The 45,944-nt window shown below is 59.2% G+C and carries 28 protein-coding genes and 1 pseudogene; 15 read left to right on the plus strand and 14 right to left on the minus strand.

Annotated elements, in window-relative coordinates; all coding sequences use genetic code 11:
* Positions 1 to 313 precede the first annotated feature (313 nt).
* Both CA85_RS21055 and CA85_RS21060 read right to left on the minus strand, forming a co-directional pair.
* Positions 314 to 718, minus strand: coding sequence for a hypothetical protein (locus CA85_RS21055; protein ID WP_146393337.1), 405 nt, complete (start codon positions 716 to 718; stop codon positions 314 to 316).
* Positions 718 to 2,025, minus strand: coding sequence for a PQQ-dependent sugar dehydrogenase (locus CA85_RS21060; RefSeq protein ID WP_246113038.1), 1,308 nt, complete (start codon positions 2,023 to 2,025; stop codon positions 718 to 720). The genes CA85_RS21055 and CA85_RS21060 overlap by 1 nt, the downstream gene beginning before the upstream one ends.
* A gap of 273 nt (positions 2,026 to 2,298) precedes the next feature.
* Here CA85_RS21060 and CA85_RS21065 point away from each other — a divergent pair, with 273 nt between their 5' ends.
* On the plus strand, positions 2,299 to 3,003 hold the full coding sequence (locus CA85_RS21065) for a methylated-DNA--[protein]-cysteine S-methyltransferase (protein WP_146393339.1): 705 nt from the start codon (positions 2,299 to 2,301) through the stop codon (positions 3,001 to 3,003).
* Here CA85_RS21065 and CA85_RS26195 read toward each other — a convergent pair.
* Positions 3,000 to 3,314: pseudogene (locus CA85_RS26195) on the minus strand (DUF2752 domain-containing protein); the annotation flags it as partial. The gene CA85_RS21065 and the pseudogene CA85_RS26195 overlap by 4 nt on opposite strands.
* The gene (locus tag CA85_RS21075) at positions 3,311 to 4,105 is read right to left on the minus strand and encodes a 7-carboxy-7-deazaguanine synthase QueE (protein ID WP_246113039.1); all 795 of its coding nucleotides are present in this window, start codon (positions 4,103 to 4,105) and stop codon (positions 3,311 to 3,313) included. The gene CA85_RS21075 and the pseudogene CA85_RS26195, both read right to left, overlap by 4 nt.
* Before the next feature lie 276 nt (positions 4,106 to 4,381).
* Between CA85_RS21075 and CA85_RS21080 the strand changes: the two genes are divergently transcribed.
* Positions 4,382 to 5,194: a phosphatidylinositol-specific phospholipase C/glycerophosphodiester phosphodiesterase family protein gene (locus CA85_RS21080; RefSeq protein ID WP_146393341.1), complete on the plus strand. Its 813-nt coding sequence runs from the start codon at positions 4,382 to 4,384 to the stop codon at positions 5,192 to 5,194.
* Positions 5,195 to 5,794: 600 nt separating this feature from the next.
* Positions 5,795 to 6,034, plus strand: coding sequence for an IS4/Tn5 family transposase DNA-binding protein (locus CA85_RS26200; protein ID WP_146393342.1), 240 nt, complete (start codon positions 5,795 to 5,797; stop codon positions 6,032 to 6,034).
* A 288-nt stretch (positions 6,035 to 6,322) separates the two neighbouring features.
* Here the strand turns inward: CA85_RS26200 and CA85_RS21090 are convergent, their stop codons facing one another.
* The 4 genes from CA85_RS21090 to trhA form a co-directional block, all read right to left on the minus strand.
* On the minus strand, positions 6,323 to 9,484 hold the full coding sequence (locus CA85_RS21090; RefSeq protein ID WP_146393343.1) for an efflux RND transporter permease subunit: 3,162 nt from the start codon (positions 9,482 to 9,484) through the stop codon (positions 6,323 to 6,325).
* Positions 9,481 to 10,734 (minus strand): efflux RND transporter periplasmic adaptor subunit, encoded by a 1,254-nt coding sequence (locus CA85_RS21095; RefSeq protein ID WP_146393344.1) that lies wholly within the window; start codon positions 10,732 to 10,734, stop codon positions 9,481 to 9,483. Before CA85_RS21095 ends, CA85_RS21090 begins: the two co-directional genes overlap by 4 nt.
* A gap of 187 nt (positions 10,735 to 10,921) precedes the next feature.
* Positions 10,922 to 12,589, minus strand: coding sequence for a TolC family protein (locus CA85_RS21100; protein ID WP_246113040.1), 1,668 nt, complete (start codon positions 12,587 to 12,589; stop codon positions 10,922 to 10,924).
* A gap of 1,336 nt (positions 12,590 to 13,925) precedes the next feature.
* On the minus strand, positions 13,926 to 14,636 hold the full coding sequence (trhA, locus tag CA85_RS21105; RefSeq protein ID WP_146393346.1) for a PAQR family membrane homeostasis protein TrhA: 711 nt from the start codon (positions 14,634 to 14,636) through the stop codon (positions 13,926 to 13,928).
* Positions 14,637 to 14,840: 204 nt separating this feature from the next.
* On the opposite strand from trhA, the gene CA85_RS21110 reads away from it, so the two are divergent.
* Together CA85_RS21110 and CA85_RS21115 are read left to right on the plus strand one after the other, a co-directional pair.
* Positions 14,841 to 18,830, plus strand: a complete 3,990-nt coding sequence (locus CA85_RS21110; RefSeq protein WP_146393347.1) for a secretin N-terminal domain-containing protein — start codon at positions 14,841 to 14,843, stop codon at positions 18,828 to 18,830.
* 41 nt (positions 18,831 to 18,871) lie between these two features.
* Positions 18,872 to 19,795: a hypothetical protein gene (locus CA85_RS21115; RefSeq protein WP_146393348.1), complete on the plus strand. Its 924-nt coding sequence runs from the start codon at positions 18,872 to 18,874 to the stop codon at positions 19,793 to 19,795.
* A 607-nt stretch (positions 19,796 to 20,402) separates the two neighbouring features.
* Here the strand turns inward: CA85_RS21115 and CA85_RS21120 are convergent.
* Positions 20,403 to 23,219 (minus strand): COG1361 family protein, encoded by a 2,817-nt coding sequence (locus tag CA85_RS21120; RefSeq protein WP_146393349.1) that lies wholly within the window; start codon positions 23,217 to 23,219, stop codon positions 20,403 to 20,405.
* 201 nt (positions 23,220 to 23,420) lie between these two features.
* On the opposite strand from CA85_RS21120, the gene CA85_RS21125 reads away from it, so the two are divergent.
* From CA85_RS21125 to CA85_RS21135, 3 genes are all read left to right on the plus strand, one after another.
* Positions 23,421 to 24,584: a Gfo/Idh/MocA family protein gene (locus CA85_RS21125; RefSeq protein WP_146393350.1), complete on the plus strand. Its 1,164-nt coding sequence runs from the start codon at positions 23,421 to 23,423 to the stop codon at positions 24,582 to 24,584.
* A 76-nt stretch (positions 24,585 to 24,660) separates the two neighbouring features.
* Positions 24,661 to 25,077, plus strand: coding sequence for an OsmC family protein (locus CA85_RS21130; protein WP_146393351.1), 417 nt, complete (start codon positions 24,661 to 24,663; stop codon positions 25,075 to 25,077).
* 138 nt (positions 25,078 to 25,215) lie between these two features.
* Complete coding sequence (locus tag CA85_RS21135) at positions 25,216 to 26,643, plus strand: beta-ketoacyl-[acyl-carrier-protein] synthase family protein (protein ID WP_146393352.1); 1,428 nt, start codon at positions 25,216 to 25,218, stop codon at positions 26,641 to 26,643.
* A gap of 39 nt (positions 26,644 to 26,682) precedes the next feature.
* On the opposite strand, the gene CA85_RS21140 is transcribed toward CA85_RS21135, so the two are convergent.
* Entirely contained in the window at positions 26,683 to 27,510 is an 828-nt protein-coding gene (locus tag CA85_RS21140) for an energy transducer TonB (RefSeq protein WP_186775102.1), read from the minus strand.
* A 323-nt stretch (positions 27,511 to 27,833) separates the two neighbouring features.
* Here CA85_RS21140 and CA85_RS21145 point away from each other — a divergent pair, with 323 nt between their 5' ends.
* The 4 genes from CA85_RS21145 to CA85_RS21160 all read left to right on the plus strand — a co-directional run bounded on the left by CA85_RS21145 (position 27,834) and on the right by CA85_RS21160 (position 34,371).
* Complete coding sequence (locus tag CA85_RS21145; RefSeq protein WP_146393354.1) at positions 27,834 to 30,275, plus strand: TonB-dependent receptor; 2,442 nt, start codon at positions 27,834 to 27,836, stop codon at positions 30,273 to 30,275.
* A gap of 165 nt (positions 30,276 to 30,440) precedes the next feature.
* Positions 30,441 to 31,703: a glutamate-5-semialdehyde dehydrogenase gene (locus CA85_RS21150; RefSeq protein WP_146393355.1), complete on the plus strand. Its 1,263-nt coding sequence runs from the start codon at positions 30,441 to 30,443 to the stop codon at positions 31,701 to 31,703.
* Between the two features lie 8 nt (positions 31,704 to 31,711).
* On the plus strand, positions 31,712 to 32,896 hold the full coding sequence (locus CA85_RS21155; RefSeq protein ID WP_186775103.1) for a flagellar motor switch protein FliM: 1,185 nt from the start codon (positions 31,712 to 31,714) through the stop codon (positions 32,894 to 32,896).
* A 248-nt stretch (positions 32,897 to 33,144) separates the two neighbouring features.
* Positions 33,145 to 34,371: a hypothetical protein gene (locus CA85_RS21160; RefSeq protein ID WP_246113041.1), complete on the plus strand. Its 1,227-nt coding sequence runs from the start codon at positions 33,145 to 33,147 to the stop codon at positions 34,369 to 34,371.
* Positions 34,372 to 34,383: 12 nt separating this feature from the next.
* Here the strand turns inward: CA85_RS21160 and CA85_RS21165 are convergent, their stop codons facing one another.
* The 3 genes from CA85_RS21165 to CA85_RS25145 form a co-directional block, all read right to left on the minus strand.
* On the minus strand, positions 34,384 to 35,661 hold the full coding sequence (locus tag CA85_RS21165; protein WP_186775104.1) for a tetratricopeptide repeat protein: 1,278 nt from the start codon (positions 35,659 to 35,661) through the stop codon (positions 34,384 to 34,386).
* A complete protein-coding gene (locus tag CA85_RS21170) occupies positions 35,661 to 37,034 on the minus strand; it encodes an AAA family ATPase (RefSeq protein ID WP_186775105.1) in 1,374 nt (457 codons plus the stop codon). Before CA85_RS21170 ends, CA85_RS21165 begins: the two co-directional genes overlap by 1 nt.
* Before the next feature lie 144 nt (positions 37,035 to 37,178).
* Positions 37,179 to 39,410: a hypothetical protein gene (locus CA85_RS25145; protein WP_186775106.1), complete on the minus strand. Its 2,232-nt coding sequence runs from the start codon at positions 39,408 to 39,410 to the stop codon at positions 37,179 to 37,181.
* Positions 39,411 to 40,152: 742 nt separating this feature from the next.
* Here CA85_RS25145 and CA85_RS21180 point away from each other — a divergent pair.
* From CA85_RS21180 to CA85_RS21190, 3 genes are all read left to right on the plus strand, one after another.
* Positions 40,153 to 41,307: a DUF1559 domain-containing protein gene (locus tag CA85_RS21180; protein ID WP_315852729.1), complete on the plus strand. Its 1,155-nt coding sequence runs from the start codon at positions 40,153 to 40,155 to the stop codon at positions 41,305 to 41,307.
* Between the two features lie 32 nt (positions 41,308 to 41,339).
* Positions 41,340 to 41,531: a hypothetical protein gene (locus CA85_RS21185; protein ID WP_146393360.1), complete on the plus strand. Its 192-nt coding sequence runs from the start codon at positions 41,340 to 41,342 to the stop codon at positions 41,529 to 41,531.
* 221 nt (positions 41,532 to 41,752) lie between these two features.
* Complete coding sequence (locus CA85_RS21190; RefSeq protein WP_246113042.1) at positions 41,753 to 45,700, plus strand: PVC-type heme-binding CxxCH protein; 3,948 nt, start codon at positions 41,753 to 41,755, stop codon at positions 45,698 to 45,700.
* A 62-nt stretch (positions 45,701 to 45,762) separates the two neighbouring features.
* Here CA85_RS21190 and CA85_RS25455 read toward each other — a convergent pair.
* Positions 45,763 to 45,944: hypothetical protein (locus CA85_RS25455; RefSeq protein WP_222435494.1), on the minus strand; the 182-nt coding region annotated here is incomplete at its 5' end.

Genomic DNA, 45,944 nt, shown 5'->3' on the forward strand with positions numbered 1-45,944 from the left:
CGAGTTCATGCTGGTGTTGGCGCAGTTGGGCGGCTACTTGAACAAAACAGGGCAAGGACCGCCCGGTTCCACCGTAATCTGGCGTGGACTGCGGCGACTGCAGGCGTACCGCGAAGCCTATATTGCATTCGGAACGGGCTAAAAAAAGATGTGTAGGATAAAGAGGGGCGATGCCCTGGGCTTTCATACAGCCGCCCCGTTTGGGGCTCAAGAACGCCGAACGAAAAGCTGCAATCAGTACATCGACGTCCCTCGGGATGCCTGCGGCTAATGACCAGCCCGTTGCCTCGCCCACGGTGGGGCAGCTAAGGTTTCATTTGCCGCTCGCCTCAGAAAGAAGCCGGCAGTCAATCCAGACATCATCTGAGCCCGGCTGAACAGGCTCATCGCGGGATGGTTGTGCCGGATCAGGCGCAGTAGGCGACGGCACCCGTCGCATGCGGATTCCACCGTGGTCGGATTCGAACGATCCCGGCTCGATCAGATAAGGCGGGTCTGGCAGGCAAAGCCGATTGCTGGTCTCGTCGTAGGTGGCGAGGCGGTACCGAATACCCGGCTTGTCCTCCCGCGGTGTCTGATCTCGCTCGATGACCACCAGCAACGCGTCATCGAGGAGGACGCGTTGACCGACCTGCAGCCCCAGCAATCGCCCCTCATCGGGGGCGATGCGAATCGGGGCGCCTAACAGGGCGCGGCGGAGACGCGCTATCCAAGTCACTATTGCTGCGCGGTTTCCGCCGTGCCAGTAACGAACTTGTAGATGCGTCCGCCGCCCATCATCGTGCTCATCAGAGCTTCACCGGATTCGGTTTCACCGAAGGTGAAGATCGGGAGTTGCTGCCACGCGATGGTGCGGTTCTCGAGCACCTCTTCGCTTTCGGGATCGATCTTCATCGCCCACAAGCGGCCACTGACATAGTCGCCGTAGAGATAGTATCCGTCGAGCGATGGTGTCTCTTTGCCACGGTAAACCAATCCGCCTGTGACCGATTTCCCCCAATCGTCGGTATGGGGGTACTCGATCAACGGCTCGATGTATTTGTCGCTGACGTCGGATCCTTTCTCGCCGCCGAGTGTGAAGCGGTTGGCTCCTTCCCGAAGACTCCAGCCATAGTTACCGCCCTTGCGGATCAGATTCACTTCTTCCCAATCGTTCTGGCCAACGTCGGCAGCCCACAACTTGTCAGTGGCCGGGTCGAAGGACATTCGCCAGATGTTGCGAATTCCCCAGGCGTAGATTTCAGGCCAAACGTGCGAGCGGCCTACCAACGGGTTGTCCTTGGGGATCCCATAGGGCAACTCGCCGTCTTGCGTGTCGATATCGATTCGCAAAATCGAACCGAGCAGTTTGCTGAAATCTTGGGCCGATTTGAGCGGGTCGTTCGCTTTGCCGCCGTCACCCAACCCAACGTAAAGATAGCCATCGGGGCCAAACGCAACGGTGCCGCCGTTGTGGTTCCAGAACGGTTGGTCGATTCGCATCAATTCACGTTCGCTGTCCGGATCGCCAAGCTTTCCGTCGGAGTCTTTCTTAGTCTGGAACTCGCTCAGGATCGAAACATGAGGACGCTGCGAAGTGGTGTAGTAGATGTAGAGTTTCCCGTTTTCGGCGAACTCGGGATGGAAGGCCATGCCCAGGAACCCCTCTTCGTTTTCACGATCTTTGTAACCCACTCGATCGCTCAGATCCATGAACAACTCGGGTTCTTCAACCTCTTCGTCGTCCTGATCGAAATAGTAGATCTCACCTGTCTGGCTGGCGACAAACAGGCGCCCGCTGCCGTCTCCCGCGCCCGTCATCACGATCGGGCGGCTGATCCGCAGGTTCGGGTAGGCCTCGACAACCTGAATGTCCAAGGGGTCCGTGTTGAGATCGGCTGGCGGATTGGCGAGATTGATCGTCGGCGACCCGGGACTTTCCGCAATCGCGGTTGCGGTCGTCAATGCCGAGGTGGTGGAGACGACAAGGCACGCCGCCGCCAAGCGACGACAAAATACACGCGTGAATCGAGTTGATACTGGCACGGAAGACCTCAAGATCATGGTGTCGGAGGAAGGAGAGAGCGTTCGGCGCCCAAAACAAATTGGTGTCTGGGAGCCATCGCAACATCGCTCTACAATGGTAGCGGAATCGGCGAACGGGAGGTTTTCGGCAGTCTTGCATTCCAACAGCGAAAGCACCCGGCCACTGACCGCCGCCCATTCTAGTGAGTGAAGCGGAAGCGGTTGAAGGGGGCCGATTGTCCAGCCGCGGCAGCGACCGCCACCGCAGCACGCAACTTACCTGGAGATTTGACGATGCCGCGTTTTTTACAATCGAGCTGGGAAAGTCCCGTCGGCCGGCTGCGAATCGTCCTCAATGAGGACTCCAGCGGTGCCGCCGACTGCGTGGGTCTATATTTCGCCGACCATCGGCCCGAACCAAAATTTTGGTCCGAGGAGATTGCGGAGCAGAGTTGGCAGGACGATGAGCTGACCCGATGGATCGTCGAGCAGCTCACGGCTTACTTTGCCGACGGTCGATTCCGCTTCGATCTGCCCTACCGGTTCAGCGGAACTGAGTTTCAAGAACAGGTTTGGCGGCAACTCTGCGAGATCCCAGCTGGAACGACACAGAGCTATCGGGAGGTCGCCGATTCGATCGGGCGACCCGCTGCCGTCCGGGCAGTGGGCTCAGCAGTGGCCCGCAATCCGCTGTCCGTGCTGATCCCCTGCCACCGTGTTGTCGCCAGCGACGGTGGTCTGGCGGGATTTGCAGGCGGGTTGGCGCGCAAGCGATTCCTGCTCGACCACGAAACGGCAGCTCACCAGGCGAGTCGTGTGCCCCAGTCCACGAGGGTCACCGCTCCCGTGGCGACGATGGACCAGCCCAGCCCAGTGAGTATGCGTGAGCTGGGCAGCCGCCCCGTCCAAACGACTCGGCAGGCGACCAGTGCGACGGCCAGGGCAACGAAGGCCAAGCACACCCCGCCAACATTGGCTTGGGCCGCCGGCCACCACTGACCTCGCGTCCAGTGGCTCCAGGATGTTGTCATCCCGCAGGCGGGACAACGCAGGCCGAAAAGCACGCGCATGGAACAAGGGGGCAGCCCGAGTTGTTGATGGGTGCCTAAACCTGCGGCAGCCGGCGAGAGCGACCGCGCCATGGCTAACAACGTGAACAAGACCAGGGCCAGTATCGCGGCGGCCCAGCGAAGTGGTTTCGCCGGCAGCCCCCCGACGCCGCATTCTTTCGGCTGGGACGCCTTGCCGGAGGTATCACGCTGCGAGCCTGCGATGAGGCTGGGGCTGAGATCAGGCTCGGGCGGATTCATGTGCCTCGCCGGTTACCGTACCACCGGATTTGCATGCGGTCACAATATGCAAACCCAGCCGCCTCGGCCCAAGGCCGCAGCCAGACCGCGGCCGCATCGAGCTGTTCCACGGTGACGCCCTGGGGCATGATCCAAACGTCCGAGGCCGCGACGTCCAAATCGGCGACGACCTCGAGGATCTCATCGTATTCAGCGGGTGAGTCGACAACAAATTTGACTTGGACGGCAGGTGCGCGTTCGATCAGCCCCCGCATCGTGGCGATGGGCAGCCGCCGTTGCTCGTGCAGTTCGCCCCAACGAGAATTCTCACTGAGTGCTGGCCCTGCGCCTCGCCCAGGGGTGCTCCCACGGAGCTTGGGACTGAGCGATAGCAAATCACAAGAGATATCGATATCGACGGTACCCGCCGTTTCGATCGTTACATGCATTCCGGCCGCCCGCAGCGCAATGGCTAGATCCGCGACCCCGGACATGATCAGCGGCTCGCCGCCCGTCAACACGACGTGCTCGACCGCCGCAGCGGATTGTGAGTGCTCGTCGGAGTCAGTCCATCGCGACCCGGCAGCGGCTTCGATCAGGTCAACGAGGGGCCAGCGGTTTCCTTCCGGGTTCCATGACGCATAAGGAGTGTCGCAGAACCAACAACGCAAATTACAGCCGCTCGTGCGAATGAAAAAGCTAGGGACGCCCGTCAGCAAACCCTCGCCCTGAAGGCTGGTAAAGGTCTCGGCGATTCTCAGCGATGGGCTGCCCGACGCGTTCAAGTGGAGTGTTTTTTCTTGCGTTTTCAAATTTCGAGACCGTCTAACCCACAATCGAATGACCCCACCAAAGAACGAGAGAACAATGAATGATGCATTTCGATTCACCCTCGCTCTGGGAGGGGCGAGTTCTCGGCATCTATTGTTCCCGTGTTCCTAATATCCCCGAAACGACGCCGCCGGCAACCCTCAATTACCCGCCGAGCATTTTCCCTCACCCCACAGCGCGGGCCACCGAGCACGTGCTGCGAAACAGCTGTTAGAATGCAGCGAAACACTCTAGCAACGTAAAGCACCCCAATCACCATGTACGTTCCATTTCTATTTCTTGCTGCGGTCGTCGCGGTGAACCTGCCAGTCGCGAATCCGATCGCCGATGAGATCAAACCGCATCGCCAGGCTCATGCTCACAACGACTACCTGCACCATCGCCCGCTCCTGGACGCACTCGACCAGGGGTTCACGAGCGTGGAAGCCGACGTTTTTTTGGTCGATGGCGAGTTGTTGGTCGCACACACCTTCCTCGAACTCAAGCCGAACCGCACGCTGCGGGCTCTATATCTTGACCCGCTGCGTGCCCGTATCCAGGACCATGGCGGGTTCGTTTATTCCGACCAAACCCCCATCACTCTCCTCATCGACTTCAAATCAGATGGTGAAGCCACTTTTGCAGCCTTGAACCAGCTTCTGAGCGAATACCGTGACGTGTTCTCTTGGACGGAGGACGGCACCGAGCATCCCGGCGCCGTCGTGGCGATCGTCAGCGGTAATCGACCGATCGCAACGATGAAGGCGGCCTCGCCTCGCTTCGCCGGTATCGACGGCCGCTTAGGAGACCTCAACAGCGATCTCCCGCCGGAGGTGATGCCACTGATCAGTGACAACTGGAAAAATCACTTCGAGTGGCGCGGCAAGGGAGAGTTCCCAGCGACCGAACGAATCGCTCTCGAGCGAATCGTTGACCAAGCACACACACAAAATCGACGAGTCCGCTTCTGGGGCACACCCGACAATCCGGCAATGTGGGCAGCACTCCGCGATGCAGGAGTCGACCTAATCAACACCGACGACCTCGCCGGCCTCAGCGATTTCTTAGCATCAGCATTAGGGAATCAATAAATCCGGCCCCAGGGCGATGCCCTGGGCTTTCATACAGCCGCCCCATTGGGGCTGAAGAACGCCCGACGAACAGCTGCAATTAGTAAATCGACGTCCCTCGGGAAACCTGCGGCCGATGACCAGCAGGCGACGAGCCCATGATTCTCCACTCGTTTTCATACGCCGAAGGCGTGGAAGAGAATAGCCGGTGGTTTGAGCGTGGGCGAACACCACCGGATACGCGGAGAACACGCCTGCAAACCCCGAATGGGGTTGAAGATCATCTACGGCTCTTCTCTATCATCCCTTGCGACGTCGATCATTTTATTGAGTGCTGGAGATTGCTCACGACACCGCCCCAACGGGGCAGTCCTATGACAGCCCCAGGCAACGCCTGGGGTTCCAGGCACCACCGCCTCGCGTTAGCCCCAACGGGGTGGCTCTATTTGCACACGCCATCCGAACGGCAGGGTTGGGGCGAACATGAGGGCCGCCCCGTTGGGGCTACCGAACGATTTCGCTATCCAAACCCAGGGCGATGCCCTCTTTATCCTACACATCTTTTCGGGTAGATACACAGGCACATAAAGGATCTCAGTGTGCTCAGGGAGGGCTGCGGCGATGGAATGGATTGAATCGGAGTTCGCTTGGCTTGAATTAGGCGACCTGAGACGAGAAAAACGCGTTAAAACGATTGTCGAGCAGTTTTCGAGAATCGCTGAGTTCAGCAAGCGTGCTGTCCGTTATTTCAAGCCGTACTTGCGAAACTTGGTTCGCGCCGCAGTCTTTGGTCTCGCCTTCGCAGTGCCGTTGATTCGTTCATCTTTCGCAGCTACTGCGAGATACTCGATGCCATCTTGAGTGACCGGTGTCGGAATCAATTCTTACCGCCATAGAGTCACCCGCTCAGCGAGTCGAACGTTGGGGCGTCGGAAAAGCAATCCCGGGGGAATGCGACGCTACCGGTGCGCTTCGAGAGTCGCGAAAGTCAGTGTTTTTCCTTTCCGCTGGTTCCAATTTAGTGAAATTGACACGCTCGATGCCGACAATCGCAGCAGCGGCACCGATCACGCCCTCTAAAAACCAACCATCGCAGTTCACATGCCGCCTATCCACCCAATAGCGGGGTGCCGCCGGGAACTGCTGAGTTTAGGCTTCACCAGCCAATACATCGCCCTTGCTGAAAAGACCGCGAATGTCCTCGAGGATGAGATACAAGCAAGGCACCAGCACGAGAATAATTCCGGTAGCGAATAGGATCCCAAAGCCGAGGGAAATGGCCATTGGGATGATGTACTGAGCCTGCAGGGATTTTTCAAAGATCAATGGCATCAATCCACCAAACGTGGTCAATGTTGTCAATAGAATCGGCCGAAAACGCCGGATGCCCGCTTGCGAGATCGCTTCGTAGGCAGAGCACGTTTTCCGACGTCGGTTGGCGTAGTCGATCATGATCAGTGAATCGTTGATCACCACTCCCGATAGTGCGATCACCCCCATGAATGAGACCAGCGACAGATCATAGCCAAGGAGGATGTGCCCCAGCACCGCGCCGACGATGCCAAACGGGATGGCCACCAATACGATCAGCGGTTGGATGTAACCGCGAAAAGCAACTGCCAGAAGCGAGTAGATGATTGCCAGGGCGAGGCCGAATGTTCCCACCAGTGAGGAGGTCGCTCGGCGGAGTTCAGCATCACTGCCCTCAAAGGTCCAGGTGATGCCGGGGTAATCGTCCCGCAGGCTCGGCAGCTCTTTGCTTTTGAGCACCGAAATCAATTGGGTCACGGCCCGTTTGGGCTCGACGTCCATCGAGACGTTGATTACCCGTCGGCCTTCGCGACGGTTGATCCGCGAGAACGCATCGGTCTGTGTGACAGTGGCCACGTCCAACAGCGGGACTTCACCTCCCGATGGGGTGCGGATGATGAGATCTTCGAGATTGAAAATGTCCTCGCGTTGATCCTCCGGCAGCTTCACGCGGACTTCGATCTCGTTGGTCCCCCGCAGCAAGCGTAAAGCCAGCGAACCGAAGAACGCACCTCTCAACTGATTGCCGAGCTCCTGGTCGGTCAATCCTAGAGCACGACCTTCTGGACGCAAACTGACGTCGTACTGCGACTTCCCTTTGTCGTAATTGTCGCTGACATCGACGGCATTGGCGTAGGTCTCGACACGCTCAACGAATGCCGTCGCGGCCCGCTCGAGAACACTCGTATCGCTGTGGCTCAAGTCGATACTGATGGCGCGGCGGTGGCCGCCTGGCCCACTCTCGGCCTCGAACGTTACCTGATTGACGCCCGGTAGGTCGCCGATCGATTCTCGCCACAATTCGATCACTTCGTTTGCCGTCATGTCCCGCTCGTCAGGCGGCCGGAGCACAATCTCAACATCGATAAAGCTTTGGCCGCGAACATTCGTTTTGATCCCCTCGGCAACCTCATACAGATTGTGCTCATCGAACATCTGCATACTCGCCCGCGTCACCGCTTCGGCAATCTCAGCAGCCTGGTCCTGTGTCGTTCCGACCGGCATTCGCACCCCCGCTTCGATTTCGTCTGCGGAGACCTCGGGCATGAGGATCAACCCCATATGCGAGCTGTTGGCATAGCCGACGATGATGGCGAAGAGGCCGAGCGCCAGCGCCGTGGTGATGTACCGAAAACGCAGACATACCGCTAGGAGTGGACCGAAGGTGGCTTCGACAAATCGATTGAATCCGCGGCTGAACGCTTGTTGAAGACCATGTAGCCTGACCCGCAAACCGCCTCGGCTACGGCCCGAGCGACGTCCCCATTTGCGCACGTGGCCGAGGTGAGCGGGCAAGATAAACAGCGATTCCACCAGTGACAGAATCAACACGATAATGACCACGATCGGCAGCGGCGCCCAGAATTTCCCGGTTTCGCCCGGAATAAACAGCAGTGGGATGAACGCGACGATGTTGGTCAGGATGCTAAACGTGACCGGACCTGCAACCTCTCGTGTTCCGACGATGGCCGCGGTTTCATTATCACTTCCCTCTTGGCGTTTTTCGTAAACGTTCTCGCCGACGACCACAGCGTCATCGACCACGATCCCCAACACGACGAGGAAGCCGAACAGCGAAATCATATTGATGCTGACGCCCACGATCGGTAGGAACAGCACTCCGCCGACAAAAGACACCGCCATGCCCATCATCACCCAAAACGCCAGTCGAAATTCCAAAAACACAGCGAGGATCAAGAGCACGATCACGACAGCGAGCATGGCATTTTCAAGCACCAAGTAGAGCCGCCGCCGGAACTCCTCTGCATTATTGCTATCGACCCGCCACTTCACGTCTGGAGGCAGCAGAGACTCGAACTCCTTCATTGTTTGTTCAGTCGCAGCGGCCACTTCGATCGGTGATTGTGAGCCGACACGAAACACATCCAGCTCCACCGAGGGTGTTCCGCTGAACTGCGAATGGAAACCAACTTCGTCGAAACCATCGCGGAGCGTCGCGATATCGCCGAGGGTGACCGAGGGGCCGGAGTCAGCTGACACGATTTCTATCTTGGCGAATTCATCCGCCCATTGCTTGCGGGCTTTCACACGCAACAAGATCTCACCGGCAGTCGTCTGCACACTGCCGGCGGCAACATCGCGACTGGCGTTGCGGATGATATCGGCGATGCCCGGCAAGGTTAGCCCATACTGACGTAGCGTTTGCCGCGGAATCTCAATGTGCGTGACGTAGGGCGGCACCCGGCGCAGCTCGACCTGGGTGATATCGGGGTGCGCCTGCAAGGTATCACGCAGCTGTTCGGAAAGCTTGCGCAACGACCAGATATCGATCGGACCGTACAATGCGACCTGCAGGGCCTCCTGCTGCTGTGATTGCAAGCGGACTTCGGGCTGCTCAATGTTTTCGGGGAACGTCCGAATGCGACTGATCGCTTGGTCGATGTCTTGGAACGCCTTCATGCGTTGTTGACCGGCAACGATCTCGATCGTGACTGTTCCTCGCCCCTCGCGTGCTTCGCTGATTACCGAGCGGATCCCCTCGACGCTACGAACAGCACCCTCGATCGGCTGCAGAATCCCTTGTTCCACCTCCTCAGGAGCGGCGCCGGGGTAGCCCACATTGACTTCAACAATATCGAGCTGGAACTGCGGAAAGACCTCTTTCTGCATGTAGGCTGCCGCCCAGATACCGCCGCCAAGCAGGATCACCATCAACAGGTTCGCTGCGATGGAATTGTGGGCCATCCATGCGATCGGCCCCGACTGCGGCTGAACGCTATCGGCAGCGGTAGTGGCTTCCGGCTCAGCGTTTGGTTTCATATCGCTGCACCGCTCGGCTCTGGCCCCACTTCGTCGCTCGCGCCGGGTTGGTCGCTGATCCGTTTCAGCCCCACACCATCGGCTACGGTCGCCAGCGTCGTCAACACGACCTCGTCGCCATTTTCCAACCCCTCGCCGATGTAAGCATGTGCCCCGTCGCGAAAGACGATTTGGCACGGGCGAATCTCGAGTTTGTCATCCTTCATCACCCACACGGTGTCCCCGTCACGAACATACTCTCGCTCCAACCGCACCACGTCCTCGATCGATTGACCCTCGATCTCCACCTGCAAAAGCGACTGCAGAATCAAAGGTGGAGCGTCAGATTGCTCGCCGAGTGGGTCGTCAACGGTGATCAAAACGCGAGCAAGCCGTGTCTGCTGGTCAACGCTCCCGATCATCCTGGCGACTTTGCCCGCACGCTCCACACCGGCTGGCCAGCCGTCTGTATTCCGCAACGTCACATCCGAACCCGGCGTGTTCTCACCCGATGGTCCGTCCGAGGGGAAGCGGACCCAGCGCAAACTGCGCACCGGCAAGGCAGCGGAAACCCAATATTGCTTCGTTCCGACCATCCGCGCCAGCTCGTCGCCGGGGGACACTTGCGACCCCACATTGACTGACTGAGAAATGATTTGGGCATCAAAAGGCGCGACAATGGTGGCCCGGTCGAGCTCGAGTTGCGCCCGCTCGACAGCCGCTTTGGCCGCGTTGACCTCCGCGCGAATCGATGCGATCTGAGGCCCCCGCAACACGAGTTCCCGATTGGTTTCATCGATCGTGCTCTCGAGTAGCTCGAGCTCTTTCTCGGCGAGGCTTTGACGCCCCTGCTCAATTTGCAGCGAAGCGACAGCCTGTTCCAATTCGCTCACCCGGATCGAGAGCTGATTTTCAAAGTCTGCGGGATCAATCCGCATCAACAAATCGCCTTGACGCACCATGCCGCCCGGCAAAAACGAATCGGATACCTCCAGAACTTGCCCATCAACCCGCGGGCTGAGTGTGATGTCGCGGGCGGGCAGAACCGTTCCGAGAACGCTCAGCCGCGGCGCATAGCTGTCACGCCGAACGATCACCGTATCGACCAAGGCCGACGACTTGCGAGTGGCTTTGACCTGTTTCGCTGTTGGCTGAGTGCGATTGATAACGACGATCGCAGCGGCAGCAGCGGAGAAAATGCAAACACATACGACAATCGTCGCCAGCACGCCGAGCCATCGCCATCGTTTGGGGGGCGGCAAATCAGTCATGATTCGTCATCGGAGTGTTCATGGCAAAATGGGGTGGGTCTTAGCGGGGAGGGCCTCTCGGGGCGAACCTCAGCGTGCGGCCTCAGCGAGGACGCTCCAGCGGGAGAACCTCTGTGGGCGGGCCCTCATCATAATTGCTCAGACCCGGCCGTGAACTCAACCTGGGCCTCTCGACAGCAGAAACTGATCAATTACTTTCCATCGAACGCAGCAATTCGCCAAAACGCTTCGCACTCGCCTCTTCACTGGTATCGAGCGGCTGCGGATATTCGTCTGATGGCAAATCCAAGCCACCATCCTCCATCGCACCCTCGAGCTCGCTGGCTGCGTCGTCGCCGGTGGTCTCGAGTACTTCATCCTCCGAAACGGCACCGACAACCTCATCAGCGTCGAGTTGATCTTCGAGATCATCGGCAACCTCCTCGTCAGTCGCATCGTTGGCGGCGTCCGCGGAATCACTCGATGTTGCGATCTCATCGGAGACGACGAACTCCGTCACCATCTGTGGCTGAGGATCGAATCCACCGGCTAGCGCCAAGTAGAGTGATACCCGAATGACCCGCAATTCGAGCTGGGCGGCCAGCACTTCACGCTGCAAACGCTGTTTTCCGGTGATGGCGGTCAGCACATTGAGGTAGTCCGTGTCCGGTTCGAGCAGATACTGCTCCTTCAACCGCTCGGCCGATTCGCCCGCCAATTTGAGCTGAGCTTGCAGGTGTTCCAACCGCTCGCGTTGATATCGCTCCCGGGTCAAGGCGTCCTCGACCTCCTGGAAAGCAACGAGGGTGGCTTGTCCATATCGGCTGAGCAGCTCGTCGACGACCGCCGATGTCCGAGCCACTTCGGCCCGCCGCTGACCACCGTCAATCAAAGGTGCGACCAAGGATCCACCGAGTGACAGGAACCAATCCTGGAAAATAGTCTCCGGGCGGCTGGCGACATTCAGCAGCGACCCGAACAGGTTCACCCGCGGGTACTGGTCCGCAATCGCGGATGCCAGGTCTCGATCGGCGGCCTGGAAGGCGAGATATTCACGCCGCACATCCGGCCGTCGCTGCAGTAGTAGCGACGACAGGCCCGTTTCGGGCAGCGGCGGCACATCGGGCAGGTAGCGTCCCGGTTCGTAGCTCGCCGTTTGCGGCATCGCTCCGAGGAGCACCGCCATCTGATGCTCGAGCACCTCGACACGCGACTTCGCCACCGCTTTCTGTTCGAGCGTCGACTCTACGAGCTGGCGTTGCCGGAGCACGTCAGCACTGCGGATCAGCCCCAGACCGAAGCGGGATTCTTGCAGCGCCAGGCCGGTCTCGTTGGTATCGATCTGTTCATCGAGCAATCGAATCTGGGCTTTGGCCTCGATTATCGAGAACCATGTATTGGAGATCTCTGCCGCCAGCATCAACGCAATCGCACGGTAGTCTTCCTGGGTCGCAGCAGCCCGCAAACGCTGCGCATCGACCCGTGATTCGATCTCCCCCCACAAGTCGACCGGATAGGCCGCCTCAAAGCCAAGTACGTAACCCTCGATATCGCGGCCGGGGCCGAATGTCTTGTCCACATCGATGACGCCATTGACGTCCGGGTAGAAATCCGACGCTTCCCGGCGGGCGATGGCCCGGGCGGCGCGAACCCGCTGGCGGGCTGCCGACAGCGAGAAGTTGCTGCCCAATGCCATGTTGATCTGTTGATCGAGCAGCGGGTCGCGAAACGCAATCCACCAGCGTTCGGCCACGAGATCTTGCCCCGAATCCGAGAACGGCGGCGGGTTTCGAGACGGCATGCTCTGACGCAGGTCCGCACCGGCGCAGCCGACCAGCACCGGCAGCAGCACTGCCAGCAAAGAAAGCCAAATCAATCGTCTAGGGGGGCTGGACCTATTCATTGAAAGTCTACATACGCAACCAGATGGCGGCGTCACAAGGTCGCTAAACAGATTCGGCAGAGATCGATCAACTTTGCAGACCAACGCAGTCGATTCGGGCCGACCAATCCAGCGTATTCTGACGGCGAATCGTATTCAGGTCAGATCCGGTACTCGTACTCGTGCTCGTGCTCGTGCTCGTGCTCGTGCTCGTGGCCGCGCGTCATTTCCGAGCGAGCGTTCGATGGCAATCAATGGGTCGCATGCCGAGTCGATTGTTCACTGGCAGTCCCGTCGCGACTCAGACTGCGTTCGCATGAGTCGCCGGGGGAGGTGAGTACGAGTACCGCTTCGCTGAGCACGAGCACGAGCACGACTATGATGGCGTGTATGATGGGGGGGGACACGTCCGGACAATGAGACACCGTAGTTGGCGCTGCGCTGACCTCATAGGCATCAAGTTAAGCGATACTCGAGGAGGTTTGGGTTGGCGAGCAACTCAATTGTTCCTGGGTTTGCCTTGCGTTTGGTTCTTTGGCAACGACGTCGGACGCGGGAGATGAGCCGATTGAAAAAATCCACCAGTTGAGCACTCGATGTGTTGAGGTGACTGGCGATTTCCGCCGCCATCTTCGCAATCGGTGATGCCAGCTTGGCGAAACTAATGGCTCATCCGACGCAAGCGTGCGCCCGAGGTTTTCAAGGCATGGCTCCAGTATCGAAGGATTTATTTGTGGGATGTGATTATCAATGTTAGACTGGCACTGGCGGGAGAAACGGAGCCGAGCTCTGCAGAGGTGCTGGCCTGGCAAGGGATATCTCGGTCGCCAGCGCTTCCCTGCAAAAGCGGTACGCCAATGGTGTTGTCGGTCCCTGGCGGCCATTCGTTCGTCAGGGACGCATTTTTGTAAGATTATTGGATACGAGAGCCATGCCTAGAAAAACCTTCCCCCTGTGCTCCGCGCACGCTTCCGTCGGATGAGCCTGAAAACTTTCTAACGAGTTTGACGCATTTCGCGACATCATTGGCCTCAACGGCAACGGTCGAAAAAGTGGTCTGTCGTAAATCGGCCAGCGCCGTTACTCTGTCCATGCGGAAACTCCATTCTCCGAGGTGACGAGGTTGCAATCCAAGTCACTTTATGAACGGTTTTCCGCTTTTTTTGTAGCACAATCCTTAACTTGATGCCTATGAGCTGGCGCTGCGCTGACCTACGGCTATTCTCTTCAGCGCCTCCGGCGTCGGAAAACTTGCGGGGCTCGACAGTTCGTCCCCTCGTTCACCACGGAAAAGCTTTCGCTAAATTCGCCACTCCTTGATGACGCGTTGCTAACTGGGCGCGTCGACGACGTATTTGACGATCCCGATCAAGTGCACGATTGAGGCGGTCATCACGAACAAATGCCACACGGCGTGAAAATACTTCACCCGGCTGTCGTTTATCAAGAACAGCACGCCAACACTGTAGATCACACCGCCAGCGAGCATGTAACCAAATAAGTCCATGGGAACACGGCCGAACAGCGGGATCGCCGGCAGCCACCCCAACATCAGGTAGGTGGCCGTGCTCATCGTATGAATTCGATGATTCAAGATCGCTTTGTTGACGAACCCCCACAACGCCAGTCCCCACATCGCGGTGAGCAGCACGAGCCGATACTTCGGGTCGGCCAGCTGGTAGGTGATCGGCGTGTAGGTACCGATGATCATCAGATAGATCATCGCCTGGTCCCAGGCCCGAAAGCGATCGAGTCGCGGCCGCTCTAGAAACGTATGCGACAGCGTTGAGCAGGTGAACGTGCCGATGCAACTGGCGCCGTAGGCAGCGCAGGCGATCGCTAACCCCGTGTTGACCTGAGACGCGCGAGTGACCAGCCACACAGTGATCGCCAACCACACCAATGCCGCGATCCCGTGCGTCCATGCGTTCGCCCATTCTTGCTCAGGTTGGATGGGCGGGGAATCCTCCGAAACCCAGTCCGGAAGCTTGTCCTGGGCATGGGGAGACAGGGATTCCTGGGCGGTTTCACTAGGTGACATGTCAATCAATGGATACGGAAGACCACGAGCGAATCAGTGATCGGATTGTAGCGATATTCACGCTCATCGCAGACACAACGCCTCAAGAATCACGGCCGGTCGTGACGATGGAAGCAGTTGTACGGAAATAACCCTCACTGCGCTGCGATTGACGCCATTCGGCTGCCATTCCAAGGCAAGGTACCCGACACTGAGAACTACCGCATGCTTCAAACTAGAAAAAAGGTCGCTAAGCGACCGCAGAAATGGATCGTCACGGTACTGCTGTTCGCCATCGCGTTCAATGGTGCTTGGCTCTCCAATGCAGTCGCTGACCGCCCGGACGCTCCCGAACTGCGTCAGGTCGAAGTGCCAATGGGAATGATGGAGGCGATCGCAACCCAGTTGAGCCTGCACTACCACGACGAGGTCGGAGTCAGTATCACGGCGGACGATCGCAATGGAGGGGGGATCCTCGTGATGGCCCCGCCATCGCTGCAAGACAAAATCGCCAATCAGATCCAGCAGCTCACCAAGAGCCTGGACTCGGTTGCCCACGATGCTGGCGAACGCACCACGATCAATCTCCCTCTGAAACACATCAGCTGGCGTGAGGCCGAGGATGTGCTGCGTGCCATCGCCGGGAAAGAGGTCCCTGTGACGACCAGCCGCAGTGGCGAGCGAGCGACTTTCCAAATTCGCCTCGGCAACGCGACGTCGCCGACTCAGGTGGACGTCGATCGCCGCCGCGACTTGATCACACTGACCACCTTCGAGGCGTCGCAGCGGATGTGGCAAAGCCTGTTCACAGTCGTCGATCAACCGATCCGCTTCGCCGATGAACGCACCGAAGTGCTCCGGCTCGTCCATGCCGAGATCGCGCCCGTGCAGCGGATGATCCGCTTGTTAGAGGAACTCGACGAGAAAACCGCACCGCAAGCCGAAGAGCAACAGCTCAACCGGCCCGCAGTCATGCGGAACAAACCTAAGTTTCGAACGGCCGCCTTCGCCCAGAACACCGCCGATGATGAAGAGATCATCGAAGAGCAACTGCCCACTCCCTCGGGAGACGTTGCCGCCGCCGTGGCGGAAGCTGCCGCAGAAGACACCGAGGGCGGTGTGATCGGCGACACCGATATTCAAATCGTCCCCGACTCGGGCCTGATCATTATCAAAGGTGCCAAACGCGACGTCCAACGCATCAAAGAGGTCATCGCGGAGATCGAAGCTCAAGCGAAAATCACGCAACCGGAAATCGAGGTTCGCCAGCTAAAGTACGCCGATTCCAATGCCGTGGCTGAACTGCTGCAGCAACTCTACGAAGACGTGCTGTCGGCACGCCAAGGCGACGTCAGCATCACTTCGCTCGACGCCCCCAACGCATTGTTGCTGATCGGCCGCGCCGAGGCGATCAAAGCCGTCATGGACCTGGTCGAGAAGATCGACCAACCGATCCCCGACAGCGATAAGCTGCGAGTGTTCCGTCTCAAGCATGCCTCGGCATTGGACGTGGAAGAAAACGTCCGCGAGTTCTTCACCAGCCAACCCGGTGAAGATTCCGATCCCCGAGAGGGCTTGGGCATTCGCGTCCGGATCAAGGCGGATCAACGAACGAACTCACTGATCGTTTCAGCATCGCCGCGCGACCTGACGGAAGTAACGCGGTTGGTGGAGGAACTCGATGTCGCCAACACAGCGGCGACCAGCCAGATTCGCATCTTCCCACTGCGCAACGCACGGGCGGAGGATCTAGCACCTGTCCTCCAGGACTCCGTCACGGCCGAACCAGAGAACGTGCCTGAGGGGACCACCCCGAAGTCTTCGACGCTCTCGATCGTTTCCCTGGGTGCTGATGGAAGCTCCGTCCTCGACTCCGGCGTGCTTTCGGGAACCGTTGTGACGGCGGACAACAACGCCAACGCCATCGTGGTGCGAGCTCCAAGCGAAGGCATGGCGTTGATCGCCGAGTTGATCCGCCAGCTCGATACTCCCGCCGGCATCGATTCTCTCGTGAAAGTGTTCACCATCGAGAACGGTGACGCGACCCAGTTGACCACTGCTCTGCAAAACCTCTTTGGTGAGGACGCGGGTAGCTCGGGCACCAGCATCGGAGCTGGCAACCAGGCCGGATTGGCATCCCTGTCGGCCTCCGAAAGCGCCCTGGTCCCACTGCGTTTCTCCACCGATGCTCGCACCAACAGCATCATCGCGAGCGGCTCGGCAGAGGATCTCGAGGTTGTCGAAAGCATCCTGTTGCGGCTCGATAGCACTGGCTTTGCCGAACGAATCACGGAAGTCATTTGGTTGAAGCACCAGATTGCTGACAATATCGCTGCGGCGATCACCAACTACGTGTCCGCTCGCCAGCAGACTCAGAACCTGATCCCGCAGTTGCAACAAAGCCTCGGTCCTTACGACCTGCCGGACCGCGACTTGGTCGTCGTTCCCGAAGGCCAGACCAATAGTTTGCTGCTGAGCGTGTCGCCACGACTCTACGAAGAGGTCCGCCGGTTGATCGATCGTCTCGATCGCCGACCGCCCATGGTCTTGATCAAGACACTCATCGCGGAGGTTCGGCTTGATGACGGTTTTGAAATCGGCGGTGAGCTGGGGCTGCAAGACTCGCTGTTGTTTGATCGAGGTATTGCCGGAGGCGGCCGCGGGACGCCTTCTCTACCTGGTTTCAACTTCAATAACGCAGGATTGCCCAACCTCAATCAGGTGGGCCGCGACTCGCTAGCATCGCAGGGTGTGACCGCCTTCGGTGTCGCTCAAAGTGCTCTCGATCCAACCAATAACGGCGGATTCGTATTCTCCGCAGCGAGCGAGTCGATCAGTCTATTCCTGAGAACGTTGCAAACCGCCAACCGCCTGCAAATTCTCAGCCGTCCTCAGGTGATGACCACCGACAACACGGAAGGATTCGTGACCGTCGGTCAGTCGTTTCCTCGACCTACCGAGCTTAGCACCAACCAGAACAGCACGACGATCGGCGTCACAGACGTTGACGTAGGGATTATCCTGCGAGTCACGCCACGCGTGGGTGCGGATGGCTTGATCATCATGAACATTGACGCGTCACGCAGTTCCATCAGTCCGAACGATGGCCAAGTGATCGGCTTCTTCGACCCCGACGGTGACGGCGATGGTGCGCCACAACCGATCTCGGTACCAGCAATCGATCAGACCGTCGCTCAATCGGTAATCACCGCCTACGACGGTCAGACGGTCGTCTTTGGTGGACTGATTCAAAAGAGCCGGACCAATTTTACTCGCCGCGTGCCATATCTCGCTGATATCCCACTGCTCGGATACATGTTCAAGTATGACCGCGAAGAGGAGATCCGCAGCGAGCTGCTGATCGTAATGACGCCGATGCTGGTCACCGGCGACGAGGACCTCGAGTACGTCAAGCAGACCGAATCGAGCAAGATGAGCTGGTGCTTGGCCGACGTGGTCGAGGCTCAAGGCGACGATGGACTCTCCGGAGGATACGGATTGTGGGGGCCTGCCATTGGTCCAACGATCTACCCGGACATCCAGCCCACCGTGGACGTGTTCCCACCGCAGGACATGCCTACCCACTCCGCAGTGCGGACAGGGCTCCCGGGATACACTGGCGAGATGATCGACGGCGATGGAACGATGCCCGCAACAGGGCTACCCCCAGGTGTTGAACTCGGCCCCGGCGAATCCATTATGTCGCCCGCTGAGCTATTCCAATCGGAACCCTACGGGAATGCTCCGTCGCCAAACCACGGAGCCCAAGGCTCATCGAGCCCCTATGTCGGCGACGGCAATCCCGTGGACAGTTCCGAGTTCATCAATCCGAATGCTCCTCGCGAGGGAAATTATTCCACCGGCGGCCAGGCGATGGAAAACCAGACTCATCAGTGGACACCCGAGCAATCGCCTTCGCAGCGACGGCCATCGCGTGCACCCGAGGTAATTCAACCGAATCCGGAACCGAATTTCTCCGCACCAGCGGGCGGGGTATCGCCGACGGAGTCGCAGATAATGTCACCTTCGGATTCGCGAGCTGGAGCTTCGACCAGCCAATCGGGGGGAACCCCCGCAACGCCGGCCGCGATGAGAACCGCTCCAACGCGGTTGCCTGAATCCGCCGCGACCACTGCCAAACCCGCTGGCCGTTGGTCGACCTTTCAGGGCAAAATGGGCCGGTGGATCGCTCCCGCCAGCTCGAGTGCCCAGTAGTTAATGATCCCGCCGACCCAACGAGCAACCCGAGAGATCCCATGAAACGTCAGTCCAACCCCTTGCCACTTCTTCGCCTTCGATACCGCCGCGTCTTCGGCACGCAGTACGCCATCACCTGTGTGGGTGGCGTCCTGCTGGCCACGCTGTCGGGATGCACCACCTTTGATAAGGACGGTGCCCCGGTTGCAGAGAAGCCGTCGAAGTCGTTTTTAGAGCGGATGCCCTGGTCGAAGTCCAAGGATGGAATGCCTGAACCGTATCCCAATCCAGTCAAACTGGCGGCGACGTGGACTCCGGATACCTTGACTCAGGTTGGGCGGATTCCCACTCGTGGTTTCGGAGCTCGGGTCTTCTTTTACGACGAGAAATCTCGGCCGGTGCCCGTCGAAGGCACCTTGACCGTGCATGCTTTCGACGAGAAGAAAAAGCCCGAGGCGAACGCTCCTGAAGTAAAACGCTATGAGTTCACCCCGGAACAGTTCACGCAGCACTTCAGCAAATCGGACTTGGGAGCATCCTACAGTGTCTGGATTCCTTGGGACGCCGTCGGTGGCGAGCAAACACGGATCTCGCTCGTAGCTTCATTCCGCACCCCGGAAGGCGTTACGGTCCAAGGTACACCGACGACGGTCTTGTTGCCCGGTGCGAAGGACTCCTCCGCTGAGACTCTAGCCCAACGTTTTGCACCGGAGTACCGGCAATGGCAGGCCGCAGCCTCGGGGTCGAAGCCACCGACGAGTGGACTGACCACGACAACGATCCATCGCAACGCACCGGCGGCGCGATCCACCCCAGAGGTTCCCGAACCGACAGCGGGCTTACCGACGTGGAATATCGCTCGCGACAGCTCGTCGACGTCACGCAACGTCGCGATGAAGCCAACCGAGCCGCAGGTGAAAGCAGACGATGGCCGCATCGAGTACCAAACGTTGCCCGCGAGCACGAGCACCATCCAACGCTAGTGCCGCCGAAGAGCCCACCAGACTCGCGGCAAACGCAACCGTAGCCGCGCCGTAGTGGACGAGGCGACGAGTCCCTGATTCTTCGTACTGGACGAGGCAACGAGTTGGTCAGTTACCCATAAGTTTGCCCACGCCGAAGGCGTTTTGGAAAATAGCCGGTGGTTTGAGCGCAAGCGAACACCACCGGATACAACGCGAAACGCGAGAGCCAACCCCGAATGGGGTGGAAGATCATTCATGACGAGGTCTGCGACCCACTTCGGGGTCGACGTTCGGTGACCAACGAATCACCGTAGGTGGCGTTGCGCTGACCTGCGGCTATTCTCTTTAATCCCTAACGGGATACTTGTGGGTGACTGACAGGAATCTCCGTTTTGTGATTAGATAAAGATGGAGCATTCAGCCCGCTCCCATGTGGGCTTGCCCCGCATGACAGCAAAGTTGATCGACTTGGTTTCCTGTCAGACAAGCTGACAGGGGAACGCGTGTCGATACCGCGTTTTTCTGATTTCAAAACGTCGCTTCGGCGTGTGACAAGCACACGGGGGAGAAAATTGGTGGGTAATCAACAGGAGTCCCCAACGCGAGCCCCTTTACCGCCGTTCGCCTAGGGGGCGATCTCAGTGGGCTGGCGTGCAGCGATCCCGGCGGGGAAGTTGCGACTGACCGCTTCGATCAACAGATTGAAGTTCTGCGGCTGGTTGCTCTGCAGGACAAGTTCATAGTCAATGGACTCACGCGGTTTGATCGAACGAATCTCTTCAAAGTAGATCGTGTTGCCACCGCGTGTGAACCGACCGAGCTCCGGGCTCTGCGTCTGGGTCAGACGGACGACCGTGACCCCTGCGGGCAGATCAAAGGCGATCTGGACGGCCTGATCGATTTGGTCGGTGTCGTTGGTCAGTCGAATCGAGTATCCAATTGGGTCGCCAACGCGGGGTGAAATGTCCCGTTGCAGGACATCGAGACGCAGCGTGCCGGGGGCGGGCTGGTCCGATGGACTTGGCGGTGGCGTGTACGGTTGCTGAGGCGCCGGCGGCGTCCCCGGTCCGCCCGGGATCGCCGGCGGGGTCATCGCGGGTGGCAGCGTGGGCGGTAATGCTGGCGGTGGCGTAGGAGCAGCTCCTGGGAAGATTTGCACGCTGGTGCCGGCGCGACCGCGGGCTCCCTCAGCCGACTCCGCCGTGAAAATGAACTGGCTCGTGACGCTGTGCTGTTGAGCGGCAAACTCGGCCTCGAGTACCGCCGTCTCGCCAGCAGGCAACTCTGGAATGGTCCATGTGATCAAGTAGGGTGTATCGAGGTTGCGTGGGAAATCCACCGTGGCTTGTTCTGGAATAAGCTGCGCGTCATACGACATCGTTACCCGGACAGACTGCAACGGCAGCTTGCCCGTATTCTCGACCCGGCCGCGCACAAACACTTTCTCCCCAACAGCCAACTCGTCACGGGCTGCCGAGACGGTGACTGCGAGCGCGGGTGTCGGCGGTGCCGGATGAATCACGGTCACGCAGGCGGACTGAGTTTGTTGCTGCCCGCCGGCTGCATTAGCAGTGAAGTTCACGCAGCGCAGTCCCGAGTCTGTGGGTGTGAAATGGACGGTGCTCCGCCACGTTTCACCTGGTTGTAGCGGACCATCGACTTTGTCGTTGCCCACTTCTCGCGTGCCCTTCTCGCTGTGCATCATGTACTGATCACCCGATGCGGTGAGCGTGACATCGCGGAGCGGTCGGTCTCCGGTGTTTTCGACTTCGATCTCAAAGGGAACCTTCTCACCCGTCTCACAGCGTTCTTTTCCGGGAACAACGCGCATCGCCAACGCGGGCCGGAAAATGTCGACGCGAATGTTGCCGTTGGCGCCCAATCCTCCGTCACCGCGGGCTTCAAAATCAATCGACACCGGCGATCCCGAACTCAGCTTCAGCCCAATGTCGAGTTGCTGCTGGGGCGGAATGGTTCCAATTTCCCAAACCACGCTATTGGGAAATGTCTTTGCAAAGGCGTCCGTCGCAATGACCTGGACCCCATCGGGGATCGCAGCTCGGACTTCAATTCCCGTCGCGTCCTGATCGCCGGGATTGGCAATATTCGCAAACACATCAAAGGGCGTGTTGTACGATGCGATTTCCGGTCCGCCGGTGCGCAGAGTCAGCTGAGGAGAGGACCATGTCACGTAGGACTGTCCTCGTCCGAGCGTCAACTCGGGCATGTTGTCGGCGGTGCCACCGGGGCGGATCACGCGGATGTCGATGACCGCATTGCCTGAGGTGTCAGGAATCGGCACGAGTGTTGCCAACGCATTCCCGGAATCGTCCACGTTGACCTCCACGACAGAGGACCCATCGGTGCCCGCAAAAGTAGCCAGTTCCGGATTCATGTTCTCGTAACGGACTTTCCATCCGCGTGCTGGTAGGGAACCCTCGGCGCGAGTCACACGGGTGACGAGTTCGGCAGCGACGCCAGCGGTGAGGCGTTGCGGTCCGGGGAAGGACCACCGGGCATCGACCCAGTAAATTGTCGCGGAGGCTTTACGTTGATCCCAGCAATCACTTTCGGGAGCAAGCACGGTAACGTGACTGGTGCCTTCGCTCGGGCTGCTCAACGTCATCCATGTTTGCCCTTTCTCGAGTTTGACATCGTCATTCGGATTCGTATTGCCACGCGTGATCAACATTTCCTTGGTGCTGGTCACTCCACGTGCGTAGGAGCCGTCCTGCTTCTTGGCCAGGGGTACGCTGGCGAGCTGGTGCATCAGACCGGGCGCGTTGTCGTCGACGGCAATGATGTTGCCGACGCTATCGCGACTGAGCATCCACTCAAGCGGTTCGGCAACCTGCAAATAGCCATCGGTCCCGCAGATTCCTGATAAGAACATGACTTCACCGCCGACCGGAGCGACGATCTTCTGCGGTGATAGTAGGATACAGCCTCTTTTGCCGCGCGAAGGCAGCTTGCAATCATGCTTGGCGTAGATTTCACTGCCGTAGAGAACCGCAGGCGGTCCGACGAGGCAATCACCGCTACAGTCCGGCCCGGGTACGCAGGGTTCATTGTCGACGAATCCGCTGCCGGTCGCGGCTCCGGGTTCGGCGCACGGTGCTGGTTCGACCGGCTCCGGGAACGCTGAGTTGGGAAAATCGAATCCAGGGCAACGCAAGCAACACCCCAGATCATTCAAGCACCCCAAACACCCGCAGGAGCTCAAGCAGCCCTCTCCGTTCATGCACGGCAGCGCGAGTTGCGTGGTGGTTGGCAAGGGAGCAAACAAGCAAGTGCCGGTGCGATCAATCGCTGGCAAACGCAGATGACTGCATCCGCTGCAGGCGACGAGAGCCACGACAACCCACAGCGAGAATCCACGCAACAAACGTGCGGCTGCACGCTGCGGTCGGCGTAGATCGTCAATGATCGCTGTGAAATGCATCGTTCCATCGGTCGAGCAAGAAAAAAGAATTCGTCCGTAGGAACGCTAGCACGCAAACCTTGCCAAAGCCGATTGAGCAAGAGTGAAATTGAAAATCGATGGAGAAGCTGGGTTCCCGATTGCGGATTGTGAGCATTGCGAGGAAGATTGGGCCGATCGCCCGTAGGAATCACTTCTCTCCCTTGATTTTACGAACTCTCCATGGCTTCCTCCCCCGTTCGATTTGGCGTCCTTGGTACCGGCCGGATCACGCGCCGATTGGTCGCCGACTTGCAATCGACTCCTGGCGTCGAAGTGTCGGCCATCGCGTCTCGAACGGCCGAGCGAGCGAGATGGGCAGCCGACAGCCACGGGATACCTGCGGCGGTATCAGGTTACGACGCGCTGCTCGCTCGCGACGATGTCGATGCCGTCTACATCGCCCTGCCTCCCTCGCTGCATCACCAATGGACGCTCGCGGCCTGCCGAGCGGGCAAGCACGTGCTCTGTGAAAAACCCGTTGCGCTCACGGCGGCCGAGGTCGTTGAGATGATCGCGGCTGCCGACCGCGCCAACGTGCGGTTCCTCGACGCGACCGCCTGGCTGCACCACGAACGCACCGCTCAGTTTCGCCAGTGGCTGAGCACGGCGACCCCGCCGCCCGATGTTGCCACCGCTGCTGCTAAGCAGGATGAATTATTCCTCGATGAACAGCCGCCTGCGGATCCCGCGATTCCGTTTCGAGTCGGCCCACTACGACACGTCAGCGCCGCGGTTTCGTTTCCCAATCCGTTTCAAAGCGGTGATCACCGACTCGCTGCGGACTTGGGCGGCGGGGTGCTGCTCGACCTGGGTTGGTACGCAGCGGGAATGATCCGATTTGCTCACGGTGGATTGCCCGAGCAAGTTTACGCAACCGCCGTGATGCGAGATGGGATCGACGTCCGTGTATCGGCAACCATGCGTTTCCCCGATGCGGCCACCGCTACCCTGTCCTGCGGATTCGACACGACAACGCGAAAATGGTGCGAGATTGCTGGCCAGGACGCGTCGATCGTATGCGACGATTTCACCCGGCCCTGGGCTGACAAACCCGCTCGCAGCTGGGTACACGAAGCGTCAGGCAAAGTCCACACGTTCGTTCCACCGAGCGAGACGCAAACCGATTCCACGGGTGCCGGGCAGTCTCAGCCTGGCACGCGGTGCCATCAGGAACGAGAGATGATTGCTCGTTTGGCTGATTGGATCCGAATCGACACGGCTGCTGAGAGCGTGACGCCCTGGCAAGAGTTTCACGATCAGGCCGTGCAAACCCAGATGCTGCTCGATGCGCTCGCTGCCTCGATCGATGCCGCCACGCCGATCGACTTGGCAGAGCGGGTATGAGATCTCTGCGGAGACGACTATCCTCCACCGATCACCTTGTTTGACTTTTGACTTCCTCTCACCCAATCGCAATTCCATGTCAGTAGAAATCACAGCGGTATATCAGGGTCAGCTTCATTGCCAGGCGACCCACGGCCCAAGTGGCCAACAGATTGTCACCGACGCACCGACGGACAACGGCGGTCGTGGCGAGGCGTTTTCACCGAGCGATTTGGTCGCTACCGCATTGGGTACGTGTGTGATGACGATCATGGGGATTGTGGCTGCCCGGCATGATGTCGATCTCAGCGGCACAGCAGTCAAGGTGACCAAGGAAATGGTTCAGGCACCGACGCGGCGGATCGGGCGGCTGGCGACGACGGTAACGTTCCCCGCCTCGCTGGAATTGGACGAGGCGATGCGAGATCGCCTGACCTCGGCGGCCCGTCAGTGCCCCGTTCACCAGAGCCTGCATCCGGATATTGACGCTCCTATCGATTTTTCGCTCGCCTGAAGTCTGGATTTCACGCGAAATCCCCGCCTAGAGGCTGGTGGGTCGACCACTTCCTGACCATACTGGTGCGGCAAATACCCGCGGGATTTCGCTATTGTCTGCCATCTGTCACTCATCATCGTTCCAAAGTCACGCCCCATGAAATCGTCCGACATCGTGATTACCGGCGTGGGCATGGTGTCGTCGATCGGGGTCGGCCGCGAGGCGTTTACTAAGGCTCTGCTCAACGGCGACAGCGGGGTGCGGCACTTCGACGAACAAGCGACGGCGTCGAGCGAAGACGTGGTGCTGCAATATCGAACCGAGAACGGCAACCTCGAACTTGTCGGTGAAACAGCCGTCGTTGCCGGACTGGTTGACTTCAATGCCAAACAGTTCGTCACACCGCGGAAGGCGCTCAAGGTCATGTGCCGCGAGATTCAAACGGCTTACGCCGCCTCGCAACTCGCGGTCAAGGACGCTGGTTTACACGCCTATCTGCCCGCCGAACCCGCGGCCGAGCCATCGTCGCAGACCCCCTGTTACACCGAGAGCGGCAAGATCCAGAGCCATCGGATCGGCACTGTTTTTGGAAGCGAACTGCTCTACGGGCCACCCTTGGAACTCAGCGACGCCTATGCCGACAGCGTCGATTCCGATGGTGTGTTCGACCCCAGTGAGTTTGGTAACTCAGCCATGCGGCACATCACGCCGCTCTGGTTGTTGAAGTACCTGCCTAACATGCCGGCGTGTCACTACAGCATCGTGCTCAACGCCCACGGACCGAACAACTCGCTCACGGTCGGCGACGTCTCAGGGGCCGCTGCCCTGATCGAAGCTTGTGGTTACTTGCATCGCGGGATCGCTGATTTCCTCGTCGTCAGCGCCAGCGGCACTCGATTGAATGCGACCCGGGCATCGTTTACCGAGGACCAACCGCTCGCGACCGTGGTCGATCCGATCGCCCGCACCAGCCGTCCGCACGCGGTCGACGCCGACGGTTTGGTCCGCGGTGAGGGCGCCGGAGGACTGGTCCTCGAACGAGCCGATACGGCTGAGGCGCGAGGAGCCAAGCCACTGGCGCGGGTACTCGGTTTTGCATCCCGATTCATCGGATCGCCGGCATTCGTCTCCGGCGACCGCAACGCCGATATTCGCCCCGATGCCGGTCGGGGATCCGCTGCGGCAATCGTTGCAGCCATGGAGGGCGCGCTCGCCGACGCGGCAATGGAAGCCCACCAAGTTGGCGCCGTGGTAGGACATGCTGCGGGCGATCCAGTCCTCGATGCCTGTGAACGCGAAGCGTTGACACAGGTACTGCCCAACGCCGCAGTCATCCTGCCTGCCACGCTGCTCGGCCACACCGGTGCGGCCAGCGGCATGATGGGGCTACTCGCCGGCTGCGTTTGCCTGCAAACCAAACAGATCCCACCGGTGCCGCACGCCGACCTGTGTCAGAGCAGCGGGGGTGCTGATATCGAGCCCCTCAACGTCAGCGATCAGCTTCGGCCGCTCGAGAGTCCTATCGTAATGGTCATCACGCACACCTCTCCGGGACACGCCATCGCCGTGATCCTGACCGCCTGAGCGAGGGCACCTGTCTCCCATCAGGACGACCGGCTCCCGTCACAAGCGGAAGCGGATGGGCAGTACCTCTTCGGTTTCAATCGGCACGCCAAAGCGAGTGGCGGGTTTGCCATGCCACTTGGAAACCGCAGCCAACGCGGCCTCATCGAGGAGCTGACTCCCACTGGATCGCAGCACAACGGCCCGACGAACTCGGCCCTGCCGGTCGATCGAAAGCCTTAACATCGTCGTGCCTTCCAGCCGCTGTGCGACTGCGGCGGCCGGATACTCAGGCATCGGATTGGAATCGAACTCAACCTCCGTCGCTTCCAATCCAGCCATCGGGTTGACCGCGGGCGTGGCAACAGTAGCCATCGCCGTAGTCGCTCGACGCCGCCGCGGGCGTTTCGGTTTGATGTCCGACACCGTGGGTCGCTCCGCCGAAGTGGCAACCCGCTCGAGCGGCGCCTTAGCGTCTTGCGTCGCGCTCGGGATGGTCTCTTGCCGGGCTGCATCGAGAGCCGGCAACCTTTCCTTCATGCGATCGAGCCCGTTGTCAGCGCGAACAAGCCGTTTCATCTCTCGCCGTTGATCAAGGTCCGTGCGTTTGGGCGGCGGCGTCCGAAGCAGCTCAACGGGTCGTTTCACTGGCTTTTCTTCGGCTGTTTCTTCGGATATTTCCGCTGGCAATTTTACGCTCTCCGGTGGCGAGTCCGCAGTCGAGCCAGCGGCGCCAAGTGTCATTTCGATCGCAATGACCTGGCGTTGGCCGCTGGTGCGAAATCGCTCCAAAGCCGAGACCGGAATCCACATCAAGCCCAACGTCACAACCGCATGCGCGGCGAGCGACACGAACGTGGAACGCTGGTTGGAAATGGACCGATTCACGTCCGTCAGTATAGCTATTGTGTCGCTCGAAGGCGAAGGTGATGAACGGTGATCTGCTCCTGGATTTTCGCCCAGAAGGACGCCGGCGGGGTCTGTTCGGCCAAAGATGGCGAACATTTCGCCCCGGGTGGTGGAATCTTCGCCGACAACCCCGCTGCGTCCTGTTGAGTTCCGTTTTTTAGCGTTAATCCCATGGCAACGGCGCGGATGCATTGAAGCGATCAAATCACGTTTACCGATTCTGAAGGTGGTCACCCCCCTTGGGGTGAATTGCTAGGCAGGCATCCCATCGTGAACCAACCGCTCGACTACGGAATCGAATCGTGAAGTTATCAACCCGACTCATCCTGACGCTCTTGCCGACGCTGGCCACGACCGCACTCGCCGATGAGCCCTTCGGCGCGTCCGGGCGGCAGCTGTCGCTGACAAACGCCCTGCAGCAGATCGACACCCCCACCCTCCCTGAAATTGAAATTCGGCCGCCCGAGACGAGTGATTCAGCCCCGCCCACCGACGCGGTATCCCCGCCGAGCGCCGGCGCGAACACGGATCCGCCGGCGAGTGCTGGCTTGGATCCAGCGACCCCATCGGATCCTCTCACCGATATCCCAGCAGCGGATTCGAGCAACGCAGGCCAAACCAGTAATAGCGACTCTGATTCGCCGAACGCCACCACCCCAGACGCACCATGGAGCGATTCCTTTGAGTCGCTGAGCGAGCAGACCTTTGGTGGCACGATGAGCAATCCGACCGGTCTCAACAGCGTCCTGCGGACCGAGTCGAACCTGTTCGACTCGCCCCGACTCGGCACCATTATCGACCAAGAGGAACTCGACCGACGTCACGCATCGACCGTCTACCGAGCCTTGCAGAACGAGGTCGGCGTGATGCTGCAACAAACCGGTAACGGTCAAGTCTCTCCTTTCATTCGAGGTCTCACTGGCCAGCAAATCCTCGTCCTCATCGACGGCATTCGTATGAACACCAGTGTGCTGAGGCCGGGGCCCAACCAGTACACGGCGACAATCGATCCCGGCTCTCTTTCTCGAATCGAGGTCATCCGGGGTGCGGAATCCGCACTGTGGGGGAGTGACGCAATCGGGGGCGTGATCAATTTCGTCACCCGGTCAGCCGATCCGCTTCGTGGTGACTACGCCAGTCCTCAGTTCACGCAGTACTACAGCACGGCGGAAGCATCCTCGTACACACGAACCGGTTTCAGTGGATGGTATGGCGCCACCGGCGTCAGCGGCGGCATCTCTTACCTCGATGTCGGCAACCTCGATCGTGGCGGTGATCTCGGACGCCAACCAGGCACCGACTACAAACAGTACGCGGGCGATGTCAAACTGCAGCGGATGCTGACCGACGACCACTTGCTGACATTCGCCATGCAGCATTTCGAACAGAACGACCTTAAACGCAGCGACCGCTTTCTCCCGTTCGTGCTCGGCCCCGCCTCCAATGGGGACGTCCCGACTCAACGTCCGACTGTTTTCGATCCGCAACAGCGAGATCTGATTTATGGACGCTTAGAAGGACTGCTTCCCGACGACGCGTACCTGGCCAACGCCTACTCGGTAACCCTCTCTGGTATGCGTACCAAAGAAGCGAGCATCGTTGACCATTACGCCGACAATGATCCCGATTCGGTACCGACTCGGCGGGAAATCGGGGAATTCGATGATTGGGGATGGGGCACCACGATGTCATTGATCAAAGACCTTGATGACTACGGGAAACTGACCTACGGCACGGACTACTACGACGAGTCCATCGATGCTCAACGCGTCCGCATCGATGACCCCACCCAAGCTGGCGCTGCTCCCGTTCCCGATGATCCTCAGTACCCTGACGACTCGCAGGCCGACCGGGTGGGTGTCTATGGATCCTGGAATGTTGACGTCACCCAACGGCTCAACGCGACCACGTCTGTGCGATACGAGAACATCAATATTTCCGCGTCGCCCGAATTTGACACACTGGGCAAACAGTATTTCCAACGCACCTATCAAGACTGGGTGGCAAGCCTCGGGCTCTCTTACAAACTGAGCCGCGAGTGGCGGTTGGTCGGAGGCTACTACGAAGGCTTCCGAGCCCCCACGATCGACGACCTGACCGCGAACAAGACTTTCCTGCAGAACGACCAGTCAACTCCCTTGATAGGAAACCTGGACGTCGAGCCAGAACACAGCAAAACGTACGAGGTGGGCTTGAAGTTCAACTATGACAGGCTGCGTCTGCAAGTCACCGAGTTCTGGACGGACTTTGACAGTTTCATTGACCGCGAGGTGATCGATGGACAGCGATTCTTGACGAACCAAGAAGCAAAAATCAACGGTACCGAGCTGGCAGGAGAATACTTGCTCGATCGCAACATCGCTCTGTATGGCAACTTCTTCTACACCTACGGGAATAACACGACACGCGACGACCCTCTCTCCCGCATCCCACCCATGCAAGGCACACTGGGGCTGAGATTCACCGAGCCGTCGCTCGGTGGGTACGTCGATGTCTACACATGGATGGTCGATCGAGCCGATCGCTACGCAGAGTCTAATTTGGGAGACGTTCGATTCATCGCCGGAGGGACGCCGGGATACGCGACACTGAACGTGCGAACAGGGCGATCATTCGGCGATGCGCGCCAACATCGCGTTTCCGTTGCGATCGAAAACATCACTGACAAGTACTACCGCGTGCTCGGCAGCGGAGTCGACGGCCCCGGCTTCAACGCGGTCTTCGGCTACCAGTACGAGATGTGATCCGAGGTGGCTAGGGTCAGCAGATTGCGAATCGCACTCGATAGATCTGGACGCCCCCCGGCAGTCTGGTCGTCGAGAGGGGCAGATTGCTCTAAACTGCAGGAGTAGGGGGTCGCTAGAAAAACGACCCCATGACGAAGCATTTCCATCCATTTTCGGAACAATATGTCTACTGAGCTAGCTGAAACCTGTCTCGAAATCGCTACAGCTGCGAAAGCCGCCTCGCGCCAATTGGCGGCGCTCGACACGACAATCAAAGACCGTTGGTTGCTCGATTCTGCCGACGCGCTGATCGCGGCCACCGATGCCATTCTGGCGGCCAATGAGAAGGATCTCGCAGCGGCCCCGGACTACGGCCTCACCGACGCCAGCGTCGATCGATTGCGACTCAACGCGGAGCGGATTGAAGGAATCGCGACGGGGCTGCGCGAAATCGCGGCCTTGAATGACCCCATCGGCGAAGTCCTCGATGGCTTCACCCGCCCAGGTGGAATGCGAATTGAAAAACGCCGCGTGCCGCTGGGTGTGGTCTTCTTCATCTACGAAAGCCGGCCCAATGTCACCGCCGATGCGGCGGGAATCTGCGTCAAGAGCGGCAATGCCGTGATCTTGCGAGGCGGCAAAGAGGCCATGCATAGCAGCCAAGCGATCGTCAACGTGCTTGCCGAAGTGGCTCGCAAGGTCGGTGTCCCTGAAAAAGCGGTTCAGTTGGTCGCTACGACCGACCGAGCGGCCGTCGGACACTTCCTGAAAATGGATAAACAGATTGACGTCACCATCCCCCGCGGTGGCGAGGGGCTGATTCGACGCGTGGCCAGCGAAGCCACTATGCCGGTGATTAAGCACTACCACGGGAATTGTCACGTTTACGTCGACTCCGAAGCCGACGTGGAAATGGCAGTGGACGTGGTCGAGAACGCGAAATGCCATCGCCTGGGCGTCTGCAACGCATGCGAATCCCTGCTCGTTCACGAGCAGATCGCTGGCGACGCACTGCCCAAAATCGCCGAGCGACTCTCCGCCCGTGGAATCGAGCTGCGGGTCGACGATCGGGCTGCCAAACTCGTCAGCAACGGTGTCCCTGCGACCCCGGAAGACTTCGCAACGGAGTACCTCGGACCAACGATCAGCATCGCGATCGTCGATTCCCTCGACGCGGCTATCGACCACATCGCCGAGTACGGTTCGGGTCACACCGAGGCAATCGTTACCAATAATATTGCCAATGCGGAGAAGTTCACTGAACGGGTCGATAGCGCGGCCGTGATGGTCAACGCCAGCACCCGGTTTAACGACGGCGGGATGTTCGGGTTGGGAGCTGAAATCGGAATTTCCACCGATAAGTTTCACGCCCGTGGCCCATGCGGCTTGCGGGAACTGACCAGCTACAAGTACATCGTACGTGGCAACGGTCATCTACGCAGCTGAGGTTTTTCATGTCCGCCGAATCGCTAAGCCCCAATCAAGTCGAAAATTTGCTCAAAGCAATGGAATCGGCCCATGGGGGCGAGAACGCCTGTGCAGGCGATCGGGCGGCCGAGCAGCAAAGTGCTGTTGGAAAGTCACTTAGCGAAACATCCGGACGCGAGCCGCCAGCAACACCAGCCGCCGCGGAAACCGGCAGTGTGCCTGCCCCGGCTGGATCGCACGGATCCGAGCCTACCGTGCCAGCCGGCGATCGGGGATCGTCCCCGTCCGTCACCCCCTACGATTTCAGAAGCCCCGACCGCGTCGGCAAGGAGCAATTGCAAACGCTCTGGTCGCTGCACGAGACCGTCGCCGAGAGTTTCGCGCTCTCGGCGTCGGAATTGCTGCGGGTGTCGCTCGATGTCAAAGTGCTCAGCGTCCAGCCTGCGGACTACGCGACGTTTGTGGCATCGCGGGAGAAGCCGACCTGCCTCAGCGTGATCGCGCCCACGCCGCTCGACGGCAAGTGGCTACTCGATATGCCGTCATCTCTCGCCTTCGCAATCATCGACCGCATGCTCGGTGGTGATCCCATTCCGGGTGAAGTGCCCCCCAGACCCCTGACAGAGATCGAGAATCGCTTAATCTCGCGACTGGTCGCGTTGTTCATCGAGCCGCTGGCTCCCGCCTGGAACGCGATCCTCACGCTGAATCCCACGCTCGAGTCGATCGAAAGTCGGCCCCACCAAGCTCAAGTGGCACGGCCCGATGAGACCATTATCCAGACGGACTTTGAGATTCAATGGGGCACCCACCGGGAGACGATCACCCTGTGCATCCCCTACCGCACCATCGAAACGTACCGTGATCGGCTTGCTCATGCCGGGATGCAAGAGCCAACCGATCGTGCGGGCGCGGATTTCACGCGGGGACAGATTGCCGAGAGAATGGATGCAGCCAACGTGAGTGTCGTCGTGTCGCTCGCCCATAGCCGGATCAAGACGAGCGATCTGCTCGGGCTCACCGTGGGCGACATCATCACGACCGAACAAGCTACCGACGCCCCCTTGGAACTGGCAATCCAGGACGTGCCCAAGTTCCATGCCAGCGCCGGTGCGTACCAAGGCCAGAAGGCGGCCCAAGTGCAATCGATGATCGATCCGAAACGGCGTCGACGCCCTAGCGGTGAGGCTGCCGAGACCGAGTGCAAATAAGGTTGCCCGGTCGGGTAACGAGGGCATCGAGCACTCAGGTGAGCAAGTTTTTTTCAATTCGACTTGCGGGATTCTGCGAAAAAAACCTATAGCTGCGAGCATCACATGCCGACAGGCCCGCGTTTGTCGCCTGCGACCGTACGACGCCGCTCCTCCTGCTCCACGAATTCATCATGCGACGCAATCCGATCCCATTGGCCTCCTCTACACGAAACCTCTTCGGAAGGCTTGCCTGCGTCGGGGCGATAGTGACACCTGTGGTTTTCCTCTTCGCTCTGTGCGTCTCAGGAGTCGCGGGGCAAGGCCCCACGCTGCCGGCGAGTTCCGTCTCCGGCCAGCCGTCGACGCAGCCGCAAGGTTCGTCGCAACAAGGAGGTTTCGTTCCGCGTGCCGACACGCCTCCGAGCCTGCAAGCAGCGCCCGCACAGAACACCCCCTCAGGCGGTTCATCAGGTCGCCTCAGCGATGGCGGCGAGTTGCCGCGCGGTGCCGGCCAAGAACTGCGGGTCTATGACCTGCGCCCCTACACCGGCTACCTCACCAAAGAGGATAGTCCTCACCAAGCGGTCGTGGACTGGATCGTTCGCGAAACTGGAACCGATGTCTGGCACACCGAGCCGTTTGGTTTCATGACCGCTGACCGAGACGAGTTGACCGTCTATCACACCAACGAAATGCATCAAGCCATCGCGGGCATCGTTGATCGCTTCGTCGCCGGCGACAAGGACCCGCAAGTCATGAACTTGAAGGTGATGACCGTCGGCAGCCCGAATTGGCGGAGCCGCGCCCACATGCTGATGCAGCACGTCAACGTGCAAACGCCCGGCATCCAAGCCTGGTTGCTGACCAAAGAGAATGCCGCTCTCGTGATGAACCTGTTGCGGCAACGCACCGACGTGAGGCAAGTGCAAGCTGTCGATATCGTTGCCCACAACGGCCAGACCAAGAAATTGTCGCACACGCGTGGCCGAAACTATGTCCTCAACGTCAAACATTCGCCTGCCGGTTGGCCTCCCTACGAGCCCGAGACGGGCGAGATCCAGGAAGGCTACCAACTCGAACTGAGCCCGCTGCTGAGCATCGATGGCCGCACGCTCGACTGCGTCATTAATGCAAACATCGATCAAGTCGACAAATTCGTCCCCGTGGAGCTGGATCTGCCGCTGCCCAACCAACAGGTTCACCGAACGAAAATCGACGTGCCCCAACTGGTAAGCTGGCGTTTGCACGAGCGATTCCGCTGGCCATCGGACATGGTATTGCTGCTGTCCTGTGGTGTTGTCGCAAGCCCGGATCGCGAACAGGCAGCGATTCCGTTCCTCGACCTCGCGTCGATCACGGGCGCCACCGCCGGCCGCGCCGATGCTCTGATGTTCGTAGAGTTCCGCGGCAAGGCATCGCAGAACTTGACACAGACCCCCATGGTGCCCCAGGTCAGCAGCCGCGTCTCGTCGCCGAATCGCGGCCGATATTAACGGCCACGTCCTTCAGAACGCGCGGCTCCGGGCAGCCAACATTTGGCTGCCGATTTGGATCGCGAGACTGCCATAGATGAAATACACAAACATCCCAGGAATGAACGGCATCACGGCCACGACAGCGGATGCCAGCCCAATTCCAATCCGGCCCATCCGGGTCGGCATGTTCATCGTGGCAACCACGAACACGGCCAACAGGAAACAGTACACGACCCCCGCCATGGCCACGGTGAGGTTGAACCACACCAGCCCTACGATCAGCGATACCAACGCCAACCCCATCAGGATGGCGATCAGGTTGGACGTTAGTCGCTCGCGGCCGTTGAGTAGGTGCCGGCCGAAGGGGTGCAGTCGCAAGGCGGTGTTCATCAGCGGAGAGGCGATCCAGGTCGTGAGCGCAAAGATCACGTAGCCCATCACGATCGCAGTTGTGTAGGGAGCCAAAAAAGGCACCGCCTCAGCCAGGCGATCGATGTTCCGAATCAGCAAGTAAAACCCGATCATCACCGCGAACGCGACGCGCTGATCGAGTCGTCCCATCCAGACGAAATAGCGATGCAGTGTGCGGTAGAAGATATTGCTCGAATTGATCGCTTCGATCATCCCCCGCCGTGCGAACTCATCGGTGGGGTCGAGCCGCAGGGCTTCGCGGAAAGCTAGCTGAGCCTGTTTGTACTCACCCTGGTTAAGGTGTGCGTAGGCGACGGCGGCATGGGCAGTCGAGTCATCGGGCTGCCGCCCCAATTGCGCCTTGGCTGCCTCGATCGCGTCGCCGCCGCGTCCGAGCCGCTCCAGCGAGAGGCTGCGGATATTGGTGCAGGAACCATGCTCGGGGTCGACTTTCAGCCCCCGATCGGCTGTCTCTAAAGCGTCTGCGAACTTGCGGCTCTGCAGCTGTGCTCCGGCGACGATCGCGTAGGAATCGGCATCGTACGGATCGAGCGCGATCGCCGTCTGGCCCGCTTCGATCGCTGCGGGACAGTCGCCGCGTTGGAGTCGTGAGAACGCCAACGCGTAGAACCCCAGTGCATCGTTTGGATCGCTCGCAATCGCCAGCTCGGCATGCCGCGTCGCCTCGAGCAACTGCTCGCGATGCTCCTGCGTGCGTGCAGCGTCGCCGACTCGTTCATCTTGCGAGAGGGCGAGCGACAGGAGCGAGTGTGCGTAGGTGTGTTCGGGATACTCCGCCAAAACCTGCCGCAGCTCCGCTTGTGCGGCGCTGTATCGACGCTGTTCCAACAGCATGCCTGCCCGTCGCAGGATCGTTTCACTCGGATCGTTCGACATCAGCGTTTCACCTTCAAGTAGTCCAGCACCTCGTCGTAGACGCCGCCTTCGTTGGCATACAGAGCATGGTTCCGCGCAGTCGCGAACCATTCGTTGACCGAGGGGCGAATGGTCTTCGCCGCAGTCAAAAGATCTTTGGTGACGATCGGTTTGGGCAATCCGGTTGCGATGGCTTCGGTTAGCTTTTGCTCAACGCACACATCGATCACCGACTTCAGGTCTGCCCCGGAAAAACCTTCCGTCTTGGCCGCGACCTTGCCGTGATCGACCGAGTCGGTGGGTTTGCCTCGCAACTGGATCTCCAGTACCGCCTCGCGGCCTTTGGCATCGGGTGGAGGAACAAAGATCACACGATCGAAACGACCGGGTCTGCGAAAAGCGCTATCGAGATGCCAGGGTGTATTTGTTGCCGCCAGGATCAAGACACCATCATTGTTCGTTTCGACGCCGTCGAGCTCGCTGAGAAACTGGTTGATCATCTGGCGTCCACCGCTGCGGCGCATGTCACTGCGACTGGCACCGAGTGCATCCACCTCATCAAAGAACAACACGCAGGGTTTACTGCGCCGCGCCTTGTCAAAGATAGCGTGCAGGTTCTTTTCGCTATTGCCAACCCACATGTCCAAGACGTCGCTGATGCCCACCGAGAGAAAACCGGCCCCCACTTCCCCGGCTGTCGCGCGGGCGAGATGCGTCTTGCCGCAGCCGGGAGGTCCGTAAAGCAAAATGCCGCCACCGACCTTTTTTCCATACGCCGCATACATTTCGGCATGCTGCAGCGGGTAGATGATCTTCAGCCGAATCTGCTCCTTGACCGAGTCCATGCCACCAACCGATTCGAAACCGTCGGAAAGGTCGGCTTCCATTTCGGGCAGTGCCGCATCCTCTTCATCGCGACTGCCGTCAACGTCGAAATCGGGCATACCCACCGCGTCGGGGATCTTGCCTTCGTCGGATTCATCAAAGTCGCGCAGCCCGAGCAAACTCTCGAGTTCGGAATCACGAGCCGACTCGTCATTGGCCACCGCATCTCGGTAGGTAGCGACAGCACCGCGAATATCCCCTCGGCGTTGCTGCAGTCGGCATTGCAACAGCAGCACCGAAGCGTCGTCGCGGTCCGCCTTCAACAGGGTTTCCACAATGGCGGAGGCGTGCGAGTCCTTGCCGCGGCGGAAGAAGATCTGAGCCAACAGCAGTGTAAAGTTGTGACGATCTGGGAAGCGAGCCGAGGCGGCCTTGGCTTGATCCTCCGCCTCGTCGTCTCGCCCCACGCGCATCAACAGTTCGCAGAGCTGACGCACCAACTCGATGTTTCCAGGTGCTGCCGAGACCGCCGCTCGCAGCGCATCGATCGCAATTTGATTCGGGTCCATCGTCGCCATTCCTGACTGGTGTTCGATATCGGATGATTTGCCAGCAATGCGGCTGCGGGCGGGACCGCCCCAATCTCATGGATTCCATTCGGCGCGTCAATGGTTCGCTGAGCGTCGTTGGTTCACCGAGCCGACTCAGGAGGCTCAAGGAAGAGCGACTTGGGGAGCCGCGAGCACGCCCTCGTACTCGATGTCCGCATACGCCACCTCGGTGACTGACGAAGGCCCCATCACGGGCTCGGCGAAAGGCTCGGCGAAAGGCTCGGTGGAAGGCTCGGTGGAAGGCTCGGTGGAAGGCTCGGTGACGGGCTCGGTGAAAGGATTTGCGTAAGACTCTGTGAAAGGGTTCGTGATGGGGAGCGTCCCAGGCTCGGCGGCGAGATGAGCTCGCAAGATGCCAAGCACGATCTGCTGAGCTTCGGGAGATTGCAGGATGGTCGTGTGGGTGGAGCCAACCAACGATGTCGACTCCGCGTTGGCCCGATACGCGCTACGGACAGGAACGACACCATCGGACGCCCCCGAAACGGGTAACCAGCAGGAATTCCCGATGATCGAATCGACGCGAACGCGAGGCGTCGACGGCGTATCGGCGAGCGATTGCAGCAATTGGCTGGTCGGTCGCAACAGCTCCACGCTCGACGGGAACGATGCCGAATACTCGCCTGAGAACGCGCCCGGGTTGTCCCGAATGATGGTTTCATAGTCGCTTCTCTTCCGCCCCCAAATCCCCGCCAATGCGGATCCGATCCGACCGATACATTGCGAGGCCCACTGGGACCCTCGATGCGGCGTGGCTATGTAAATGACCCGGCCGATCTCGGGATTGGCTCGGAAAAAGAATGCCTGGCGTAGTTCCTCAATCAACTCCGGCGAACCACGCAGCTGCGCAAACGGAATGTTGGCGACCGAATGCCACAATCGATCGCCACTATCGGTCACCTGCAGTTTCGAAAGCAATCCACCCATGCTGTGCCCCACAATCACCGCAGGTGGACGAGATGCCTGGGGCGATTCGCGCCGGCTAGGTTCAAGCGCCAGCAAACCGATCGGCTCATCGAGAGGTATCTCATCGCTAGGTACCAGTCCGCTCGGCAGTGACATCTCGGGAGCCGCGATCATCGGCGATGGGCTTCCGCACGCGTTACAGCACGCGAACGCTTCGGCGAGCCGCTCGCGCAGAGCCGCCGCGGAGTCCAACACATTGTCGCCGGTCGGGTACCGAAACACCCAGATTTGATAGCGTCGCCGCAGCACTGGATCGGACTGCACGGCCTCCGCCATCCCTAAGAACGCAGCAGGATCCGACAGCAATCCATGGACGACGATGAGCGGAATCTTGTCAGGCTGGTAGGGTTGGAGGAATCGCAGGTGCGGCTGGTCGACCCCGTTGTTGCCGCTCAAAAACGCGACGAGTGGATTGTATCGACTGGCCTGCCGCGCATAGTCGAGAGACATCGCTGGGCTCTGAGCGATCGCACCGCCACTACCATCGGCGTCGACGAAGCCACCGTCGCTGCCGGGGGCAAGCTCAAGCGGATTGACGAATGTCACCGAAGCTGACTCGGGCACTGCCAACGGGCCAGCTTCCGCCTCCGCTGTCTCCCGAAACAGAGAGCTGGGAAAATCGAACAATGCCGTAGCTGAGAACGGCGTTCGCGAGTCCACAAAGTCACAGGGGGTTCGCTGAGGCCGGTCGCCCGCTGAATCGCTATCACAGGGCGTCGGTGTCAAATGGTTTGCCTTCGTCCGGGACACGACGACCAGCGGGATACCACGCCCACAGACATTGCCAGGGGCGTCAGCAGGCGGTTCGAACACGAGCAAATGCTCAAAGTCTTGCGTCTCCCAGACAAACCCGTGGTGGACAATGGGGATTCGCAGCGGTCCTGTGGCCGCATTGACGAGCAGGTCTGAGGTCGGGTCCAGACGCCCGTAGGCCTCCCCAAAGGTAAGGATACGGATCATCGCGCTCTTGCGGACCTGCTCGGCACGCCCGACTCGGCTTCCCCATCGGCATCCGGTCCCCAAACACCCTCCACTGCACTGGCACGCGTCACCTTGAGCCAAGGCGTCGCCGCTCCAAGCGATCGCGCGAGCCCAATAGTCGACGGCCTGGTCGTCGCAGTCCATGTGCAAACGTTCGGCCTGCGCGTACGCGTTCTCAGCAAGCACCAATGGCGATGGCGACGTGAAGGGGATGCCGTCGAGCTGCCCAGCGATAAGCGGATCGCAGGCGCGTGAGTCCTGCCGAGGCTGGTACCACGGCAACCAATCGCACTTCCAATTCGCCGGAGACGGGGCGATCACATACGGCGTCCGCAACGGCGGCGGCCCCAAGCAGCAGCAACCATTGATGCTGAGGATCAGCATCACCGCGCAAAACGTAGGGAATAGACGACGTGCGTTCACAATCGACCCAAACATGGACAGAACAGGTACGTTCGATCGTCCTTGATCGATTGGGATCCCCCAATCGGAGCATGCCGCGGTGTTGGTTGATGCCAACCACCGATCGACGCGTTCCCCGAACTGGGACATCCGTGCGCACCCACTGACTGCCGTCTGGATCCAATGCCTCGGCTCGGCGTGGGCCGCGCAGATTGAATCCAGTGACAACCAATCAATAGGTACTGATCAGGTCATCGGTAACGATCCCCCCTGGGATTGACGCTTGCCGAAAGAATTCCGCATGGGCCGGTTAGGAGGGTTAGTCAGGGCAGTTCGAAGCTGGCCACTCACCGCCATTTTCATCGAATCCAGTCGGGGTTCTTGTTGTCCTGGCTCCATCCTTGGCAGCGAAGCGGGCGGGGGTCTACAAGCTCGTCCTCAGGGTGCCGTCCGTCATGCGCAGCTGACGATTTCCGCTCGCGTGGCCCGCTACCCGGTGACCTCGAGTCTGACCCAGCCCCCCATCTGAACCAGTGTGGATCAAGCAGCCACACACGATCGAAGCTGCGTTTGGACCGTCTGCACCTGGCACTCTGAAACACAGTTCGGGGGGGAACCATTTGACCCATTAAGGGAAACTCCATACCCTATAGGAACTCCAGTGGCTGCCGGATTCTCCGTGACAACTGTTGGTCTTTTCTAATTTTTCTCTGATGGATAGGTGAAAATGATGTTTTATTCGTTCAAATTTTCGGGACTCACGGATCGGCCGCGATTCTCCAGACGAGCTGGCTTCACGCTAGTGGAACTGCTCGTGGTGATCGCAATTATTGGCGTTTTAGTGGGGCTGCTCCTACCGGCGGTTCAAGCCGCTCGGGAAGCGGCGCGACGGATGAGTTGTGGCAATAACGTCAAACAACTCGGCTTGGCGCTGCACAACTACCACTCGACCTACCAACGGCTGCCGAAACAGGGCGGCGGCACGACAGGCGGAGGTCTGACCAACCGTGGTCGGCAGAGCGCCTTCCCAGGCATGCTTCCTTTCATGGAGCAACAGGCTGTGTGGCAACAGATTTCCAATCCCTGGGTCGATCCAGACACCAGCGATGTCTACCCGCCGATGGGACCACCACACTGGTTTGACCAATACGACCCCTTCAATACCCAGATTGCGACGCTGCTGTGTCCCAGCGACGTCTATCCTCCCTCGCCCACTCCTCAGGGGAAAAACAACTATGGGTTCTCCTATGGCGATAGCTTCTGGAACTGCAACAACGTCAATCAAAGCAACCCCGACCAGCAACGAGGCGCCTTCATCGATACCAAATTCACTCGGTTCCGTGATTGCCTCGACGGTACTAGTAACACCGTCGCCATGGCAGAGATCGTGCTCTCGAGCGGCAATCGCGAGGTGATCGGCGACATTGTCAACGGTTCAGGACTTGAGTTTCGTAACGATCCGCGGCAAAACTGCCTGCTCGATCCGGTCGACCCGCAGCGACCGCAGTTCTACGCCGTCGGCACCCCGCTCTGTGCCGATGCCGACTCCGGACGTACGCGCGGCAATAGCTGGGTCTGTGGAGATCCCCTGTTTTCCGGTGTCACCACGTCGTTCCCACCGAATTCCCCCAGCTGCAATCGGGGTAACAACCCCGGTTCGCAGGGCGGTAATTTCAGCGCCGCCAGCCGTCACCAGGGTGGTTGTCACGTGCTCAAACTCGACGGCTCGGTCACCTTTGTTACCGAAAGCATCGACACCGGGGATCTCTCCTCGCGTCCGGTTGGCGTGACCGGTGGTCCTCCACCTGGAGCCGCCAGTCCTTACGGGATCTGGGGCGCAGCCGGCAGCATGCAAGGTCGTGAGACCGACACGACACTTTAATCATCTCTTTCCCACTCACCCAGGATCACTCCATGATCAGGAAACTACTCACACTCACTTCAATCTGCTGTCTTTGTACGTTCGCCCCTGGATGCTCCGACTCCGGGCCGAACACTGTCAATCAACCCGAGGAAACCAAGACGATTGAACAGCAGTTGGAGGAGGACAAAGTCCGCGCCAAAGAAGAGGCTGCCGAACTGCGTGAGCAAGCGCAGTACAACTAGCTATTCCGCTGCAACTGGGGTCGCTCTGATTTGAAATGGCGGGCAGCCATACTTCGGAGCGATTCCTGCCGCAGTCTCCACCTAAGCTAAATGAGGAACTACACTGCTTACGCCCTCGTAGTGACCTCGAGGACTTGCCGCTTTCCCTTTCTTCCCCACATTCTGATTGCGATACCGAGTTCGTTCTCGCATTCGTAGGACCCACCACCCATATGAAATCCATGCCTTCTCGCCTGCTACTAGCGAGTCTCACTTCCTGTTTAACGGTCTGTCTCACCGGTCATTCGCTGCCCGCAATGGCTGACGAGGGACAGACCGACGCTCCCGAGGTGATCACGACCGTCACAGACGCTCAGGAGCAACAGACGAAACAAGTGCGGCCGGACTACCTGCAACCCACACCCTTCGAGGGCGACGCGCCCGCGACATCGCTGCCACTGGATCCGGTCGAAGGCGAAACGATTGCCTTTCTCGGCAACACCTTGGCCGCTCGCATGGAATTGTATAACGCGTTCGAAACGGCGCTCTACCAACAATTCCCCGAGAAGAAGCTGACGTTTCGTAACATGGGATTCCCGGGCCACACCCCAGCGTTTCGTCCTGAGGCCGGGAACCCTGACCCGTGGGCCTTTCCCGGTGCTGAAAAGTTCCGACCCGAGATCCAAGGTCACTTCGGGGAAGGACACTACCCCAAACCAGATGATTGGTTGACCACCGTCCAGGCGAGCACAATCGTCGCGTTCTTCGGTTTCAACGAATCGTTCGATGGCATGGACGGCATCGAGAATTTCAAGAATGAACTCCGCGCCTTCGTTGACCACACGCTGTCACGTTCCTACGAGAGTGATGCCGAGCAACCGCCGCGACTCGTCCTGGCGACGCCCATCGCGATGCAGCAGCTGCCTGAGTTCGATCTTCCGAACGCGGAGCAACGCAATACACTACTGAAGGCCTACGCCGACGCGGTGCAGAGTGTTGCTGAGGAGAAAAACGTCGGCTTCGTCGATCTGTTTTCGCCAACCCTGCAGTGGTTTGAGAACTCCACGCAGCCGCTCACGATCAATGGTGTGCACCTCACCGAAACCGGCTATCAGAAACTCGCCCCGGTTTTGATGAAACAACTCTTCAGTGCTGACGGAGTTACCCCGAAAACCGATTCTCTGCTCCACCAAGCCGTGCAGGACAAGGCGTGGTATTGGCGCAACGACTATCGCATGCTCAACGGCGTGCACGCTTATGGCCGCCGATGGGCCCCCTATGGGAACTTCAATTACCCAGAGGAAATTGAGAAGATCCGTCAGATGACGGTGTTGCGTGACCGAAATATTTGGGCAATCGCCGAAGGCAAGTCGGCGACACTCGAGATCGATGATTCGATTACGCGTCCCCTGACGACGGTCGAAACCAATTTCCGGATCAGCCCTAAGAATGGCTCGACGAACTATCTCGATGCCGAAACAGACGCGATGGAGAAGTTCACCCTTCCCGACGGCTATGAAGTCTCCCTGTTCGCGTCAGAACATGACTTCCCGAATCTTGGCAACCCAGCCCAGATGGAGTTCGACAACCAGGGACGCCTGTGGGTCTCGACGCTTCCGAGCTACCCGCACTACAAGCCGGGCGACTCTAAGCCCAACGACATGCTGCTGATCTACGAAGACACCGATGGAGATGGCCGGGCCGATAAGGAAACTGTTTTCGCCGACGGACTGCATATGCCGATCGGCTTTGAGCTGACTCCCGAGGGCGTCTACCTTTCTCAAGAGCCGTACTTGGTATTACTCCAAGACACCGATGGGGATGACCACGCGGACAAGATTGAATACCTGCTCGATGGCTTCGATTCACACGACACCCACCATGCCATCTCCGCCTTCGACATGGATCATGGAAATGGTATCTACATGTGCGAAGGTCGATTCCTGCACTCGCAAGTCGAAACGCCCTGGGGTCCTCAACGGATGACCGACGGTGGGGTTTGGCGATTCGATCCGAACTCATGGAAAGTCGAACGAGTGATGCAGACCGACGTGAATAACCCCTGGGGGGTTGCCCACGACGAATTCGGCCAGACCGTTGTCAATGATGCTTCCGGTGGTGCTCAATATTGGATGCTCGGCTACTCCGTCAAAGTCCCGCACTCCAAAGAAATTCCGAAGGTTTCGAAATTCAATTACGAACACCACGCTCGGCCCACCTCGGGTGCGGAGTTTCTCTACAGCAGGCACTTCCCCGACGAAGTACAAGGCGATTATCTCTACACAAACTCGATCGGGTTTCTTGGCATCAAACAGTACGACACGATGGAAGATGGTGTCGAGATCAAAGGTAAGTTCCGCCAGGACCTGATTCAGTCTTCCGATGGGAACTTCCGGCCCTGTGATTTGCAGGTGGCCCCCGACGGTAGTTTGTACTTCGTCGATTGGCACAACACGCTGATCGGGCACATGCAACACAGCGCACGAGATCCGTTACGGAACTCAGAGTATGGTCGCATCTACCGAATCACGCACACCGACCGAGCGTTGGTGGATCCACCCGCCGTTGCAGGCGCCGAGATCGATCAATTGTTCGAGAACATGAAGCTGCCTGAGCTCAACGCGAGAACGCGATCGCACGTCGAACTGAGTGGTCGTGACAAGCAAGCCGTTCTCGATGCCGCCATGCAGTTCGCCAGCAATCACGAAAGTGATGAGCGCTTGGTTCTCGAGGCATTGTGGGCTACCTGGGGACAACAGGAACCGTCGACGGAGCTGCTCGAGCAATGCCTGAAGGCAAAAGACCACCGGGTCCGCGCCGCTGCCGTTCGAGTCGTTCGTCACTGCCTGCACCTCTTAGACGAACCGCAAACCTACCTGCTCACAGCTGCGAAAGATGAACATCCACGCGTTCGGCTGGAAGCACTCGCGGCGGGTTCGTGGCTCGGTGGGAAAGCGGGAGCGGAAGTCCTGCTGACCGTCGCATCTCGCAATACCGATCGCTGGATTCGCAACGCGCTCAATAGCGCCATGTGGTTGCTCAAGCCCGCTGTGGAGCGCCAAGTCGATGAGCACTCATTCGACCCACTCACCCTCTCGGTCGATTATGACCAACTGCTCGCCGGGAAACTCGAAGGTGCGATGAAACCGAAAGACTATCGCACCAAGTCCGACAAGTTCAAGAACAAGAATTTTGCCAAGACTTACGACCTCGGCCAGAAGGTGTTCTTTGAAGAAGGCTCCTGCTACGCCTGCCACCGTGAAAATGGTGAAGGTGTTGTGCGAGTCTATCCACCACTGGCGGGCAGCGAGTGGATCAACGGCGATCCCGATCGCTTGATCAAACTAACCCTCCACGGTATCTGGGGCAAAATCCGTGTGCGCGGAAAAGTCTTTGAGCCGGACTTGGGTGTCCCTCCCATGACCGCGATCGGCAACATGTTCTCCGATGAAGAGATCGCCAGTGTGCTGACCTACGTTCGCAATAGCTGGGGCAACGATGCCGATCGAGTCCGCCCTCAAGATGTCAAACGCGTCCGGGCCGAGACCACCGGTCGTCAACGCTTTTACAGCCCCGAGGAGCTGCTCGAGATGCATCCCTTCCCCGAGGGAAGCCGCCCGGAAATGGTCCAAGAGGAACTCGCCAATAGCGAGCTGGAGAAAGAACTGCTCCAAGAACCGGTCGCCGACTTGATCCGCGACGCTCGCGAAAATGGTGACGCGATTCGAGGTGCCAAACTCTTCTACTGGGAACAGACCGGCTGCGCAACCTGCCATGATGTCCGCGCTGGATATCAGCTCGGTCCTAAGTTGACTGACACTCGCAAAGAGTTCACCGACGAATACCTTGTCGAGTCGATCCTGAAGCCCTCTGAAAGCATCCTTGAAGGGTACCAAACGGCCAACGTCATCACTGTTGACGGGGCGATCCTATCCGGATTCCTCATCGAGGAGACCGAAGACGAGATCACGCTCAGTATCGCAGCCGACCAAGGCAAACCTCGCGTGATCCCGATGGATGATGTCGAAGACGTGATCACGTCGAAAACATCGACGATGCCCGTCGGACTGGCCAACACTTTGCAAAGCCGAGAACAGTTTCTGGATCTCACCCGCTTCTTGATCGAAATTAGAGACGGCGGCCCGACGAAGCTCAACCGACTGCGAAAGCAGGCTGAGTCGAAAAAATAGCGAAGTTGAACTTTGGGCCTATCCTCCAACGGGTCCGACCCGTTGGAGGCGGCTCGACTGACCTAATCTTTTAGGTTCATCCGACGGAAGCGTGCGCAGAGCACAGCGGAAGGTTTTTTGAGTACTGTCATATCCAGAACGAAAATTTGCAGTGCGCGCGTACGCTCAGCGGCACCACCAATAGGGTAGCTTTTTCGACACTCAAAGTCCACTGTTTGTCGGCCAGCCAGCACGGCTCGGTTAG

The organism is Allorhodopirellula solitaria (assembly GCF_007859855.1).
Classification (GTDB): domain Bacteria; phylum Planctomycetota; class Planctomycetia; order Pirellulales; family Pirellulaceae; genus Rhodopirellula; species Rhodopirellula solitaria.

Coding starts and splice junctions, on each gene's coding strand:
- CA85_RS21135 (WP_146393352.1), top strand. CDS start 25,216: ATGAAATCGTCCGACATCGTGATTACCGGCGTGGGCATGGTGTCGTCG.
- CA85_RS21110 (WP_146393347.1), top strand. CDS start 14,841: ATGCTTCAAACTAGAAAAAAGGTCGCTAAGCGACCGCAGAAATGGATC.
- CA85_RS21190 (WP_246113042.1), top strand. CDS start 41,753: ATGCCTTCTCGCCTGCTACTAGCGAGTCTCACTTCCTGTTTAACGGTC.
- CA85_RS21115 (WP_146393348.1), top strand. CDS start 18,872: ATGAAACGTCAGTCCAACCCCTTGCCACTTCTTCGCCTTCGATACCGC.
- CA85_RS21065 (WP_146393339.1), top strand. CDS start 2,299: ATGCCGCGTTTTTTACAATCGAGCTGGGAAAGTCCCGTCGGCCGGCTG.
- CA85_RS21120 (WP_146393349.1), bottom strand. CDS start 23,219: ATGCATTTCACAGCGATCATTGACGATCTACGCCGACCGCAGCGTGCA.
- CA85_RS21185 (WP_146393360.1), top strand. CDS start 41,340: ATGATCAGGAAACTACTCACACTCACTTCAATCTGCTGTCTTTGTACG.
- CA85_RS21090 (WP_146393343.1), bottom strand. CDS start 9,484: ATGAAACCAAACGCTGAGCCGGAAGCCACTACCGCTGCCGATAGCGTT.
- CA85_RS21150 (WP_146393355.1), top strand. CDS start 30,441: ATGTCTACTGAGCTAGCTGAAACCTGTCTCGAAATCGCTACAGCTGCG.
- CA85_RS21125 (WP_146393350.1), top strand. CDS start 23,421: ATGGCTTCCTCCCCCGTTCGATTTGGCGTCCTTGGTACCGGCCGGATC.
- CA85_RS21165 (WP_186775104.1), bottom strand. CDS start 35,661: ATGTCGAACGATCCGAGTGAAACGATCCTGCGACGGGCAGGCATGCTG.
- CA85_RS21130 (WP_146393351.1), top strand. CDS start 24,661: ATGTCAGTAGAAATCACAGCGGTATATCAGGGTCAGCTTCATTGCCAG.
- CA85_RS26200 (WP_146393342.1), top strand. CDS start 5,795: ATGGAATGGATTGAATCGGAGTTCGCTTGGCTTGAATTAGGCGACCTG.
- CA85_RS21170 (WP_186775105.1), bottom strand. CDS start 37,034: ATGGACCCGAATCAAATTGCGATCGATGCGCTGCGAGCGGCGGTCTCG.
- CA85_RS21080 (WP_146393341.1), top strand. CDS start 4,382: ATGTACGTTCCATTTCTATTTCTTGCTGCGGTCGTCGCGGTGAACCTG.
- CA85_RS21155 (WP_186775103.1), top strand. CDS start 31,712: ATGTCCGCCGAATCGCTAAGCCCCAATCAAGTCGAAAATTTGCTCAAA.
- CA85_RS21180 (WP_315852729.1), top strand. CDS start 40,153: ATGATGTTTTATTCGTTCAAATTTTCGGGACTCACGGATCGGCCGCGA.
- trhA (WP_146393346.1), bottom strand. CDS start 14,636: ATGTCACCTAGTGAAACCGCCCAGGAATCCCTGTCTCCCCATGCCCAG.
- CA85_RS21095 (WP_146393344.1), bottom strand. CDS start 10,734: ATGACTGATTTGCCGCCCCCCAAACGATGGCGATGGCTCGGCGTGCTG.